Origin of the sequence: Streptomyces humidus (genome assembly GCF_014649655.1) — a bacterium.
Lineage (GTDB): Bacteria > Actinomycetota > Actinomycetes > Streptomycetales > Streptomycetaceae > Streptomyces > Streptomyces humidus.
This window is the reverse complement of sequence record NZ_BMTL01000023.1, coordinates 1-57671: the sequence shown is the minus strand read 5'-3', so window position 1 is coordinate 57671 and position 57671 is coordinate 1. Positions and strand designations below refer to the sequence as shown.

The window sequence follows — 57671 nt, the reverse complement described above, 5'->3', positions numbered from 1 at the left end:
TCCGGGAACCCATAGCGGCATGAGCAAGACCGCGCTGATCGTCATCGACATGATCAACACCTACGACCATCCCGACGCCGACCTGCTCCTGCCGTCGGCCCGCAGAGTGGTCCCGGTGGCCGCCGGTCTCCTCGACCGGGCCCGCCGCGCCGACGTCCCCGTCGTCTACGTCAACGACAACTTCGGCCAGTGGCGCTCGCACCACGGCGAACTCCTCGACACGGCCCTGGCCGGACCGCACGCCGACCTCGTCGACCCGCTGCGCCCCGACGAGGCGTCGCTGTTCGTCGTCAAGGCACGGCACTCGGTCTTCTTCGAGACCCCGCTGTCCTACCTGCTCTACCAGGAGGGCGTCGACCACCTCGTCCTGTGCGGGCAGGTCACCGAACAGTGCGTCCTGTACTCGGCCCTCGACGCCCACATCCGGCACTTCGGGGTGACCGTTCCCCGCGACGCCGTCGCCCATATCCACGACGATCTCGCGGACGCCGCGCTGGAGATGATGGAACGCAACATGGGCGCCCGGGTGTGCGACAGTGCGGAGCTGTGGACATGAACGCACCTGCGCCGCAACGACCTTGACGCAGGTGCGCCGCACCCGCTCCGACGGGCGGTCGCCGCCCCGCGCCGGCGCGTGCTGCGCCCGCGCGCGAACTCCGTGTCCCGGCCAGGCCGCAGAAGTGCGCGCCGGCGCCCGCCCTGTGCGGGCACGGGCCGGGCCTCCCACCGCTTCCTCCGCACAGCAAAGGGCACGACACATGGCCGAGTTGACCCGCCGCAGACTCCTGGGCTCGGCCGCGGGCGCGTTGGGCGCCGCGGCTCTCTCCCTTCTCCCGCCCAGCGTCCAGAAGGCCGTCGCGGCCGGACAGCCCGGCCGCGGGTCGCTCGCCGACGTCGAACACGTCGTCCTGCTGATGCAGGAGAACCGCTCGTTCGACCACTACTTCGGCACGCTGTCCGGGGTGCGCGGCTTCGCCGATCCCGAAGCGCTCACCCTCGACACCGGGCGCTCCGTCTTCCACCAGCCCGACCCCGGCAACCCGAGGGGCTACCTCCTCCCCTTCCACCTGGACACCCGCACCTCCAGCGCCCAGGCCATCCCGTCCACCAGCCACGCCTGGTCGGTGCAGCACGAGGCGTGGAACGGCGGCCGGATGGACCGCTGGCTGCCGGCCCACCGCAAGGCCGACGGCGCCGACGGCCCGTACGTCATGGGGTACTACACGCGCGAGGACATCCCGTTCCAGTTCGCCCTCGCCGAGACCTTCACCCTCTGCGACCACTACTTCTGCTCGGTCCTCGGCCCGACCTGGCCCAACCGTCTGATGTGGATGACCGGCAGCATCGACCCTGACGGAACCGACGGCGGCCCGGTCCTGCGCAACTCCGCTTCCACGCCGCTCGGCTGGACGACGTACGCGGAACGGCTCCAGGCCGCCGGGGTGAGCTGGAAGGTGTACCAGCAGGAGGACGACTACGGCTGCAACCTGCTGGAGCAGTTCGCCGCGTTCCGGGACGCCCTGCCGGGTTCCGAGCTGTACGAGCGGGGCGTACGGCCGCAGCCGGAGGGCGCCTTCGAGGACGACGCGCGCAACGACCGGCTGCCGACGGTGTCCTGGATCATCCCGCCCGGTCACCAGTCGGAGCACCCCGACTTCCTGCCGGCGGCCGGCGCGGCCTTCGTCGCCTCCAAGATCGAGGCCATCGCGGCCGACCCGGCCGTCTGGGCCAAGACCGCCCTCATCCTGAACTACGACGAGAACGACGGGCTGTTCGACCACGTGCCGCCGCCGACCCCGCCGGCCGGGACCCCCGGCGAGTTCGTCGAAGGGCTGCCGGTCGGGGGAGGTTTCCGGGTACCGGCGATCATCGTCTCGCCCTGGACCGTGGGCGGCTGGGTCGCCTCCGAGGCATTCGACCACACCTCCACCCTGCGGTTCCTCGAAAGACTCACCGGGGTCGAGGAGCCCAACATCAGCGCCTGGCGGCGAGGCGCCTTCGGCGACCTCACCTCGGCCTTCCGCTTCGCGTCGTCCCGGCCGCTCGCGCCGGTGCTGCCGAACGACACGGCCGAGCAGCTGCTCAAGGCGCAGCAGGAGGTCGCGACCCTGCCCAGGCCGACGCTGCCGGGCGCCGAGCAGAGGTTCCCCACCCAGGAGCCGGGCCGACGGCCGCAGACCTGACCCGGCCGGCCCCGCCCGGCCGCGACGACGACCGCGGGCGCCCGCACCGGCCGCGACGACGACCTCCCTGCGCCGGCGGCTGCCCCGCACGGCGACCCCGAGGTCGGTCGCGACAGCGATCACCGCGGGTCGGCCGAGGGCGACTGCGGAGGGAAGGGCGGGACGCGCACGCGCAGCGGCTCCGGCCCGCCCCCGCGAAGTGCCCGCGCGTCCTCTGGCCGGGGTCATGTTCCGCAGGTCAGCGCGCTCTACGGCAGCGACGCCGACCCACCTGAGTTTCGGCGGCGTGACCGGGTACCGGGAGCTCACCGGTCGTGCTCGCGTCGCTCCGATCCGAAATGTGAGAGAGACGGCCCGCGCGGGAGTAAGCCTCCCGGGGCGTCTTTGCGTCCTCCAGAGCGTGACTCGCACGAAACATCGCGCGACGAGTGTGTGGGGGAGACCTTGAGCATCCTGCGTCCCGAAGTGGAACGGCCTCGCGACCGCGCCGGAGACGACCGCGCCGGAGACGACCGCGCTGCGGACGCCGCCGGGGACCGGCCCCGCGGCGGTGCGCTGTCCCGCACCCTGCGGGTCCTCGGCCGGACCGCCCGGTTCGCCGGCCGGACCCTGCGGGGCGAGTGGTACGGCATCGTGGTCGACCCGCTGCGCGAACTGCGCCGACGCGGTCCGGCCGCGCTGCTGCTGGCACTGGTGGCGTGCCTCGGCGTGATCTTCTTCCACGCCCTGGCCCAGCACCCCGCGGGCGCGACGGCCGTGCGCGCCCTGGGCGGGGTCCACGGCGACCTGCCCCTGTGGCTGGCGTTGCTGCGCACCCCGGTCTCCCTCTACGTTCCGGCGCTCGATCTGCCGGTGTGGGCCGGCATCACCCAGCTCTTCCTCGCCTTCGCCCTGGCCGAGCTCGCGCTCGGCCGCCGACGGACCCTGCTCGTCGCCTACGGGTCCACCCTGGCGGGCACCCTCTCGGTGCGGGTCATGCTGGCGATGGGGCCGGACCGGTGGGGCCTCGGCCTGCCGCCCGAGGTCGGCCAGGTGCTCGACACCGGTCCGTCCGCGGCCGTCGTCGGACTGTTCACCTATCTCTCGGTCGTCCGCCGCGCGCCCATCGTGTTCACGCTGACCGGCGGCTCGATGGTGCTCGAGTCGATCGCCAGACCGAACCTCGCCGGCCGCGAGCATCTGATCGCGGTGGCCGCGGCCGTCGTCATGGGTCTGCTGCACGAGCGCGCGCGCCTGAGGAGGCGGGTGCTGTCCCTGTCCTTCGGCCCGCCGACGGGCTGACCCGGAGTCAACTGTGAAGGGGCGGAGTGCCGGGCCTGCCTGAGAGGTTGCTATGAATTCGTGGTGCGGTTGAACACTTCCGGGTCCGGCCGCGTATGGGGTCGGGGGATTTCCTGTCCATGGCCGCCCACGACGCGTAGGAGCACTCCTTGGTACAGAACAGGCGCAGACGCCCGACGGGCGGGCGACGCGCGACCTTCCTGGCTGCGGCGCTGATGCTCGGTGGCGGCGGCCTGATGGCGGCGAACGTGTACGCCTCGGCCACCGAGGACGGCTCCGGCGGCGACTCGACCCGGCGGGCGGGCAACAGCGCCGTCACCGTCGACTGCCCGGACGTCGGCAGCAAGCTGACCACCGTGCCGGACGCGGCGTCCGCCGAGGTCGACCGCGAACTGGCCCAGCTGGACGAGCAGATCGCCGCGGCCTACCGCCAACTCCAGGACTCGGCCGACGCCGTGCGCCAGGACGCCGGGTTCGCGGACAACGCGGTCATGAACCCCCTGAAGGAGAAGCGCGGGGCGACCATCGAGCGCATCGCGGTCGCCATCGACCGGGTCGGCGACCGTCCGGAGGGCCTCGAGTCGCTCGCCGCCTGTGCTCTGCGCGCCTCCGACGACCAGGCCGGCGGAGGCGCCGACGGCAACGGCGACCAGAACCAGAACGGCGACCAGAACCAGAACGGCGGCGGTCAGCAAGACGGCGGCGGTCAGCAGGGCAACGGCGGTCAGCAGGGCAACGGTGGGCAGGCCGGCAACGGCCCGGTCGCCGCGGACTACGCGGACATCAACTCCGTACAGCCCTCGGCGCAGTCCGCGGCCCCCGCGTCCGGCCCCTCCCGCGGCACCTTCACCAGCAGCTGCGGAGTCAACGCCAACGGGCTGTTCAACTCGGACAACGTGATCGTCGCGCCGGGCGTCTCCAACGGAGCACACCACTTCCACGACTACATCGGCAACCAGTCCAACAACGCCTTCGTCTCCGACGGCGATCTGGCGAAGGCCGAGACGAGCTGCGTGGACCAGGGCGACAGGTCCACTTACTACTGGCCCGTCCTGCGCCTGCAGAACGGCGCTCAGGAACGGGACGCGGGCAGCCCGGGCGGCGGCGTCGAGGGCAACGCCGGCAAGATCGTCACCGCCAAGGACGTCACCCTGACCTTCGTCGGCAACCCGCGCTCCCAGGTCACCGCCATGCCCCGGTTGCTGCGCATCATCACCGGCGACGCCAAGGCCTTCGTCAACGGCACGGCCAACGCCAACGCGTCGTGGAGCTGCACCGGCTTCGAGGACCGTCAGCTCAAGGACAAGTACCCGCTCTGTCCGGCCGGGAGCGACGTGGTGCGCACGTTCCGCTTCCAGAGCTGCTGGGACGGCGCCAACATCGACAGCGCCAACCACCGCACCCACGTGGCCTTCGCCGCCGCCGACGGCAGTTGCCCGAACGGCTTCAAGGCCGTGCCACAGCTGGTGCAGCGGATCGTGTACGACGTGGACGCGCCGAGCCTCCAGGACGGCGGCAAGACGACTCCGCTGTTCGCGGTGGACTCCTTCCCCGAGCAGTTGCACAAGCCGGTGACGGACCACGGCGACTTCATCAACGTCTTCGACGAGAACCTGATGCGGGAGATGGTCGACTGCATCAACGAGGGCCGCACCTGCGGCGCGGGCACGAAGCCGGGCGGCGACGGCGCCGGCAACAGCGGTGGCAACGGTTCCGGAAACACCGGTAACGGCAACGGCGACGGCAACACCGGAAACAACGGCGACGGCAACGGGTCTGGAAACACCGGTAACGGCAACGGCGACGGCAACGCTTCCGGAAACACCGGTAACGGCAACGGCGACGGCAACGCTTCCGGAAACACCGGTAACGGCAGTGGCAGCGGTAACGAGGAGAACGGTTCTCAAGGGGGCACACAGCAGTCCCAGGCTCCCGAGCCCTCCCCGGCGCCCTCGGCCGCTACCACCGAACCGCGCGTCTACTCGAAGCCCTCGCCGAAGGCGGCCGCCTCGGCCCCCGTCTCGGCCCCCGCGGCCGTCTCGGGCGGCGAGATAGGCGCCCCCGCGACCGCTCCTGAGTCCGCCGCCGCGCCCTCTCCGTCTTCCGGACCGTCGGAGCCCCCGGCCGACACCGGCTCCGGCGCGGCACTCGGCGGGACCGAGCCCCAGGCGGTCCAGGGCGGCCTCGCCGAGACCGGCGCCAACCTGTGGCCCGGTGCGCTGGGAGCCCTGCTGGTGATCGGCGGCTTCGTCGTCCTGGGCCGCAGCACCCGGCGCACCTGACCTCCGGTCGCACGACCACGGGGGCCCGTCGGAGACTGCCGACGGGCCCCCGTCCGTGTGCTCCCTGCGGGGACGTCCCCTACACGGCCACCCGGCCACCCGGCCACACGGCCACCCGGCCTCGGGGCTACGCGGCGGCCTCGACAGCGGGACCGCGGTCACATCAGGGTGCCGTCCCGTGGACAATTGACCGAGATCGTCAGCGCTGTCGACGCACAACAGGGAGCCACGGAGCATGGCGGGCGCACGGTGAACGAGAGACGCAGAACGAAATGGCCGCTGCCGCACGTCGGCCCGGCGCAGCTGGACGCCGTCGCCCGCGCGCGAGGCTGGGCCCGGCTCGCCCTGGTGCTGGTCGCCGGCTGCGCGGCGGTGGTAGTGGTGGGCGCGGGGGGAGGCGGCTGGCTGATCCTGCTCGCAGGGTTCGCGCTCCTCGCACTCGCCGGGGCGGGCGTGTGGTGGATGCTGGCGCACCGGGGCGGGGCCCGCTTGGTGGGCGGTCTGCTGGCCGTGACCGCGCCTGTGGGCGTCATGGTGCTGTACGCGCTGTCCGGTCTGTGGCCGGTGGCGGTGGGCGCCCTCGCGCTGTGGGCGGGGGGCCTCGCCTCGGCCCGCGCCTCGCTGCGCAGCGTGCGCCGTCCCAAGGGCACGCACGGTCGTCGGACCCCGCCGCCGCGCCGTCCGGTGCTGATCATGAACGTGCGCTCGGGCGGAGGCAAGGTCGTCAAACACCGTCTCGTCGAGCGCGCGGAGGCGCTCGGCGCCCGGGTGATCGTGCTCGGGGCCGACGACGTCTACACCGACCCGGCGGAGGAGGCCCGCCGGGCCGTCGCCGGGGGCGCGGACCTGCTCGGCGTCGCGGGCGGCGACGGCACCCAGGCGCTGGTCGCCGCCGTTGCCGCCGAACACGACGTGCCGTTCCTGGTCGTCGCCGCCGGTACCCGCAACCACTTCGCGATGGACCTGGGCCTCGACCGTGCCGATCCCGTCCGTAGCCTGGACGCCCTCACCAACGGCGTCGAACTGCGCGTGGACCTCGGCGACGTCAGCGGACGCGCCTTCGTCAACACCGTCTCCTTCGGGGCGTACGCGGAGATAGTGCAGAGCCCCGACTACCGCGACGCCAAGGCCGCGACCGCCCTCGACCATCTGCCCGACCTGCTCCAGGGCGACTCCGCCCCGGTGCTGCACGTCCGCACGGACGACACCGAGATGCACGCCCCGCAGGCCCTCCTGGTGAGCAACAACGCCTACGCCCGCGCCGATCCGCTGGGCGGCGGCCGTCGCCCGCGGCTGGACGCCGGCCTGCTCGGAGTGATCGGCGTCCGGGTCGAGGGCGCTGCCCAGGCGGCCGAGATCGCGCTGCTCGGCGAGCGCGCGGGCGGCATCACCTCCGTGACCTCACGGCGCGTCGTCGTCGAGGCCGACCGGGAGCGCATCGCGGTGGCGGTCGACGGCGAGGCTCTCGAACTGGCCACCCCCGTCGTCTGCACGGTACGGCCCGCCGCGCTGCGGGTCAGAGTGCCCCGGCACCGTCCCGGCGCCGCCTACGCTCCCCCCACGGTCGACTGGCGGCGGATCCTCCGCCTCGCGCTCGGCCGTCCCGACCCCCGCACCGTCAAGGAGGCCTATGATGTCTGACCGCCGCCCGAAGCTTTCCGCCCGGAGTCTGGTCGGTGACCTCGTCACGCTGGACCAGGCCCTGTACGAGGCGGTCACCGTCACCAGGACGCCCACTCTGGACACCGCGCTGCGCCGGCTGTCGGCCGCCGCCGACCACTCCAAACTGTCCTTCGCGGTCGCCGCCGCGCTGGTCCTGCGCGGGGGCCGCCCGCGCAGGGCCGCCGTGCTCGGCGTCGCCGCCATAGGCGTCGCTTCGGCGTCCGCCAACCTGCTCGGAAAGAAGCTGGTGCGCCGCCCGCGTCCGCATCGTGCCGAGGACTCGCCGTTCCCGGGGCGGCATGTGCCGATGCCGCAATCCGCGTCGTTCCCGTCCGGACACACCGCTTCGGCCGTGGCGTTCGCGGCCGCCGTGGGCCCGGCGCTGCCGGTCGCGGCTCTCCCCCTGGGGCTGCTTGCGTGCGCGGTGGGCTACTCGCGGATCCACACCGGCGTGCACTACCCGGGTGACGTGGTGGCTGGAGCCCTGCTGGGCACGGGCTCGGCCGCGCTGGTCGCGGGGCTCGCCGCCCGCGTCGTGCGGTACTGAGCGACTCTGCCGTCCGGACCTGCCGCCTGCCGCGCCGCTTGCCGCCTTCCTCCACTGCGGCTCGTCGTCTACCGCCTGCCGCAGTGGAGGAAGAGGTGCGGCTCCGGCACGGCCTCGGGATGGCTGGGGGTGAACAGCACGTTCTCCTCGGCCAGCACGGTCAGACCCGCCCGGGTGACCAGGTCGACGAGTGCCTCGCCGGCGAAGCTGGTCACCCGCACGGGCTGCCCCATGAAGAGGGCGTCGACGCCCTCGACGTCGAGCGGCACCGTCGCCAGCACCAGGCTGCCCCCGGGCCGCAGAGCGCGCGCGAGCCGGCCGACTAGGCCGGCCTGTTGTGCGCGGTCCAGCTGCAGCAGCGAGAAGTACACGCAGACGGCGTCGAACGAGCCTTCCGCCAAAGGAAGTTCGCGGACGTCGACGCAGCGGAACTGCGCCTCGGGCACCTGCCGGGCGGCCAGCTCCACCATCACGGGGGAGACGTCGACGCCCAGCACCTCGTGGCCCGCCCGGGCGAGGGTCTCGGCGGTCGGCCGTCCCGTACCGCTTCCCACGTCCAGTACGCGGCTGCCCGGCGCGAGTCGTCCGAGCAGCCACTCCAGCGACCTGCGGTGCGCCTCGGAGTGCGCGAAGGCCGTCTCGTACGCGGGACCCAGCGCGTCGAACACCCGTGCCGCGCGCCCGCCGGCGTCGTCCGTCAAGTCGGTCCCCCTGTCGTGACGTGCGGTTCCGCTCATGCGTTTTTCACTACCGTGAGTAACATGATCCAATCCTCTCGACGTGGAACCTACTGGTGAGTAGCCACGCCTCGGCAGCCGTCGTTCCCGTCAACCGCCGTTCTGTCAAACGTCGTTCCGTTCGGAGGACCCCCATGCCCACTCCCGAGGACGCTCTGCAGGAGTCCCGCGCCGCCTACGAGGAGCATGCGCGCACCTGCCGTCAGTGTCACTTCGACATGTCGCCCTGCGCCGTCTCCAAACTCCTCCTGCGCGCCTACAACAACGCCGGACGAGCTCAGGCGCGGGCCCGCTCCGCGGCGCGCTGAGGCACGTCGGCGAGCCGGCCCTCTCAGGCGGGCCGGACGGCGCCGCGCAGCGCGCCCTCCCCGAACGGGAGGATCGCCTCCTCGCGGATGGGCGCGCCCGGCCCCGGCGCGTGGATCATCATGCCGTCGCCCGTGCACAGCCCCGTGTGGCTCAGGTCGTCGAAGAAGAAGACGAGGTCGCCCGGGCGCAGCTCCGCCAGGCTGATCCGGGTGAACGCCTTCGCCTGGTCGAGAGCGGAGCGCGGCAGGGTCACGCCGGCGGCCCGCCAAGCGGCCTGGGTGAGGCTGGAGCAGTCGTAGGACTCGGGCCCCGTGGCTCCCCACACGCACGGTCTGCCCACCTGTGCCCGGGCGAAGGCGAGCGCCTTGTCCGCCTTCGTCAGGTACGCCGTGCCGGTGGTGCGGGTCGTCACGTCGCGCGGGGCCGCGACCGGCGGGACGGCTGCCGGGAGCGGGGCTGCGGGGGCCGCCAGACCGACGGGGGCCGGGTATCCGGACCCGACCGTCACCACGTCCCATGCCGGAACCGTGGCGCCGAGTTCTGCGGCCGGGTGGCTCGGGGGGGACGCCCCGGCGGGCACGGAGAAGCCGGACTCCGGTGCCGGGAAGGGGAGTTCGGGCCCCGCGTAGCCGAGCGGCGGTGCGGCGACGACCGGACCGGAGGCCGGGTGACCGGGGGTGGCCGTGAACGCGCCGACACCGGGCGCCTGGATGCCCGAGTCCGCCGCGGGGAGGCCGAACTCGGGCATCGGGTAGCCGGACGCGGCGGCGGACAGGGCCGGTTCGGAAGCCGGGTAGCCGGTCGTCACCGTGAGGCCGCCGGTCCCGGCGTCGGGCGTCAGGATGCCGGACTCCCGCGCGCGCAGGCCGGGTTCCGGCATGGGGTAGCCGGCCTGCGGTGTCGTGACGCCCGGATCCGGCATGAACTGATCGGGAGCCGCGGCGGGGGCGGGCACGACGAGAGCGGCCTCGGCCGGCGCGAAGCCCGGCGCCGGTGCGGCGAAGCCCGGCGCCGGTGCGCCGAGGTCGGCCGCCGGTGCGGCGAAGCCCGACGTCGGTGTGACGATGCCGAGTTGGCCCGTCGAGGTGAGGAGCGCGTCCGCTCCGCCGGCTGCGGCTGGGCCGGTGGCTGCGGCTGGGCCGGTGGCGGCGGCGGGCCGTCCTGCCCACGCGGCCGTGATCTCCGCCCGGAACGCCTGCTGTTCCGCGGTGTCCCAGGGCTGCTGCACCGGCTGAGCCTCGGCCGGCCGCGCCTCGACCACCGGCAGGACGGCCGTGGCGACGGCTGCCGGAGCGGGAGCGGGAGCAGGCGCGGGCAGGGCCGGCGCGGCGCGGGCGACGGCGCGGGCCAGGATGTCCCGGGCCGCGGTGAGCTTCCGCCCGTTGCGCTCCTTGGTGCTCTTGAGCGAGGCCTGCCGGTCCGGGGGCGCGGCGGCGGCCTGGGCGGAGACGGCCGGGGTGGAAGGGGCCGGGGCGGCCGGAAGAGCAGGAAGGGCGGCCGGGGCGGGCGCCAGCGCCTTGGGCTCGCCCTGACGGGGCCCGGGCACCGCGGGCAGCGCGGCGACCGCGCGTCCGGTGGACTCCGTACCCCGCCGGACGGCTGCCTCCAGCTCGCGTATCACGGCGCTGTCGCCGGAGCGCTCCGAGGATCCGGCCGACCGGGGCGCCGGAGCCGGCATCCGATCGGCCGGCAGCACGGCGGGGACGGTGGGTCCGACCCGGTCGCGAGCCCTGTCGAACCACTGGCGGGCCACCGCGTCGAGCGAGGCGTCGGACGTGCGGCGTCCGCCGTCGGCGACGGAGCCGGACGTCCTGCGCGAGCGGCCCGACATGGCGCGTGTCGCGTTGTAGTTGCCCGTGTCGCTCTCGGCCCGGTCGTAGAGCGAGCTGACCCGCTGCTGGATCTCCGCCCGACTCGGCTCGTCGCTGTTGCCTGGGGAGCGCGGGCTGCGATCCGTCGCCATGGAAGACGTACTCCTTCCGTGCTCCGCCGCGCGTGGTCGGCGGAATCCGGGCGACCCCTGTTGCGGGCGCCTCAAGCCCTCTGCCCTGAAGGGCAGTCGAACGGCCTGGCGTCAACTTAGCCAACTTGTGTGCCTGGCGTGAAGATTGAGGTCTTAAATGTCCGATACGTAGTCGTGACCTTCGTCTCTCGCCCGCCGTCGCGCCGCTGGTCGGAGCGTGGACGGCGAGGCGATTCAGGTTCGTCGGCGGTCCCTCCCGGTTGTGGGGCGTCGGCTGCGGGCCGCCTCGTCCTGGGCGAGCAGTGAGAGCAGCGCCGCGACGCTCAGTCCTGCCTCGGCGGGATGACGCAGCACCCTCTCGGGCTCGATGCGGTAGGTGTTGCCGCGTCCCTCCCGCGTGTGGGAGAGATAGCCGTCCTGCTCCAGGTCGGCGATGATCTTCTGCACCGCTCGCTCGGTGAGCCGGCAGTGCGCGGCGATGTCCCGGATGCGGACGCTGTTGTCGTCCGCGATGGCGGCGAGCACGCGCGCGTGGTTGGTGAGGAACGTCCATCCGTTGTGTGACTCGGGCACCCCGTCCATGAGGCAATCGTATGGCCGAGGTTTCACGTATACAAAAACCGGAACTTCATTTCGTGTTTTGGTTGACGTGTGATCGGCGCAGGGCGACTCTGGTGGTGACATGTGGAGTGACCGGGAGGCGGTCATGCCGGAACCTGTCCATGACGCGAACGCCGGAGGCGTGGATGGCGGCTCGGGAGCGGAGACGATCGGCGCCGCCCGTCAGCCTCGGCCCGCCACCGGTGTCGTGATCCGCGTACGTCCCGAGGGCGACCGCGTCGTCGTCGCGCTACGGGGAGAACTCGACCTGGAGTCGACCGGACAGCTGGAGCGGGCTCTGTACGGAGCTCTGGGCGCCGCGGTGGGCGGGGTCGACCTCGAACTCGACGGAGTCGCCTTCTGCGACTGCGCCGCCCTGAACGTGCTGCTCGGCGCACGTGAGCGCGGCCTGCGGGAGGGCAAGACGGTCGCCGTGCACACGGTGAGCCCGGCGGTGCGGCGCCTGCTGGACCTGACCGGCACCGGGACCCTGTTCGGCGCTCCCGCCTCGGCCTCCACGGCTTCCGCCCCCACGCCTTCCACCCCCGCGGCAGACGCCCGCGTGCCCACCGCCGATACCTCCGCCCCCACCGCCGAGGCATGCTCCGCCCCCGCCCCCGCCGCCGACGCTCTCGACGAAGACGTCGTGCGCGATCTGCGCGTCGAGGTCGTGCGTCTGCGGCGCGCGATGCAGACCCGCCCGGTGATCGACCTCGCCCGCGGCATCCTCATGGCGTCCTTCGGCCTGGGCGTCGACGAGGCCTGGCGGGTGCTGTCCCTGGCCTCGTCGAACGCCGGGGCCCGGCTGCACCGCCTCGCGGGGGACCTGGTCCTTGCCGTGCAGGACGGTCGGCCGGTGGGCACGGTGCACGACGAGGTGGCCGCGGCGGTCGCCAGAGTCAGATCGGAGACGGCCGCGGCCTCCCGGGGCGGCGGGACAGCCCGGGCCGACCGCTGACGCCGTCGTCGCCCGGGGGCCGACACGGGCGCCGCGTCGCGGGCACGATCGCCGTGCGCCCGCCCCGGAACGTGCGCCCGCCCCGGAACGAGTGCGCGCCCGGGAACGGGGGTGCGCCCCGGCCCGTGCGGCGGGGCACGCAGCCCGTCACGGCGTGCGGCACGCCGGGGCACGCGCTCCCCTCGCCGCCTTCGGGCAGGCCGATCTCGCCGACGTCGCCGACGTCGAACCGCAGGCGGCGGCCCCGGCGGGGGAACCGGCTCCAGCTCCGGGAACCTCGCGCCGCCGCCGGGCCGGGGGCCGCGGTGTCAGCCCTGCGGAATCCCCTTGCGGGACAGGTACCTGGCGCGTCCGCGTCGTCCGACCGCCTCCGCCGGGCCGAGGATCCGCGGCACGAGCCACGGGACCGACTCGAGGATCCGGCACGTGACCGAGTCGCCGTACGGCAGGTAGTGCTCGAGCCGGCGCTTGCGCAGTGCGCGTTCGAAGACGTCCGCGACGTCGTCGGCCGTGCTCACCTTCCCGAGGAAGTTGAGCAGGCTGCCGTCGTGCGTCGCCTCGTGGAGCAGCATCGGGGTGTCGACGGCGCTCGGGTAGACGCCGCTGACCGCGACGCCGGTGCCGCGCAACTCGGCGTTCAGCGCGGCGAGATAGGCGCGCAGCCCCGCCTTGGCCGCCGAGTAGGCCGCCGACCCGGGAAGGGCGAGGATGCCGCCCATGGACACCGTGGCGACGATGTGTCCCCGGCCGCGCGCCTTCATGGCGCGGGCCGCGGCCGCCGCGAGTTCCATGACGGATCCGAGCATGACGTCGAGCTGCAGCCGGAGGGCGGCCGCCGAGGAGTCGACGACGTCTCCGGGGACGATCACGCCGGCGTTGAGGAAGACCAGGTCCAGCCGGTCGGCCCACTCGTCCTCGATCCGCGCGCAGAGCGCGGCGACGGCGTCCCGGTCGGACAGGTCGCAGGCGACGGGGACGGCGTCCGCTCCGGCGGCGAGTGCCGCCTTCCGGGCGAGTGTCCCGTCGCGCTCGACGCACAGGGGGACGCGGCCCCGCGCGGCGAGCCGGCCGCAGACGGCTTCGCCGATCCCGCCGGCGGCGCCGGTGACGAGGGCGAGGGCGGGACGGTCAGACATGGCTGGGCTCCTTCGGCGGTTCGGACGTGGAGGTCGACGCGGAGGCGGAGGGCGCGCCGGTGCGCAGGGCGTCGAAGGTGTGGTCGTCGACGTCGTGCCAGCCGAACCGGTCGCGGAGCTGCGCGAGATAGGCCATGTACGTCGAGCGCTCCACGTAGTTCGTGTGGCGCGGGCTGTCGAGGTACGTCACGCCGCCGCGCAGGTCCGGGGTGTCGGAGCGCTTGAGCCGGGTCAGCTCGTCCTTGCGGACGCCTGTCTCGCGGGCGTTGATGTCGATCATGATGAGCTGGGCCATCTCCTCGAACCGCTTGTAGGCGGCGTCCGCGAACTCGACGAACCCGAGCACGTACAGGGAGTCCAGCTCGCGCGAGAAGACGTTGAGGTACAGCTGCGGATGGCCGTGCTTCCACTCGAGCAGCCCGGGGTCGAGGAAGGGCATCCGGTACTCGTAGCCGGTCGCGAGAACGATCTCGTCGACCTCCGCCTCGCTGCCGTCGGCGAACACCACCCCGGTCTCGGTGAGCCGGGCGACGTCGGGTCTGGCCACCAGGTCGCCGTGCGCCAGGTAGTGCAGCACCTGGGTGTTCATGATCGGGTGGCTGCTCAGCGCGTCGTGGTCCGGCGCCGGCAGCCCGAGACGGGTCAGGTCGCCGACGAGCGTGTCGAGCAGGGTGTTGACGTCGCTGGAGAGCACGAGGCCCTTCGGCGGATCGAGCTTCCCGGCGAGCAGCGCGTCGGTCGGCAGCCCCGCGACGTGCTTGGGCACGAACCGGTAACCGCGCCGGACCGACAGGTACGCCGTGTCCGCGTGCCGGGCGGCGTCGCAGGCGATGTCGACCCCGGAGTTGCCGGCGCCGACGACGAGCACCCGCTTGCCGCGGAACTCCAGACCGTCGCGGAAGGTGACCGAGTGCCGCACCGTGCCGCGGAAGACGTCCCGGCCGGGCAGCGCGACCTCGTTGGGGTGCCAGGTGACGCCGGGACAGACGACGAGTCCGTCGTACTCGTGGACCGTGCCGTCGGACAGCGTGACCCGCCACCGGTCACCGGCGATGGACTCGGCGGACGTCACCTCCGTGCCGAAGCGGACGTGCCGGTAGAGGTCGTACTGCCGGCCGAAGTCCCTGATGTAGTCGCGGATCTCCCGCCAGCCCGGGTAGTCGGGAAAGTGCGCCGGCATGGGGGCGCCGTAGAAGCCGCTGGTGTACTTGGAGCTGATGAAGTGGCAGCTGTCGTACATCGGGCTGCCCGTGTGCTCGGGGTCCCAGATTCCGCCGAAGTCCGGGTTGCGCTCGTACCAGTCGAACGGGACGCCCTCGCGCAACAGGTTGCGGGCCATGATCATCCCTGACGGCCCGGCGCCGACGACGCAGTAGCGCCGCGTGTACGTCGGCCGTTCGTGCGGTGCGCGCGCGTCGGGGCGGTGCCGGTTCCGGGCGTCGGCCAGCTGGGTGTAGGCGAGCGGACGGCGGGTCCGCAGCCGCAGCGCGGCGAGGACGCCGGCGACCGCCGTGGCGACGATGAGTACCGGCACGAGGTGGATGAGCACGTCGTCCGAGCCGGTCAGGGTCGCGTAGTTGGTGGAGGCCAGGACGAAGGCCGTCCCCAGCCCGAGCGTCCCGACGACGGGGGCGACGACGCCGGAGAACAGCCGCCGGTCGCCGCGGCCGCGGAAGAACACCGTGACCGCCAGCGCCGTGAACGCCTGCACGAGGACGATCGACAGCGTGCCCATGCCGACGACGGCGGCGGCGATCGTCTCGTAGGGGTCCGCGCCCGCCAGGCCCAGTGTGCCGACGACGGCGACCGTGACCGCGGTGACGACCGCGCTGCCGATGTGCGGACTGCGGTGCACCGGGTGGTAGCGGCCGAGCGCACGGGGCGCGACCTGCTCCCAGCCGAGGGCGAACAGATAGCGGCTCGCCGCGTTGTGCAGCGCGATCCAGGACGCGAGGACGCTCGTGCACAGCAGCACGGCCGCGGCGTCCAGCAGCGCCGTCCCGCCGTACTGCTCGGCGAGGGTGAAGACCAGGTTGCCCAGGTCCTTGCGGGCCCGCTCGGGCGCCGCGGCGCCGCCGGCGCCGCCGATCACGACCCAGGCGGTGAGCACATAGAAGACGGCGATCGAGATCACCGATATGTACAGCGCGCGCGGGATGCTGCGGGCCGGATCCCTGGTCTCCTCGCCGTACAGCGCCGCCGACTCGAAGCCCACGAAACTCGTGAAGGCGAACATCAGCGCGATGCCGATCGAGCCGCCGAAGAGCTGGCCGGCCGAGAACGACTCGGCCGGGAACGCGGCGCCGCCCTTGTGCCCGACGACGAGGACGTCGAGGACGAGGAGGACCGCGAACTCCAGGACCATGAGGAAGCCGAGGAACCGCGCCGAGACGTCCGCGCTGCGGTGCCCGAACGCCGTCACGACGACCACCCCGAGCGCGGTGAACACGCCCCACGGGACGTCCAGGCCGGACTGGGCGAAGACCAGCGAGGTGAAGTACCCGAACACCGCGGCCATCCCGACCGAGAGCGACAGGTAGCCCAGCGCCGCGATGTACGCGGTCGCGGTACCGGCCGGCTTGCCCAGCCCACGGGCGACGAAGACGTAGAACGCGCCGTCGTTGACCACGCGCTTGCTCATCGCCGAGTAGCCGACGGCGAAGCACAACAGGACCACGGCCGCCAGGACGTACGCGGCGGGCAGCGAGATTCCGTTGCCGCGCACGAGCGCGAGGGGCGCGTTGCCCGCGATCGCCGCCATGGGGGCCGCGGCGGCGATGACAAGGAAGACCACCCGACGGGTGGACAGCACGCGACGCGTTCGGCCCGAGCCCGCTCGGGCCTCGTCCGCGACCTGCTCAGAACGTTCGCCTGGTCTATCGGTGCCCACGGTTCCTCCTCTTCCTGCTCTCGGTGGGTTGGTGAGCTGCGAGCGTACGCCGCTTTTGGTCGCGTGACCAGATATCTTGGTCGTGTGACCAAAGCGAGACGCTGTGCGAAACTGAGGCCCATGAGCGCCGAACCCGCCGGACCCGCCGGACCTCTCGAATCCCGGGAATCGCCGAGCAGGCGTCGTCGCGCGCAACGCGCCACGAGCGAGGAACTCGTCGAGGCGGCCGTCAGGGTCATCGGCCGGGAGGGGGTCGCGGCGGCGACCACCCGCAAGATCGCCGAGGAGGCCGGCGTCCCACAGGGCACCGTCCACTACTGGTTCGCCGACAAGAACGAACTTCTCCAGGACGTGGTCCGTTCGATGGTCGAGCGGCTGGACAGGTCCGTCGCCATGGGCGACCGGCCGGACGGCGGCGCGACGATCGAGGACCTGCGGGCGGGCCTGCGGGCCGCTTGGGCCGAGGTGTCCGGCGACGACCCGGGCACCCAACTCGGGTACTACGAACTCACCGCGCTCGCGTTGCGCAACCCGTCGATGCGCGAGCTGGCCCGGCAGCAGTACGGCAGCTACCGCGATCTGGCGGCACACGCCCTCGCCCCGGTCCTCGCGGACGTCGAGCCCGGGCGGGCCGCCGCGGTCGCGCAGTTCGTGGCCGTCACGTTCGACGGCCTGGCGCTCGCCTGGCTCGCCGATCCCGAGGGCACACAGCCCGAGCAGGTCATCCAACTGCTCGCCGAGGCGGTTTTCCAGGCGAAGAACGGAAGCCCCGTCGCCGCGCAACCGCCGAAGGCCGTGACCTGACGCGGGATCACCGGATCACCGGATCACGGGCCTTGGTGTGGCGGACGCCCCTGACACCCTCGGGAACTCCGGCCGGGAGGGCGCAAAGACATGGGCCCCTGCGTAGGCAGGGGCCCATGACCTCGACTGCCCGGCACGACCACGTGCCAGGCTTCTTCTCTAGCGGTGGCGCAGTCCGACCGTGATCACGCCGGCGATCCTGGTGATGACGCCGGTGTCGTGGACGACCTTCCCGCCGGACGTCTTCCAGATCGTGATGTGGAAGGTGTCCGGGCCGTCCGTGGCGGTGACGCGGAAGCTGTAGCCGCTCTTGCCGTTGACGGTGCCGGAGCCCTGGAGGACGGCCCGGTTGCCGGACACCACGAGCCAGTCGAGATGGCCGGACCGGAACTTCAGCGACGCCGGCTTCAGGGTGAACGTGACCGCGCCGGCCGGGGCGTTGGCCCCCGGCAGATACCCGGCCGAGACGGAGAAGAACGGCTTGCCGCGGGACGCGGAGAGGCCCGCGCCCACCAGCGGCCCGGCCGCCCGGTCGTACACGATCACCTCGGGCAGCGTCGTGGTGCCCGTGCCGCCGTCGTCGTCCTTGACGGTGATCACGGGACGGAAGACGCCCGCCGCCCTGTAGACGTGTTCGGCGCGGCAGCCGGTCGCGGTGACCGTGCCGGCGGCCGGCCTGCCGCCGTCCTTCCAGTCGACGGTGCAGGTGTGGGTGTCTCGGGCGCCCGGGTCGGCGAACCGGGCGGTGACGACCGCCCGCCGGCCGACCGCCAGCGGGGAGGGCGGACCGGCGGCGGAGGTGATCGAGGGCGCCGCGTTGGCCACGGTGACGACGGCCGTGTCGGTGCTGCGGCCGCCGGTCAGGGTGAGGGTGAATGTTCCGTCGTCGGTGCAGGTGACCGACGTGCGGGCGGCGGTCGGGGCCGCGACCGTGCAGGGCGCGCCCTTCTGGACCGTCCACTGCGCGCCGCCCGCCCCCGAGAGCGTGCCGTTCAGGGCGATCGCGGAGCCCTCCACGCCCCGGGCGTCCGGTCCGGCGTGGACGATCGTGACCGGGTCGACGCCGGTGAGGGTGGGCGCCACCTTCCTGATCAGACCGTCGGCGTCGAACTCCAGCTTGTCGACGGTGGTCTCGCGGTGGGTGCCGTCACCGCCGGGGATCGCGAAGCGGTGGTAGGCGATGTACCAGTCGTCCGTGCCCGGCACCTGGACCACCGAGTGGTGCCCGGTGCCCTTGATGCCGAGGGAGAGGTCCTTCTCCAGGATCACGCCCCGCTCGGTCCACGGGCCGCTGGGGGAGGGGCCGGTGGCGTAGGCGACGCGGTAGTTCTCGTCCCGGGTGTCGTTCTCCGACCACATGAAGTAGTAGACGCCCTTGCGCTTGACGACGAAGGCGCCCTCGTTGTAGCCGCTCGGGGTGATGTCCTTGACCTTCGCGGTGTCGATCGAGGTCATGTCGGCGTTCAGCGGGACGACGTACCCGTGGCCGTTGCCGAAGTACAGGTACGACCGGCCGTCGTCGTCGGTGAAGGCCGCCGGGTCGATCATCTGGCCGGGGAACTGGCCCGCCTTCAGCAGGGGCTTGCCGAGGGCGTCCTTGAAGGGGCCGGTGGGGGAGTCGGAGACGGCGACGCCGATGTTGGCGTCGGCGCAGAAGTAGAAGTAGTACTTGCCGTTCTTCTCGGCGATCGTGGGCGCCCAGGCCCTGCTGTCCGCCCAGCTCACGTCCGGCCCCAGGTCGAGGATGACGCCGTGGTCGGTCCAGTGCACCAGGTCGGTCGAGGACCAGGCCTTGAACTGCGTGCCGCTCCAGCCGTCGAAGCCGTCGGTGGTCGGGTACATGTAGAAGGTGTCGCCGAAGCGGACGATGTTCGGGTCGGCGTTGAGCCCCGGCAGGACCGGGCTCTTCATGATCAGCGCCGACACGGTCCAGGTGCGCTTCTTGCCGTCGGAGCCGGTCACCTCGTAGGTCTGCGGCTTGCTGAAGTCGCGCAGGGCGCCGGAGGCCGGGCTGATGCCCGCGCCGTGGGCCAGGGTGAACTGCGGCGCCAGGGCGGTGACGTCACTGCCCTCGGTCAGCGGCAGGACGACCGTGCTGTCCTTGTCGTCGATCAGCGCGTCCACCTTGAGCGCCGGGTGGGTCGCCGCGGCGATGCCGGTGGTGTTGCCGGCGAGTTCGAGCACCTCGGCGGGGGTCAGGGCGCGGTTGTAGATCCGGAAGTCGTCGACCTCGCCGGCGAAGTACGGGTCCGGTGCGTACAGGGACTTGCCGATGTAGCCCGACGCGTCCTTGGCCGCGTCGTACAGCTCGGACGGCTTGACGGTGACGCCGTTCACACGGGCGGCTTCGGCGCCGTCCACGTACAGGACCGCCGTCTGAGTCGCTCCGTCCAGGGTGACGGTGAGGTGCTTCCACACGCCCGGGGTGAGCTGCGAGCCGCCGATCATCTGCTTCTCGCCGGACCAGGTGGCCTTGGTGATCGCGGAGAACAGCTTGCCGCTGCCGTTGGAGGGGGTGGCGAACAGGTACCTGTCGCTGTCGGGGCCGAGCCCGAACAGCCACTGGAAGTTGTCGCCGCCCTTCCACTTGACGTACGTGGAGACGGTGACGCTGTTCACGTCCTTGAGCACCCCGCCCGGGATCTTCACGTACGGCGAGTCGGAGGTGCTGGAGCCGCCGGACATCTTGAACGAGCCGCCGTGGACGCCGGTCCCGAAGGCGGGCGTACGGACGTAGGCGCCGTGGTAGCCGTGGCCGCTGGAGTCACGGACGATGTTGCCGCCGTTCTCGTCGAAGCCGTAGTGCAGGAGCAGGTCGGCGGGGACGTCCGGGCCCTCGGTGGAGACGGTGACCTCGGCGTGGACCTGGATCGCCGCGTCGCCGGGCAGATCGCCCTTCACGGTGAAGGAGCCGGCCTGCGCGTACTGCGACGCCGCCACGTTCTCCCAGGTGACGCCGACGGGCCGCTTCGCGCCGTCGGCGTACGTGGCGATCACGGTGGCGGGCAGCACCGGGGCCTCGCCGATCCGCGTCTTCACCGGCACGTCCTCGACGCCCGTGACGATCTGGTCCGGCTGGTAGGCGCGCAGCAGCCGGTCGTACTCGGCCTGTGTGACCGGCAGGACGGTTCCGTGGCGCGGTTTCGACGGCAGGTCGTAGCCGGTGGACGGGGTCCAGACCCCGGAGGCGAGGTCCTTCGTCTCGAACGGGATGTAGCCGCGGCCGCCGAACTCGTCCAGGAAGGCGTACCACTTGTCCTCGGTGTTGGACTTGAAGACCAGCGGTCCCTCGGCCGCGTTCATCGCGCCCTTGCCGATGCCCTCGGCGACCGCGGTCCAGGAGAGGTTCAGCAGAGAGTCGCTCTTCTCCTCGAAGACGAACTTGCTGTTGGGCGTGGAGGAGCTGTTGTTGCGCTCGTCCTTCGACAGGCGGAAGTACGTTCCGTCGTGCTGGATGACCGTGGAGTCGATGACCGAGTAGCCGCGGTCGACCCAGACCTTGGGCTCGCTGAAGGTGTAGAAGTCACGGGTGGTGGCGTACATCATCCGGTTGTAGGTGTCGCCGGAGTGCGCGGGGTTGTCGTACAGCTTCGACGCCCAGAACACCACGTACTGGCCCAGCTTCGAGTCGTAGTACGCCTCCGGCGCCCAGGTGTTGCCGGCGCTGTCCGGGGAGACCTTCACGAGGCGCTGGTCCGTCCAGTGGACGAGGTCGGTGGACTCCCACACCATGATGGACTTGCTGCCGCTGCGCTGCGAGCGGTCCCAGTCGCCGTTTCCGTAGATCCTCAGGTCGGTGGCGATCTGGTAGAACTTGTCGCCCTCGGGGGAGCGGATGATGAACGGGTCGCGCAGGCCCTTCTCGCCGAGCGTGGAGGTCAGGACGGGCTTGCCGTCGTTGAGCTCCCGCCACTTCAGCGGGTCGTCGCCCTTGCTGAGCGCGGCGTAGAGCTGTTCGCCGTCCGCGGTGCCCTCGCCGGTGAAGTAGCTGAACATGTAGCCCTTGAGGGCTTCCTTCACGGGGAGTTCGGGCACCTTCGCGGTGAACGTGCGGGTCGTCCTCGCGTCGCCCTTGGCCACGGTCGCGGTCAGGCCGGCCGTGGTGGCGCCGGCGCCGTGCGCGGGGCGGTGGACCACGCCGTCGGAGGAGACGACGTCCTCGTTCGCGGAGGACCAGGTCACGGTGGTGCCGTACGCGCCCGTCGCGGGAAGGGTGAGGTTGCCGCGCGCGTCGTCCAGGTTGTGGACGACGAGGGTCTTGGCGGCCTGCTCGGTGGCGGCCTTGTCGTCGAGGGCCGGCAGGACCGTGACGTCGAAGGTCCGGGTGGCGGAGACGGAGCCCTTCTTCAGGGTCGCGGTGAGCGTGGCGTGACCGTCGGGCTCGCCCGCGGCGGGCCGGGTCACCTTGCCCGTGTCGGACACCACGTCGGTGTCGTCGCTGGACCAGGTGATCAGGGAGCCGCCGGCCGGGCCGGTCGTCGGCAGGGTCAGGTCGGCGGTGACGGCGCTCGTGTCACCGAGGTCCAGGGCCGCCTTGTCGTCCGCGACGCCCTGGGTGGCGACGGGCAGGGAGAGCTGCTCGACCTCCCCGGCGTCCAGCGCCCGGTCGTACACACGGAAGTCGCGCATGCTGCCCTTGAAGAGCCGGTCGCCCGAGTAGACGGACTTGCCGATGGCGTTGGCCGTGGTCGTGCCCGCGCCGATCGCGCCGGGGGTGATCGTCACCGACGTGTTGCGGGCGACCTCCACGCCGTCCTCGTACAGCACGCCCGTGGTGCCGGTCTGGGTGTACGCGAGGTGCTTCCACACGGCGCGGGTCAGGTTGTGGGAGTCGGCGGGCTTGGTGTTCTGCTCGGTCGACCAGTTGCCGGTGGCGATCGAGGTGCGCAGGGAGTTGCCCGTGGCGAACAGGTAACCGTTGCCGCTGCCCCCGCTGGTGTTGCCGAAGCCGTAGAGGAAGTAGGGCGTGGCCTGGGCCGCGTCCATCTTCACGTCCATCGAGACGCTGATCGACGTCATGCCCTTCATCACGTCGTTCGGCACCTTGACGTAGGTGTCCGAGCCGTTGAAGGAGAGACCCTGGCCCGACGAGGAGAAGTCGGCGGCGCCGTTGACCGTTCCGTTCAGCCCGTGGCCGGAGGCGTCGGGGACCGTCGTGCCGGAGGCCCCGTCGAACTTGTACCAGAGGGCCAGACCGGCGGTGACGTCGGCGGCCTCCGTGGCCCGCGCGGGAACCGCCGTCCCGGCCAGGCCCACGAGCAGGGACACGGCGGTCAGTGCGGCCAGTTGTCCTGCCCCGTGTCGCGTGCGGTCGCGGAGTCTGTGTCTGTGCGCCATGGGGGACCGCCGTTTCAACCGTGTGACGTGATGTTGCAGGAGTGTCAAACGGTGTGCATGGCCGCGTCAAGACTTCTCGAACAATGTCCGACAGGTCGAACCATCAGTTGCGGGAGACGGCGTCACGGCGGGTGAGCAGTGTGGTCACGGTCCGGTCGAGCCGGGGTCCTTCGTCCGGGACATCGGGCCGTACGGGCGAGTTGACGCCGTGGCGAACGCGCACTCCCCCCCCCCGCGCACTCGTCATCGGACTCAGGACGCTCGCGCGGGGCGCAGCGCACCGTGCCGGCCGACGCGCCGTCAGCTTCGACGTCGGTGGCGACGTCGACGGCGGTGTAGGTGCCGGTGTCGGAGTCACTGTCGACGTCAGCGTGACTGTCGACGTCGGCGGCGGTGTCAACGCCGGTTTCCGTGTCGGTTTCGGTCGGAACGTACTCCTGGGGCCGGCCGCGTGAGGTCACCGCGGGCGGTCCGATCGAGCGAGACTTGCGGTGAGTGGCCCGACTCACATGGCCAACGCGGTCACCCGCCGCCACGATGGGTCCGTCACCGGCAGGCTGAAGGGGTCCACGATGTTCCGCAAGGTGCTGGTCGCCAACCGTGGTGAGATCGCGATCCGTGCGTTTCGCGCCGGCTATGAGCTGGGCGCGCGCACGGTCGCCGTCTTTCCGCACGAGGACCGCAATTCGCTGCACCGGCTCAAAGCCGACGAGGCGTACGAGATCGGGGAGCCGGGCCACCCCGTGCGCGCCTACCTCTCCGTCGAGGAGATCGTCGGCGCCGCGCGACGGGCGGGCGCGGACGCCGTCTACCCGGGCTACGGGTTCCTCTCCGAGAACCCCGAACTCGCCCGCGCCTGCGAGGAGGCGGGCATCACCTTCGTGGGTCCCGACGCCCGCACCCTGGAACTGACGGGAAACAAGGCCAGCGCGGTGGCCGCGGCCCGCGCGGCCGGCGTGCCCGTCCTCGGCTCGTCCGCGCCCTCCAACGACGTCGACGAACTGGTCCGGGCCGCCGAGGAGATCGGCTTCCCGGTGTTCGTGAAGGCGGTCGCGGGCGGCGGCGGACGCGGCATGCGCCGGGTGGAGAACCCGGCCGTGCTGCGCGAGTCCATCGAGGCGGCCTCGCGGGAGGCCGCCTCCGCGTTCGGCGACCCCACCGTCTTCCTGGAGAAGGCCGTCGTCGACCCCCGCCACATCGAGGTGCAGATCCTCGCCGACGGCGAGGGCAACGTGATCCACCTCTTCGAGCGGGACTGCTCGCTGCAGCGCCGCCACCAGAAGGTCATCGAGATGGCCCCCGCGCCCGACCTCGACCCGGAGCTGCGCGAGCGGATCTGCGCCGACGCGGTCCGCTTCGCCCGGCAGATCGGCTACCGCAACGCCGGCACCGTCGAGTTCCTCCTCGACCCCGTCGGCAACCACGTCTTCATCGAGATGAACCCGCGCATCCAGGTCGAGCACACGGTGACCGAGGAGGTCACCGACGTCGACCTGGTCCAGGCCCAGTTGCGCATCGCCTCCGGCGAGACCCTCGCCGACCTCGGCCTGTCGCAGGAGACGGTCGCCCTGCACGGCGCGGCCCTGCAGTGCCGCATCACCACCGAGGACCCCGCCAACGGGTTCCGCCCCGACACCGGACGGATCAGCGCCTACCGCTCCCCGGGCGGCTCCGGCATCCGCCTCGACGGCGGCACCACCCACGCGGGCACGGAGATCAGCGCCCACTTCGACTCGATGCTGGTCAAACTCACCTGCCGGGGCCGCGACTTCCCGACCGCGATCGGCCGGGCCCGGCGCGCCGTCGCCGAGTTCCGCATCCGCGGCGTGGCCACCAACATCCCGTTCCTGCAGGCCGTCCTCGACGACGCCGACTTCCAGGCCGGCCGCGTCACCACGTCGTTCATCGAGCAGCGGCCCCACCTGCTCACCGCCCGCTCGTCGGCCGACCGCGGCACCAAACTGCTCACCTACCTCGCCGACGTCACGGTGAACAAGCCGCACGGCGAGCGGCCCCAGCTGATCGACCCGACCGCCAAGCTGCCCGAGACGCCGACGGGCGAGCCGCCCGCGGGCTCCCGCCAGCGTCTGGTCCACCTCGGCCCCGAGGGCTTCGCCCGCTGGCTGCGCGAGTCGCCGACCATCGGCGTCACCGACACCACCTTCCGCGACGCCCACCAGTCCCTGCTCGCCACCCGCGTGCGGACCAAGGACCTGCTCGCCTCGGCGCCGCTGGTCGCCCGCACCCTGCCCCAGCTGCTGTCCCTGGAGTGCTGGGGCGGCGCCACCTACGACGTCGCCCTGCGCTTCCTCGCCGAGGACCCGTGGGAGCGGCTCGCCGCCCTGCGCGAGGCCGTCCCCAACATCTGCCTTCAGATGCTGCTGCGCGGCCGCAACACCGTCGGCTACACCCCGTACCCCACCGAGGTCACCGACGCCTTCGTCCAGGAGGCCGCCGCCACCGGCATCGACGTCTTCCGCATCTTCGACGCGCTCAACGACGTCGGCCAGATGCGGCCCGCCATCGACGCCGTGCGCGAGACGGGCACCGCGGTCGCCGAGGTCGCCCTCTGCTACACCTCCGACCTGTCCGACCCGAACGAGCGCCTCTACACCCTCGACTACTACCTGCGGCTCGCCGAGCAGATCGTCGAGGCCGGCGCCCACGTCCTGGCCGTCAAGGACATGGCGGGCCTGCTGCGCGCCCCGGCCGCCGCCAAGCTCGTCTCGGCGCTGCGCCGCGAGTTCGACCTGCCGGTGCATCTGCACACCCACGACACGGCGGGCGGCCAGCTCGCCACCTACCTCGCCGCGATCCAGGCCGGCGCGGACGCCGTCGACGGCGCCGTGGCCTCCATGGCGGGGACGACCTCGCAGCCCTCCCTGTCGGCGATCGTCGCCGCGACCGACCACTCCGAGCGGCCCACCGGCCTCGACCTCCAGGCCGTCGGAGACCTGGAGCCCTACTGGGAGGGCGTCCGCCGGATCTACGCCCCCTTCGAGGCGGGCCTGGCCTCACCGACCGGACGCGTCTACCACCACGAGATCCCCGGCGGACAGCTCTCCAACCTGCGCACCCAGGCCGTCGCGCTCGGCCTCGGCGACCGGTTCGAGGACATCGAGGCGATGTACGCCGCCGCCGACCGCATCCTCGGCCATCTGGTCAAGGTCACCCCGTCCTCCAAGGTGGTCGGCGATCTCGCCCTGCACCTGGTCGGAGCCGGAGTGGACCCGCGGGACTTCGAGACGTCGCCCGACCGCTACGACATCCCCGACTCCGTCATCGGCTTCCTGCGCGGGGAACTCGGAACCCCGCCCGGCGGCTGGCCCGAGCCGTTCCGCAGCAAGGCGCTCCAGGGCCGAGCGGACGCCAAGCCGGTCCAGGAGCTGACCACCGAGGACCGCGAAGGCCTGGAGAAGACCCGCCGCGCCACCCTCAACCGGCTGCTCTTCCCCGGCCCGACGCGCGACTTCGACAACCACCGCCAGGCCTACGGCGACACCAGCGTGCTCGACAGCAAGGACTTCTTCTACGGTCTGCGCCCGGGCACGGAGTACAGCGTCGACCTCGAGCCGGGCGTCCGGCTCCTGATCGAGCTCCAGGCCGTCGGCGAGGCCGACGAACGGGGCATGCGCACCGTGATGTCGTCCCTCAACGGCCAGCTGCGGCCCATCCAGGTCCGCGACAAGGCGGCGGCCTCCGACGTCCCGGTCACCGAGAAGGCCGACCGGGGCAACGCCGGGCACGTCGCCGCCCCGTTCGCCGGGGTGGTGACCCTCGCGGTCGCCGAGGGCGACGAGGTGGAGGTCGGCGCGACGATCGCCACCATCGAGGCGATGAAGATGGAGGCCACGATCACCGCGCCGAAGGCCGGCCGGGTCGGCAGGCTCGCCATCAACCGCATCCAGCAGGTGGAGGGCGGCGACCTGCTCGTCGTCGTCGACTGAGCCGCACGGCCGCCGGCGGTCACTCGCCGGCGGCCGCTCAGCGGCGGCCGCACACGGGCAGGCCGTGCGGTTCCCGGATGTGGCCCGGCGTCACGACACGCGTGGTCGCCTCCGCGTGCGGACGGGGCCGCAGCCGCGCGCTCCGGCCGTGCGCCGCACTCTCCGGCGACCCCGAACAGGCTTCCCCGCAAAGGTTGTTGCCCGCACGGGCAGCAGGTCTGCCCTTCCGTCCGGTGACGTGCCGCGGGCCGGGGAATACCCTCCGCTCGTGAACAACCGCACTTTCCCGCAGCGTCCCGTGACCTGCCGTCAGGACCGCGCCGCATGAGTGAGGAGCAGGCCGTCGAGGCGCCTCGGCAGCAGACCGCGGAAGAGCCTGCGCGGCAGACAGCGGAAGAGCCTCCGCAGCAGACCGAGAGCGCTCCGCGAACGGTCGCGGAACAACCCCGCCGGCGTGGTCCGGGCCTGTTCACCGTCGTGGTGCTGCCCGCACTGCTCACCCTCTCCGCCGTGGCCGGCTTCCTCGCGCTGACCGGCGGGCTCCCCGGCGACGAGGACGCGGCGGCCGACCCCCAGGACGACGCCGTGGGCGGCGTCAACGCGACCTACGGCCCCTGGCTGCGCAGGTCCGCCGACGCCTGTCCGGTTGTCACCCCGTCCGTCCTCGCGGCCCAGATCGACCAGCTCACCGGCTTCAGCGACGAGAGCACCGCCTCCGGCCAGCAGGGCATCGCCGCGTTCACCGCCGCCGGCTGGCACGCCTGGGGCAAGGACGACGACGGCAACGGGCACTCCTCGCCGCACGACCCCGCCGACGCGATCATGGCGCTCGGCCGCCAGGACTGCTCGCTGGCCCGGAAGGTCACCGAGCTCAGGACCGACGGCGCCGTCAACGGCGACCTCGTGGACCTCACCCTCGCCGCCTACGCGGTCGGCACGGACGCCGTGGCCGCGGCCGGCAAGGTCCCGGCCGCGGCCGAGACGTACCTCGGCGAGGTGAAGTCCCGGTTCGCGGCCTACGCGGACTTCGACCGGGAGGACCCGAGCGGCGGCGCCGCCCCGGCGAACGCGATCCTCGCGCCGCCCACCACCACCCTCACCGTCACCTCGCCCTACGGCTCCCGCAAGCACCCGCTCACCGGCGTCACCAAACTCCACACCGGGGTGGACTTCGGCGCGCCCGAGGCCGCCCAGGTGTCCGCCGCCCGCGACGGCCGGGTGGTGTTCGCGGCCCTGACCAAGGCGTACGGCAACCGTGTCGTCGTCGACCACGGCCTCGTCGACGGCAAACGCCTGGAGACGACGTACAGCCACCTCTCCCTGCTGCAGGTCACGGCCGGACAGGCGGTGCGGACCGGCGCCCCGATCGGCCGGGTCGGTTCCACCGGCCTGTCCACCGGCCCGCATCTGCACTTCGAGGTGATCTACGACGGCTACTACACCGACCCGCTGCCCTGGCTGTCACAGAACGGCTGACGACCGGGGAGGCGAGAGCCGAAAACGGGGCAGAGGCGCCCGGAACACCGGGGGCCGTCACCGCACAGGGCGGCCCGAGGAGGCCGCGGCCCACGGAGGCCCAGGGCGGCCCACGGCGTCTGGGGCACAGGTCGCAACAGCGCACCGGAGGAGCCTCCCGCGCCGCGCCGGCCCGTGACGCGCGGTGCGGCCATGTGCCCTGTACGCGCCCCCGCGCGCCGGGGCAGAATCCGTTCTGCCACTGATCACCCGGAGCGGCCACGGACGCGGCCCTCCCCCGAACTCCCAGGGAAGGCAGGTCGGTTGTCGTGCAGTTGCGTCTTCCCTCCTCGGTATCCGAAGCGCAGCGATGTCTGGCCGACGGAGCGGTGCCGGTCGGCGGCGCCACGCTGGTGTGGGCCGGCTGGCAGCGGGACGGCTTCCCCGAGCAGGCCGTGTCGCTGCGCGACCTGCCCGAGGCCAACACGGTCGGCCCCGAGGAACTGGGCGGGGCAGTGCCGCTGCACCGGGTCGACGCGACCGTGCCCGAGGTGCTGCACCGGGCGGCCTCGGGCGTGGGCACGGGCGCGGTGCGCCGGGCGGCCACGGTGGGCGGCAACATCGTCGGCAGCACCCTGCGCTGTCTGCTCCCGGCAGCCCTCGTGCTCGACGCCCGCGCCACCGTCCTGACGGCCGACGGCGTGTACGAGACAGACCTGGCAGAGCTGCTGGCGAAACGCCATGTGCTGCTCGCCCTGCGCTGGCGCACGCCCCTGGCCAGCGGGTACCGCAAACTCGAGAGCGAGGCGGGCGGGCCGCCGCCGCTCGTCGTCGCCGCGGCGGTGCACGCGGACGGCGACGCCCCCGGCACGCTGCGCGTGGCCGTACGCGACGGCTACGAGGTCTACAGCCAGAGCACGCCGTACCGGCCCGACGCCGAACAGGTCCTCCGGGCGCTGGCGGCCGCAGAGCCGGCCGCCCTGCCCGCCCCGGCGTGGGACGCCCTCCGCCGCGAGGTCACCGACGTGCTGGCCCGCGCCGCCGCCTGAGGCACGTCCACGGGACGCTCCGGGCCGTCGCTCTGCACCGCTTGTGCGGACGCCTCCGCGGCCGGCCCGGACGTCCGGACGACTCCCCGTCCGCGCCGTGCGGGCCGACGGCGGCATCCGCGGCCCGTGGTTCGCCGCGTCCCGTCCGGCTCCGGCGTCGAGTCGAGGACGTCCACCGTGACGACGGCCTCGTCGCCGTCGCAACGCCGCCGCGCCACCGCGTGCCCGGTGACCTCGCCCAGGGCCCGCCGCTCCCTCTGCGCCGGGGCGACATGCGACGGCCCCGCCTCCTCGGCGACGGGCGCGGTCGGCACGTCTCCCTGCCGGTGACCGGACCTCCCCTTCCCGTCGGACGCACCGCGCACCGGCCCCATGACCACGACCCCGAGGGCCGGCACCGACAGCGCCCCCGAACCGAGCCCCGCCGACGGGCGCTGTCAGTGCCTGTTGGTAGAACTGCGGACACATCACGGACCGCACACTTCTTCTCCTCGGGAGCAGCCGTATGACCATCGGCCACCACCTCGACGCGCTGCACGGGCTCCCCGCCCACGCGTTCTCCGGCGCCGAGCACCAGCCGCGGCCGGTCGAACCGGACGCCGTGGCATGGCGTGTCACCGGTGACGTCTACGACGCGGAGGAGAACTGGACGGACGCGTTCGCCCGCTTCTGCGTCGCCGTCGACACCACCCGCGTACGGGCGCTGATCGTCGGCGCCTGGGAGGAGGCCTACGACACGGACCCGTCCTCCGTCATCGAGGCGCTGACGGCGGCCCGGGACCGCTTCCCCGCACTGCGGGCGCTGTTCCTCGGCGACATGGTGGTGGAGGAGTGCGAGATCTCCTGGATCAACCAGACCGACGTCACCCCCCTCCTCACGGCGTTCCCGCGGTTGGAGGAACTGGGCGTGCGCGGCGGTTCGGGGCTGCGGTTCCCGGCCGTGAGCCACGGCTCGCTGCGCAGGCTCGTGATCGAGACCGGAGGACTGCCCGCCGAGGTCGTGCGCGGGGTCGGCGGCAGCGACCTGCCCGCGCTGGTCCACCTCGACCTGTGGCTCGGCACCCCGGAGTACGGCGGCGACAGCGAGATCGCGGACCTCGAGCCGATCCTGTCCGGCGCCCGGCTGCCGAACCTGCGCCATCTGGCCCTGCGCAACAGCGAGATGCAGGACGCCGTGGCCGCGGCCGTGGCGTCCGCGCCCGTGGTGCCCCGGCTGGAGGTGCTCGACCTCTCCATGGGCGTCCTGACCGACGAGGGCGCGGCCGCCCTGCTCGACGGGCAGCCGCTCACCCACCTCAAGAAGCTCGATCTGCACCACCACTACCTGAGCGAGCCCTTCGTGGAGCGTGTCCGCCAGACCCTGGAACGCGGCGGCGTCGAGGTCGACCTCGACCGGGGCGACGCCGAGGAGGACGAGGACGACGAGGGCGGAATGCTGGGCTATGTCGCCGTCGGGGAGTGAGCGGGGTCCACGTCTCGCGGTGGTCGGCAACCCCGAGAACCGCCGGGTCGCCCTCTTCGCGGACGCGGTGCGCGCCGCCGGTCTCCCCGCCCCGCGCGTCGTGGCCTGGACAGACGTGCTCCGGGCCGGGGGAGGCGACTTCGACGACGACGAGATCGTCCGGATCGACTCGCCCGGCGAGAACCCCGAGGCCGACCGGATACTGCGCGGCGCCCAGGACCCCACCAGGGTCGAGGGCTCGGCCCGTTGGTACGCCCGCTTCATGGCGGCGGTGAGCGGTCTGCGCGGCGGCGTCCGCCTCGACGACCCCGGCGATCTGGCCGTGCTGTTCGACAAACGGCTCTGCCACGCCGTCCTCGACGCGGCGGGCGTCCCGGTCCCCGCCTCCCCCACCTCGGGCCCGCGGGGCATCGCCGTGCGCGGCTGGGACGACGTGCGCGCGGCGATGCGGGGGCACCGGATGTCCCGGCTGTTCGTGAAGCCCGCGCACGGGTCCTCCGCGTCGGGTGTCCTGGCCGTCGAGTCGGGCGGCGGCGGCCGGATCAGGGCCACCACCTCCGTGGCACGCGCCGCGGACGGCAGCCTGTACAACTCCCTCAGAGTGCGCCGCTACGAACGCGAACAGGACATCGCGGCCGTCGTCGACGCACTCGCCCCGGACGGACTGCACCTCGAACGCTGGCTGCCGAAGGCGTCCCAGGACGGCCGGGCGGCAGACCTCAGGGTCGTGGTGGTGGCGGGCCGTGCCACCCACGCGGTGGTCCGCACCAGCCGCTCGCCGCTGACCAACCTCCACCTGGGCGGCCGGCGGGGTGACGTGCAGGCCGCACGGCAGGCCTTCGAGGCGGCCGGCGCACGCTGGGCCGACGTGCTGGGAGTGTGCGAGCGGGCCGCGGCCTGCTTCCCGCGCACCCTGTGCGTCGGCGTCGACCTGCTGCCGGCCGTCGGCTGGCGCAGGGCCGCGGTCGGCGAGGTCAACGCCTTCGGCGATCTGCTGCCCGGGCTCACGGGTCTGCCCGGCAGCGGATCCGAAGGACTCGACACGTACGCGACGCAAGTGGCAGCCGTCCTGCGCGACTTCGCACCACAGAGAACAGGAACAGCGCATGCCTGAGCCGGACACGAGCGGGCCGGATACGAGCGGGCCGGACATGAACGAGGTCGTGGGCAGTCACGACCTGCTCCTCGTCACGCTCGACACCCTGCGCCACGACGTCGCCGTGGAGCTGGCGGCGGCCGGACGCATCCCGAACCTGGCCCGTCGTCTGCCCGGCGGCCGCTGGGAGGAGCGGCACGCCCCGGGCAGCTTCACCTACGCCTCCCATCAGGCGATCTTCGCCGGCTTCCTGCCCACCCCGGCCGCCCCCGGACCGCATCCGCGACTGTTCGCGGCGAGCTTCGCGGGCAGCGAGACCACCGCGCGCGGCACCTATGTCTACGACACCCCCGACGTCGTCTCGGGCCTGGCCCGGGACGGCTATCACACCGCGTGCATCGGGGGAGTGGGGTTCTTCAACCGGCAGGGCCCCCTGGGCTCCGTTCTGCCCGGTCTCTTCCACGAGTCGCACTGGGAACCGGAGTTCGGCGTCACCTCGCCCCGCTCCTTCGAGAACCAGGTCGCGTGCGCGGAACGCGTGATAAGCGAACTCCCGTCCGCGAAGAAGCTGTTCCTCTTCGTGAACGTCTCCGCCCTGCACCAGCCGAACTGGTTCCACCTGCCCGGCGCCACCCGCGAGGCGGGCGACAGCCGCGCCACGCACGCCGCCGCGCTGGAGTACGTGGACCGGCACATCGGACGGCTCTTCGCCGCCGCGAGCAGCAGGCGCCGCTGCTTCGCGATCGTCTGCTCCGACCACGGCACCGCCTACGGCGACGACGGCTACACCGGTCACCGGCTCGGCCACGAGTCCGTGTGGACCGTCCCGTACGCCCACTTCTTCCTCGACCCCGCCCCCGGCGACCCCGCACCCCGCGGCCGAGCCCCCCGTCCGAGGGAGGCCACCCGATGACCACCGTCGAGCCGACCGTTCCCGAGCCGACCGTTCCCGGGCCGACCACCGTCGAGCCGGTCGCCTCCGAGCAGGCCACCGGCGTCAGCCCGTACCAGCACTACGTCTACGCCTATCCGCACAAGACCGCCTACCGCCCGCTCCCCGAACGTCCGCCCCTGCGCGAACTGTGGGCGGCCGAGCCCAAGGACGCGCTCTCCCTCTATCTGCACATACCGTTCTGCGAGGTCCGCTGCGGCTTCTGCAACCTCTTCACCCGCATCGGCGCCCCCGACGGCCTGACCGGCGCCTATCTGGACGCCCTGGAACGGCAGGCGACAGCCGTGCGGGAAGCGCTGGGGGAGACGGACCGTGTCCGGTTCGCCACCGCGGCCTTCGGCGGCGGCACGCCCACGTTCCTCACCGCCGGGGAGCTGGAGCGCCTCTGCGACATCGCAGAGCACCGCATGGGCGCCGACCTGCGCGGGGTCCCGCTCTCCGTCGAGGCCTCGCCCGCGACGGCCACCGCCGACCGCCTCGCCGTCCTGGCCGAGCGCGGCGCCACCCGGCTCAGCCTGGGCGTCCAGAGCTTCGTCGAGACCGAGGCCAGGGCCGCCGTGCGCCCGCAGCGCCGCGCCGCCGTCGAGAGCGCCCTCGGCCGCATCCGCGACGCGCGCATCCCGGTCCTCAACATCGACCTCATCTACGGCATCGACGGCCAGACCGAGCAGAGCTGGCTGCACTCCCTGGACGCGGCCCTGGCCTGGCGACCCGAGGAGCTCTATCTCTACCCGCTCTACGTCCGCCCCCTCACCGGTCTCGGCCGGCGGGCCACGGCGGGCCCGGACCCGGCCTGGGACGAACAGCGCCTGACGCTGTACCGGACCGGTCGCGACCACCTCCTCGCGCACGGCTACACCCAGCGGTCCATGCGGATGTTCCGCCGGGCCGACGCGCCGCCCCAGGGCGCCGACGACCACGCCTGCCAGACCGACGGCATGATCGGCCTCGGCTGCGGAGCCCGCTCCTACACGGCCGGACTGCACTACTCCTTCGACTACGCGGTCGGCATGCACGAGATCCGCGGCATCATCGACGACTACGTGAGCACGACCGACTTCGCACACGCCCAGGTCGGCCACCCGATGGCCCACGACGAGTCCCGCCGCAGGCACCTCCTGCAGTCACTGCTCCAGGCCGGGGGACTGAGCGTCGACGACTACCGCGCCCGCTTCGGCAGCACCCCCGCCGAGGACTTCGGCCCCGAACTCGCCGCGTTCGCGGACCGGGGGTGGCTGACCGACGACCCCACACTGGTGCGGCTGACCCCCGAAGGGCTCGCCCACTCCGACGCCGTCGGCCCCGACCTGTTCTCCCCGGCCGTGCGAACCGCCATGGCCGCCTACGAACGCAAGTGAGGCCGCCGTGGAACTGACCCTGCTCTACCGCGGTCCGCTAGCCTCCTGCGACTACGACTGCCCCTACTGCCCGTTCGCCAAGCGACGCGACTCGACCGCGCAGCTGCGCGCCGACCGGGCCGCGCTCGAACGGTTCGCCGCCTGGGCCGCGGCCCGGACCGGCGACCGGCTCTCCCTCCTCTTCACCCCCTGGGGCGAGGGCCTGGTCCGCTCCTGGTACCGGCGTACCCTGGCCGACCTCTCCCGCCTCCCGCACATCCGCCGCGTCGCGATCCAGACCAACCTCAGCTGCCGCACCGACTGGCTCGCCGAGGCCGACCCGGCCACGCTGGCCCTGTGGTGCACGTACCACCCGGGCCAGACGCCGTACGACCGCTTCCTCGCCAAGTGCCGGGACCTGACGGACCGGGGCGTCCGCTTCAGCGTCGGCGTCGTCGGTCTGCCCGGGCATCTCGAGGCGGCTCGCCGCCTGCGCGCCGACCTGCCCGCCCACGTCTATCTGTGGATCAACGCCGCCGAGGGGCATGTCTACGACGACGCCGAGGCCGACCGGTGGACCGCCCTCGACCCGCTCTTCCCGTACAGCCGCCACCCGCACGCGAGCGCCGGTCTGCCCTGCCGTACCGGCGAGTCCGTGATCTCGGTCGACGGGGACGGCACGGTCCGCCGCTGCCACTTCGTCCGCGCCGAACTCGGCAACCTCTACGACGGCTCGTACCGCGCCGCCCTGCGTCCCCGGGCCTGCCCGCTCGCCGTCTGCGACTGCCACATCGGCTATGTGCACCTGGAGACGCTCCCGCTGTACGACGTCTTCGCGGGCGGCGTCCTGGAACGCATCCCGGCCGCGCCGCCGCCCGCCGTCGGGGAGGGCTCCGCCGCCCACGCCCCCGCACAGCACTCCGCCCGCGTCACGACGATCGCGACACGGGCGGAGACAGCGGGCCTGCAGGACGCTACGGGGTCACGTCCGTGACCCTCCAGCGCTGGTTGGAGCCGGAGTTGGCCTGCCAGGTGGTCACCGCGGCGCCCTCGTTCGTCGCCTGGCCGCCGACTTCGAGGAGCCGTCCGGTCGCCGCGTTCACCAGGGTCCACGTGCCGTCACCGGTGGTCGACATGATCCACTCGGTGGCGGGGTCGCGCTTGCCGGTGTCGGGCTCGACCACCGGCACGTTGTCGCGCACGGCGAGGCGCTTGCCCTCGGCCGGGTTGGCGAAGACGTAGCGCTGGCGGGCGCCCTTGTCGCCGTGCCGGGCGTCGAGCTGCCACTGCTGCGCCGTGCTGCCGTTCGCCGACCCGATCACCAGGCTCGTGCCGTCGGCCGCGACGGTGACCGCCTTGCCGCTCTGCACGCCGGTCAGCGTGTAGGAGTGGCCCTTGCTGAACAGGCCGGCGTTCTTCGCGACTCCCGAGACGCCCCTGACGGCGAAGGAGGTCACGGACTGCGCGGGGACCGTGTACGTGGCCTTGCCGTCCACGACCTCGACCGGCGCCTGCTGCTTGAGCTTGCCGTCGGCGCTGGTCACGGTCGGGGTGACGGTCGCGTTGCCCTTGATGCTGCGGAACTTGGACAGGTCGATGGTGACCGTGCGGGCCGCGGTGGTGGAGTTGACGTGGACGAGCGAGACGCCCTTGCCGCCCTTGGTCACCGCGGCGGCGCTGGAGGTGTCGTCCACCTTGATCAGCCTGTCGCCGGGCTTGATGAAGTGGGTGAAGTTGCGGGCCGTGTCGAACTTGGTGTTCGTGAAGATGGGGCACGACTTGAGGGTGTCCGTCTTCGTGCAGCTGAACGGCAGCTGGATCTCGCCCCAGTTGCCGCCCTTGGCGGACTCGCCGCCCGGCTTCATGTTGTCGTAGTCCTCGACCGGCTGCCAGAACACCCAGGCCTTGGGCTCCAGTTCACGCAGGTCGTTCACCATCTGCTGGGCCAGCCCGAGGCCCGGACGCATGTCGGTGAAGCTCTGCCCGTCGCCCCAGTCGCCTTCGACCTCGCTCATCCACAGAGGCTTGTCGGCGGCCTTGGCGAGGTCGCGCACGGTGGTGCGCTGTCCGGTGCCGTAGGTGTGGACGTTCATCTGGTCCACGAGGTCCTTGGAGCTCTGCGAGTAGGAGTTCCAGTTCGTGGCGAAGATCGACGGGTTGGTCTCGTCCATCGCCGATATCCCGGCCTTGACCTTCGCCTTCTTCAGCGCGGGCGCCAGCGCGGCGAGCACCTTCTGCTGGAGCTCGGGGCCGATGTGGGCGCCCTCCTGGCGGCCGCCGACGGGCAGGCCGTCCGCACCGAGCCGGGTGCCCCAGTAGCCGGTGTTGGGCTCGTTGAAGGGGTCGACGGTGTCGACCTTGATGCCCTCGCCCTTCTCCAGCCGCTTCGTCGCACCCGCCAGATAGGCGGCGAAGTCGTCGACGGAGTCGGCCTTCAGCTGGTCGGCGTTGGCGTCGAACCCGCCGGAGACGTAACCGCTCCGCGTCATGAACCACGGCGGGGAGTTGCTGAACGCCTCCCAGTGGGTGATGTCCTTCTTGATGCGGTTCACCCACCAGCGCTGGGTGGCGTCGGCCTTGGGGTTCCAGTCGGCGGGGTCGTCCGCGCTCCACCAGTCGGTGTCCTCGCGGGTGGTGCCCGCGGGCGCCTTCCACCAGCCCTGCACGGCGCCGCCGGCCCGCAGATAGTCCTTGACGTCCGGAGCGTTGCCGCCGCCGATGTTGTAGCGGGCGATGTTCAGCGCCAGGCCGTCGTCACCGAAGAGCAGCTCGGCGAGCTTCTCCCGGACCGCCGGGGGATAGTCGCCGGTGGCGTTGGCGAACCAGACCAGGCTGGTGCCCCAGCCCTCGAACTTCTCCTGCTGGTACGAGGGGTCCGGCGTCACCGTGACGGCGGCCTCGGCGTGCGCCTGCACGGGGACGCTCAAGAGCGCGGCCCCGGTGGCCAGTGCGGTGAGTGCGGCGGCCCCGAGGGTCCGTCTGCTGCGGGTACGGCGTGCCATGTGTGCTCCCAACTGCGGTGCGTTCGCTGTAGTGGGCCCCCTCCTGCCGTGCGGGCGGGAGGGGATGGCCCCCGGGCACGGGTCAGGCCGTGCCCGGGGAGTCGTGGGGGGTGCGGGTGGGGACGTCAGGCGGCCGGCCGGCGCAGCACGGCGACCTCCCGGGGACCGAGGACGAGGGAGCCCTCCGCGTCGCGGGCGCCGAGCAGCACCTCGCCGTCGAAGCCGGGTACCGGCACCGTCTCGTCGGTCCGGTTGACCAGGAACAGGAACCGTCCCCCGGGGCCGCGCCGCACGGTCAGTTCGACCGGTCCGCGGGCCTGCGGGGGAAGTTCGCTGCTCACCCCGGCCGGGTCCAGCAGACGCGGCAGCAGCGAGCGCAGCCCGTCGACGCCGAGCCGGGTCGAGACGTACGACGCCGAGCCGTCGCCCGTGGAGCGGCGGGTGACCGCGGGCCGTCCGGCGTGCACCCCGCTGCGGTAGTGCGCCAGGACCTCGGTGTCGCCGTCGGCGAGGGTGATCTGGTCGGTCCACAGACTGCCGCGGGTGGAGTCGTCCAGCTCCACGCTCTCCCCGGCGAGCAGCGGGCCGAACTCCTCGACGCGGATGCCGAGCAGTTCGCGCAGCGCGCCGGGGTAACCGCCCAGCCACACGTGGTCGTTCTCGTCGACGACCCCGGAGAAGTACGTGGTGACGAGGTGGCCGCCCTGCTCGACGTAGCGCGTGAGGTCCTTGGCCAGCTCGGCGGGCACCACGTGCAGCACGGGCGCGATGAGGACCTGGTGGCGCGAGAGGTCGGCGCGGGTGGTCACGAGGTCGGCGCGGACGCCCAGGGCGAGGAGCGCCGAGTACCAGTCGAGTGCCTCGCGCCGGTAGTCCAGCAGCGAGGTGGGGTGGGAGTCCTGCTCGGCCGCCCACCACGACTCCCAGTCGTAGAGGATGCCGACGGCCGCCGCCTCGCGCTCCGAACCCGCCACCGGGGCGAGCGTCTTGAGCGTGGCGCCGAGGTCGACGACCGCGCGGAAGAGGTCGCTGTCCGCCCCGGCGTGCGGGACCATCGCCGAGTGGTACTTCTCGGCGCCGGCCACGGACTGCCGCCACTGGAAGAAGCAGACCGCGTCCGCGCCGTGCGCCACGTGCAGCAGCGAGTCGCGAGCCAGGTCGCCCGGTCGCTTGGCCACGTTGACGGGCTGCCAGTTGACCGCGCTGGTGGAGTGCTCCATCAGGAACCAGGGCCGGCCGCCCGCGATGCCGCTGACCAGGTTGGCGGAGAACGACAGCTCGTCGCGGTCCTGGGGGCCGGGGTGCACGTAGTGGTCGTTGGAGACGAAGTCGGTCTCGTCCGCCCAGTCCGGGTAGTTCATGCCCTTCGTGCCGCCCATCACCATGAAGTTGGTGGTGACGGGGACGCCGGGCGTGATCTCCCGGAGGATCTCGCGCTCCGCGACGAGATGGTCCTTCAGCGCGTCCGAGGAGAACCGCTTGAAGTCCAGCTGCTGGGTGGGGTTGGGGTGGGAGGCGGCCAGCCGAGGCGGCAGGATCTGCTCCCAGTCGCTGTAGCGCTGCGACCAGAAAGCGGTTCCCCAGGCGTGGTTGAGGGCCTCGAGCGTGCCGTAGCGGGCGCGCAGCCAGAGGCGGAAGGCGCGGGCCGCGTCGTCGGAGAAGTCGTAGATGTTGTGGCAGCCCAGCTCGTTGGAGACGTGCCAGGCGACCAGCGCCGGGTGGTCCTTGTAACGGCCGGCGATCTCGCGGACCAGGCGCAGGGCGTGCTCGCGGAAGACGGGCGAGGTGGGCCGCCAGTGCTGCCGGGCGCCCGGCCAGAGCGTCTCGCCGTTCGCCGTGACCGGGAGGATCTCCGGGTGGGCGGTGGTGAGCCACGGCGGCGGGGAGGCGGTGGCGGTCGCCAGGTCGACGCCGATCCCGCCCGCGTGCAGCAGGTCCATGACCTCGTCGAGCCAGCCGAAGTCCCAGATGTCCGGGCCCGGCTGGATGCGGGCCCAGGAGAAGATCCCCACGGAGACGACGGTGACGCCGGCCTCCCGCATCAGCCGGACGTCCTCCTCCCACACGTCCCGGGGCCACTGCTCGGGGTTGTAGTCGGCGCCGTAGGCCAGACGCGGGGCGGGGTCACCGTCCGCCCCGCGCAGCATGCGGGACTGGAGGGTGGAGATCATGGCGGTCCTTCCGAAGGTGGTACACGGGGGCGGCGCGGCCCGGGAGCCGCGCCGCCCGGCGTTTCACTGCGTGGCGATCACGGGGTACTGGTCACTGCGTACCGACTGCTTGCGACTACTTCTCGATCGTGAAGCCCTGCTCCTGGCCGTACTTGACCGAGGCGTCCTGCCAGCTCTTCAGACCGTCCGCCAGCTTGGTGCTGGAGACGTAGGCCTTGCCGACCGTGTCGTTGAAGATCGAGTTCGCGTACGGCTGGAACGGCAGGTACGACCAGTCGCTCGCCACGTTGGCGGCGGACTCGGCGAAGATCTTGTTGGCTTCCTGGCCGTCGAAGTAGTCGAACTTCTTGCTCTGGAACGCGGCCGACTCCAGCTCCGCCTTGGTGGCGGGGAAGGCGCCCTCGCCGATCCGGGTGGCGACACCGGCGCCGGCGTTGGCGTACTCGGTGAAGGCGTAGGCGAGTTCCTTGTTCTTGGCCAGCGCCGGGACGGCCAGCGAGCTGCCGCCGTTCTCCGCGCTCGCCTTGTCGCCCTTGGTCCAGGCCGGCATCGCCGCCGCGCGCCACTGGCCCTTGGCATTCGGGACGCCGCTGACAAAGTTGGCGGGCATCCAGGCGCCGGTGGCCAGGGTGGCTATGGTGCCGTCGCCCAGGCCCTTGTACCAGTCGTCGGTCCAGCCGTTGACCGGGGCGAGCAGCTTCTCGCTGATGAGCTGCTGCCAGACCGTCTCGAACTTCTTGGCGCCCGCGTCGTCGAAGTTGACGCCGAGCTTGGTGCCGTCGACCTTGTAGGGGCGTGAACCGGCCTGCCACAGCAGGGAGGTGGTGAGGCCGGCGTCACCGAGGTCGCTGGTGATGTAGGCCTTCGGGTCGGCCTTGTGGAGCTTGCGGGCCGCGTTCAGGTACTCGTCCCAGGTGGTGGGGACGGCGATCTTGTACTTGTCGAAGACCGTCTTGTTGTAGAACAGCGCCATCGGGCCCGAGTCCATCGGCAGGCCGTAGACCTTGTCGCCGTCGTTGACCGCGTTCCACGGACCCGGCGTGTACTTGGACGCGAGCTTGGAGGCGCCGTACGGGGCCAGGTCGGCCAGGCCCTTGGTCAGGGAGTACTGGCCGAGCGCGAAGTACTCGACCTGGGCGACGTCCGGGACGCCCTTGCCGGCCGAGATCGCGTTGGACAGCGCGGTGTAGTGCTTGTCGCCGGAGCGCTCGCTGACCAGGTTGACCTTGACCTTCGGGTACTTCTTCTGGAAGTCGGCGGCCACCGTCTTCAGGGTGGGCTCCCAGGCCCAGACCGTGATGTCGCCGCCCTTGTCCAGGGCTGCCTGGATGTCGCCGGCGGAGACGGCCTTCGTGTCGGAGCCGTCGTCCGAGCCGCCGCAGGCGGTGACGCCCAGGGTCAGGGTGGAGACGAGGGCGATGCCGCGCAGGATGCGGCTCGTTGTGCTGCGCATGGGGCTTCCACTTCTACGTGGGTGGGACAGGTGAGGGTGGGGGTGGTGCCGGTGGTGCTGTGGGGCTTGGGGGCGCTGCCCGTGTCACTCCTTGACGCTTCCGGCGGAGAGGCCGGACTGCCAGTACTTCTGGAGGAACAGGAAGGCGGCGATCAGGGGAAGGATCGTGAGCAGGGACCCTGTGATCACCAGGTTGAAGATCACGTCACCGCCGATGGTCTGCGCCTGGGAGCTCCAGGCGCTCAGACCCAGCGTGAGCGGGTACCAGTCCGGGTCCTTCAGCATGATCAGCGGGAGGAAGTAGTTGTTCCAGGTGGCGACCGTGGTGAACAGCAGCACGGTCACGATCCCGGGGGCCAGCAGCGGCAGCGCGACCTGGAAGAAGGTCCGCACCTCGCTCGCCCCGTCCATCCGGGCCGCCTCCAGCAGCTCGGTCGGGATCGCCTCCGCGGCGAACACCCACATCAGATAGAGGCCGAACGGCGACACCAGCGACGGGATGATGACCGCCCAGGGGGTGTCGGTCAGCCCCATCTTGCTGAACATCAGGAAGGTCGGGACGGCCAGCGCCGTGGCCGGCACGGCGACCGCGCCGATCACCACGGCGAAGATCGCACGCTTGCCGGGGAACTGGAACTTCGCCAGCGCGTATCCGCCGAGCACGGCCAGCAGCGTCGCGCCGCCCGCACCGAGCACCACGTACAGCAGGGTGTTCAGCAGCCAGCGGCCGAAGATGCCGTCGTGGTAGGTGAAGGTGTCCCGGATGTTGTCCCACAGGGCGAAGTCGTGTGCGAACCACAGGCCGTTGGAGTCGGCGAGGCCCGACTGGGTCTTCGTGGAGTTGATGACCAGCCAGATCAGCGGGACCACGGTGTAGAGGACCATCAGGGCCATCAGGACCGTCAGCAGCACATTGCGCTTCGGCTTGCCCGGGGTGTGCTTCTTGCGAGGGGTCCGCAGCCTGGGCGCTGCGCTCTTCGCGGGGGAGGCGGTGACAGAGGTGCTCATCGGGTCACGCTCCCTTGCGCATGCCGCGCAGCTGGACGGCGTAGGCGACGATCATCGTGATGACGCCCATGATGAGGGCCACCGTCGCGGAGTAGTTGTGCTGCTGGCCGTTGAAGGACAGCGAGTATGTGTAGAAGTTCGGCGTGTAGTCCGTGGTGATCGAGTTCAGGGCCAGCGGACGCAGGATGCTCGGCTCGTTGAAGAGCTGGAAGCTGCCGATGATCGAGAAGATCGTCGCGATGACCAGGGCGCCGCGGATCGCGGGCAGCTTGATCGAGCTGATGATCCGCCACTGGCCGGCGCCGTCGATCTCCGCCGCCTCGTACAGCGAGGTCGGGACGACGCGCAGCGCCGAGTAGAAGATCAGCATGTTGTACCCGACGAACTCCCAGGTCACGATGTTGCCGATGGAGGCGAGCACCCAGCCGGGGGAGAGCAGGTCGGGCAGCGAGACACCGAACGCGGAGTTGATGTCGCCGACCAGGCCGTACTTGGTGCCGTACATGAAGCCCCACATCAGGGTGGCGACCACGGCGGGCACGGCGTACGGCAGGAAGATCGTGATCCGGAAGAAGCCCTTGCCGTAGAGCCGGCCGCTGTCCAGCGCCAGCGCCACCAGCAGGGCGATGCCCAGCATGATCGGCACCTGGACCGCCAGGAAGACCGCCACCCGTCCGAGGGCCGACCAGAACGCGTCGTCCTGAAGGGCCCGCGTGTAGTTGTCCAGGCCGACGAACTGGTTGCCGCCGATGAGCTGGTCGCGGAAGAGGCTCAGATAGACCGAGTACGCGATCGGCGCCAGGAAGACCAGCGCGAAGACCAGCACGAAGGGACCGATGAAACCCCATCCTGTCCAGGAGCGGCGGTCCCGTCTCGCCGGGGGAGGTGCCGGCCGCGGTTCGGCGGCCACCGGCGGTTGCAGCGTCGTCATGTCGTTCCTCGCTCGTCCAGAACTGGAGCCGGCGGTGGTGCGCGGAGATTTCCGTACGCCCCCACCGCCACCATGATGTTTACGTAAACATCAGCCACGCAAGAGGCTGGGCAAGCTGTTATGTTTACGTAAACATCTGATGGCGGCATGTCTACACTGCCCCGATAACGATGGTCAAGGGTCGTCTGGGGAGACCGTGGCACCTACGCCGACAGAGAGGTGGGGACACCGAGTGGACATGGCTCGAAGAACACCGGCCGACGTGCAGAGACGTGCCCGGACCACCGCCTCCATGGCCGACGTCGCCAGGCTCGCCGGAGTGTCGTCTCAGACCGTCTCCCGCGTCTCGAACGGTTACGCGGGGGTTAACGAGGAGACCCGGCGGCAGGTCCTCGCGGCCATGGCCGAACTCGGCTACCGGCCCAACAGCGCTGCCCGTGCCCTCAAGCGCGGCGAGTTCCGCACGATCGGCGTCATCACGTTCACGCTGTCCACCACCGGCAACGTGCGCACCCTGGAGGCGATCGCCACCTCGGCCGCCGAGGAGGGCTACGCGGTCACCCTGCTCCCGGTGGCCGTGCCCACCACGGACGAGGTGCGCGGCGCGTTCTCCCGGCTGGAGGAACTGGCCGTCGACGCGGTCATCGTGATCATGGAAGTGCATCTGTGGGACGCGACGACGGTCAAACTGCCGCCGCACGTCCAGGTGGTGGTGGTCGACTCCGACGCCGGCGACCACTACACCGTCGTCGACACCGACCAGGCGGGCGGCACCCGGACCGCCGTCCAGTATCTGCTCGACCTCGGTCACCGGACCGTGTGGCACCTGGGCGGGCCCGAGAGCTCGTTCGCCGCCCAGCGCCGGGCGGACGCCTGGCGGGCCGCTCTCATCGAGGCGGGCCGCACGCCCCCGCCCCTCGTCCGGGGCGACTGGTCCGCGGAGTCCGGCTACCGGGCAGGCCTCGAACTCGCGGCGCGCGAGGAGTGCACCGCCGTCTTCGCGGCCAACGACCAGATGGCCCTCGGCCTGCTGCGCGCCCTGCACGAACGCGGGCGCCGGGTGCCCGAGGACGTCAGTGTCATCGGCTTCGACGACATCCCCGAGGCGGGCTCCTTCCTGCCTCCGCTCACCACCCTGCACCAGGATTTCGCCGAGGTCGGCCGCCTCTGCGTCCAGGCCGTGCTGCGCAAGATGCGCCCGGACGGATCCGAGCACGGCACGACACTCGTGCCCACGCGGCTGGTCCTGCGCGACAGCGTGGCCCCGCCGCCCGCCGAGGGGTAGTCGCCGCCCGCCGCGGCGGGGGCGGAAGTCCGCCCGCTGGCCGGGCCCCCGCGGGCCGGCTGCTCCCCGGCCGGAACGTTCGCGGGCGGCGGCAGGGTGCGCGGCGGCAGGCCCGCGCGGGGCCGGTCGTCGGCGCCGCGAGTGGGTGCGGCCGCGGGCGCCCCGACTCGTCGGGCCGACGGGGAGTCGGGGTGTCGGGGCGTCGGGTGCGGGGCCGTGGGGTTGCGCGGTGGCCGGGTGCGCGTCGTGGAGCCGGTCGTCACCTCGGGTGTTCGCCCACGGCGCGGACCGCGGTCCGCCAGGCCGTGGTGACGGCGAGCCTGGCCGCCGTCGTCCCGCTCTCCGTCTCCGTGGGCAGGCGCAGCGGCGCGCCCAGATGGACGTGGCAGTGCGGACGTCGTACGGGGGCGGTGAGCGTGCCCGCCAGTTGTTTGGCCGCCGACCCCGAGGCGATCCTGCGGGCCCCCGCGTGCCCCACCGGTACGACCAGCGAGCCGGTCGCCCGCGCCAGTCGGGCGAGCCCGGTGCGGAATGGTTCGGGCGCAGAGACCCCCGCGTCCTTGCGGCGCGGCAGTCCGCCCTCGCCGTAGAGCAGCACGTGCCGGCCCCCGGCCAGCGCCTCGGCGGCGGCGTCGAGGGCCAGCGCCGCGCGGGCCGAACGGCGGTGGACCGGGATGTGCCCCTCGCGCGTCAGCGCCTTGCCGAGCAGCGGGACGCGCCAGAGCCCGGCGGTCGCCATGACCACCGGCTCCAGCTCGAACCGTCGCAGGGCGGTCATGACGACGGCGGGGTCGGCCATCGAGTCGTGGTTGGCCACGAATATGGTCCCCGCGGGAAGACGCAGCTTGATCTCGCTGGTGACGGTGAGCCGTCCGAAGAGCGGCGTCAGGGCGTAGACGGCACGGCTGAACACGAGGGGCCTCCGGGCTGGGCGGTCGGAGCCCCAGTCTCACGGCGGTGGGGAGCACCGCGCCTGAGTACGGCTACTCAGATGCCGGCCGCGCGCCGAACACAGCTGAATCGGCCCGGTGTTCGGCGCGCGGTCGGGGGCATTCGGAGAACAGCCACATCGAAGTGGCGGCGACACCGAAGCGACACCGGACCCTGACGACCCTCACCGAACCACTGCACACGCGAGGCGATGCGCACGACAGCAACGCCCGCGGCGAAACACCGACTCGACTCACCGGAACGACCGACCGAAACGACCGACCGGAACGACCGACCGGAACGACCGGCCGGAACAACTCACCGGAATGACCCGCCGGAACGACCGGCCGGATCGACGCGCCGGAACGCCTCACCGGAACCAGGCGCCCGGCGAAGCCCCTTCCCTGCCCCGAAAGGACGGATCCCCGTGCTCGCCATCATCTCGGCAGTGCTGTTTTTCATCGCCTTCCTGATCAACGCGGCGGACATCGCCACCAACGACACCTTCACCTCGACCAACTTCATGCTGATCGGTCTGACCCTGCTCGCCCTCCACGTCGCGGGCATCGGCAGCGGCTGGGCGGTACGCGGCCGCCGTCGCTGACGGCGCCCTGGCCACACCGCCTCACCTGCCGCACCCGTAGAACCGCACGCCCGTCGTACACGGCGGGCAGCGGGCAGCGGGCAGTGTGCACGGGCCGGACGCGACGGACCGGACGTCCTCCGGAGACCGCCGGCCGGCCCGTGGTCGCGGGCGGGCGCTCCCACAAGGAAAGATGGGACCGCAAGGCAATGGCCAACCGATGTGGAGGAGCGGGCACATGCAGCACGAGCGAGCGGGCCGGACGGCCGGCCCCGAGGATCTCGTCGACGTCGCCCGGCTGGTCACCGCGTACTACGCGCTGCACCCGGACCCGGCGGACCCGGCCCAGCGGGTGGCGTTCGGCACCTCGGGGCACCGCGGATCGTCGCTGAACACGGCGTTCAACGAGGATCACATCGCCGCGACCAGCCAGGCGATCTGCGAGTACCGCGCGGCCCAGGGCACCGACGGCCCCCTTTTCCTCGGCGCCGACAGCCATGCCCTGTCCGAGCCCGCGCGGGTCACGGCGCTGGAGGTGTTCGCGGCGAACGGTGTGAGCGTGCTCATCGACGACGCCGACGGCTACACCCCCACGCCCGCCGTCTCCCACGCCATCCTCACCCACAACCGGGGCCGCACGACCGGTCTCGCCGACGGCGTCGTGGTCACGCCCTCGCACAACCCGCCCGCCGACGGCGGATTCAAGTACAACCCGCCGAGCGGCGGCCCGGCCGGGTCGGACGCCACCTCCTGGATCCAGGACCGCGCCAACGACGTCATCGCGGCCGGCCTCAAGGACGTCCGGCGCGTCCCGTACCGGAAGGCCCTCGCCGCCTCCACCACCGGCCGCCACGACTTCCTCGGCGCCTACGTCGCGGACCTGCCGAACGTCGTCGACCTGGACGCGATCCGCGCCGCCGGCGTCCGCATCGGCGCCGACCCGCTGGGCGGGGCCTCGGTCGCCTACTGGGGCAGGATCGCCGAGCAGCACCGGATCGACCTGACCGTCGTCAACCCCCTCACCGACCCGACCTGGCGTTTCATGACGCTCGACTGGGACGGCAAGATCCGCATGGACTGCTCGTCGCCGTACGCGATGGCCTCGCTCATCGACCAGCGCGACCGGTTCCAGATCGCGACGGGCAACGACGCCGACGCCGACCGGCATGGCATCGTCACGCCGGACGCGGGCCTGATGAACCCCAACCACTACCTGGCCGCCGCGATCGGCTACCTCTACGCTCACCGCGAGCAGTGGCCCGCCGGCGCGGGCATCGGCAAGACGCTGGTGTCGTCCTCGATGATCGACCGGGTCGCCGCCGACCTCGGGCGCCGGCTGGTCGAGGTGCCCGTCGGCTTCAAGTGGTTCGTGGACGGCCTGGTCGACGGCTCGCTGGGCTTCGGCGGGGAGGAGTCGGCCGGCGCGTCCTTCCTGCGTCGCGACGGTTCCGTCTGGACCACGGACAAGGACGGCATCATCCTGGCGCTGCTGGCGTCCGAGATCACGGCGGTCACCGGGCGGACCCCGTCCGAGCACTACGCCGCGCTGACGGAACGCTTCGGCGCCCCCGCCTACGCCCGTATCGACGCGCCGGCCACCAGGGAGGAGAAGGCGCTGCTGGCCAAGCTCTCGCCCGCCCAGGTCACCGCCGACACCCTGGCCGGCGAGGCCGTCACCGGCGTGCTCACCGAGGCCCCGGGCAACGGCGCGGCCATCGGCGGCATCAAGGTGACCACCGCCAGCGCCTGGTTCGCCGCCCGGCCGTCGGGCACGGAGGACGTCTACAAGATCTACGGCGAGTCCTTCCTCGGCCCGGACCACCTGCGCCGGGTGCAGGAGGAGGCCAAAGAGGTCGTCGACGCGGCACTGGCCGGCTGAGTCCCGGCGGGGCGACGCTGCGACGCGGGGCAGGCGCATCGGCCAGGCGACGACCGGCGCGCGTGCCCCTGCGCCCCCAGGCCCGCCCCGCGCGCCGCGGTCGGCCCCGCCTCGCTCCGGCAGAGGGAACGTCGCCGACCGCAGGGCCCTCGCCGGATCGGCGGGACGTGACGCACCCGGTGACGGCGCGACGCCCCGGCCGCCGCATACCTGCTACGGACGGACGGGCGGCCGGCTGGCCGTCCGGGTCCGTCGGCTTGCCCGTCGGGTCTCATCGGAGGGCCGCTATCATCCTATGAGAGTAAAATTTGAGTTTTGCCAGGTAAGGGTGTCGATGGGGCGGTCTTCCCCGTCCTTCCGATGAGCTGCCGTTCCGCCGGAGTGATCGATGTCCCGCATGCGCCGCACGGACGACGGCGACGAGCTGCTGGCCAGGCTCGGTTCGCTGACCGCCCAGGCGCGCGAGCGCGCGGAGGTGCAGCGCTCCCGCGTCGAGCTGGCCCTGGCGCTGCAGCGCGGCATGCTGCCCAGGGACCTGCCGGCGGCCCCCGGGTTCCGGCTCGCGGTGCAGTACGCTCCCGCCTGCCACGGCCTCAACGTCGGCGGCGACTGGTACGACGCCTTCGCCATGCCGGACGGGCGCATCGGCCTGTCCATCGGCGACGTCCAGGGGCACAACATAGAGGCGACCGCGTTCATGGGACAGGTCCGCGTCGGACTGCGGGCCCTGGCCTCCGTCACCGGCGAGCCCGGCGAGCTCCTCGCCCGGACCAACGAACTGCTCGTCTCCCTCGGCAGCGACCTCTTCGCCACCTGCATCTTCATGCGCCTCGACCCCGCCACCGGCGTCCTGGAGAGTGCGCGCGCCGGCCACATCCCGTGTGTGTGGGCCACCGCCGACGGTAAGTCCGGCGTCGCCGAGGACGAGGGCGGACCGCCGCTCGGCGTGCAGGAGGGCATGGACTACCCGGTGACCCGCTACCGACTCACCAAGGGCGGAGTCTTCGTGCTGCTCACCGACGGAGTGGTGGAGGGGCCCACGCTCAGCGTCGAGGAGGGTCTCGAGCAGGTGGTACGGCTCGCGGGGACAGCCGCCGTCGCGGGCATGGAGGCGGACTCCCTCGCCGCCGCGGTGATCAAGCGCGCCGAGCGCGTCGGGCACGAGGACGACGCGGCCGTCCTCGTCGTGAGCCACGACCGACTGGCCGGACCGGAACGTCCCCGGGTTCGGCCATAGGGGCGGTCGCCACGCCCCCCGCCTCGCCGACAGCGCTCCGCCGGTGTCTGATGACTGCTGTGGTGGGTACCCCGGATCTGCGCCGAACAGCCGTCTTCGCCATCGAGACGCTGGCGGTCGCCCTCTGCTACTACGCGGCCGGGCGGCTCGGCCTCATGCGGGAGCTCGTCGTCGGGGGCGCGGTCTTCACCCCCATCTGGCCGCCCACGGGCGTGGCGCTGGCCTGTCTGCTGATCCTCGGGATCCGCGCCTGGGCGGGCATCGCGCTGGGATCCCTCCTCGTCATCATGTCCCTGACGTCGCTGCGGCCCGCGGCGATCGGCAACCTGGCCGGCAACACCGCGGCCCCCGTCTGCGCCTACCTCATGCTCCGCAGGGTGGGCTTCCGCACCGACCTGGCCCGGTTACGGGACGGCCTCGCGCTGGTCTTCCTGGGGGCCCTCACCGCCATGCTGATCAGCTCGACCGTCGGCGTCGGGCTCCTGCTCCTCACCGACAAGATCGACGCGCACAGCTTCTGGGCCGTCTGGCTGGCCTGGTGGGTGGGCGACGCGATGGGCGTGCTGATCGTCACGCCGGTCCTGCTGGTGCTGCACACGCTGCGACGACCCCTGCACCTGTCCCGCTGGAAGGAGGCCACGGGCCTGGCGCTCATCACCTGCGCCGTCGTGCCACTGGCCATCCACAGCCATGTCAGCCTGCTCTTTCTGATCTATCCCCTGCTGATCTGGGCGGCGCTGCGGTTCCAGCTGGGCGGGAGCATGCTGTGCGCCCTCTTCGCCTCCGTCCTGGCCACCATCGCCGCCACCGACCGGACGGGGCCCTTCGTGCACCTGACCCGCGTCGAGGTGATGATCAAGCTGCAGGCCTTCAACGGAACGATGGCCCTCACCGCGCTGCTGCTCTCCGCGGTGATCGCGGAGCAGCGCAACACCAGGCGCTCCGTGGAGCAGGCGTGCCAGGAACTGGCCGAGGTCCTGGAACACCTCACCGCCGGCGACACCCCACCCGGCCGGCCCACCAAGGACGACGATCCCTGAGGGGCCTGAGGGGCCTGAGGGGCCTGAGAGGCCGTCCCGCCGGCGGGACGGACCGGCGTCACACGCGCGCGACAGCCGGGGGCCATGCTCGGGGTGGGCGGGACGCACAGGCGGCGGCCGGAGCGCGGCGGTCTCCTCGTGCTCCCACCGCTGCTCCTCGCCGCATCCGCGCAGTCACGCGGAGCGCCGCCCCCGCGGCCGAGCGAGCCGTCCGCCGTCCTTCTGCCCACGCTGCCCGTCCGCAGGCCCGGCCGGACCTACGCACGCCGCCTGACGCGCGCCGGGACCCCGGGCCGACGCGATTGTCAGTGCCTGCGCCTACGGTTCGATCAGTGGGATCCGCCGGAACGGCCGCGGGTCCACCCTGGGGAGGGGTGTGTCATGTCTACGGGGCTCAGCAACGTGTCGACGACGTATCTGGAACTGTCGCAGGACGACGGCGGCGCGCACAAGTTCTACGAAGTGGCGGTCGCCGGCACGGTGGTGACGGTCCGCTACGGGCGGATCGGCGCCTCAGGCCAGGTGCAGACGACCACCTTCCCCACCGCCGACAAGGCACGGGCCGCCGCCGCGAAGAAGGTGGGGGAGAAGGTCCGCAAGGGATACGCCCCGGCCGTCGCGGGACAGCGCGCCCCACGTGCGGTGACCCGCCGTCAGGTGACCTCGGCGCCGTCCACCGCGCGCGCCGTCGCGCCGGTGCTGTGGCGGTTCCGCACCGGCTCCTCGGCGTTCGGCATCCACGTCGACGACGACCGCTGCTGGGTCGGCAACCAGGCCGGCGACGTCTACACGCTGGACCACGACGGCGGCGTCCTCGCCCGCTTCAGTCTGCCGGACGGCGTGAAGTGCCTGGTCGCCGACGACTTCTGGATCTACGCCGGCTGCGACGACGGCAAGGTCTACGACCTGTCCTCGAAGCTGCCCTACGCCGCGTACGACATCACGGCCGACGTGGACATCTTCTGGCTGGACATCCACGAGGGCATCCTCAACGTCTCGGACCGGGGCGGCCGGCTCACCGTCATCGACCACGAGGACGAGCACCAGTGGGCGCGCCGCAGCCAGGGCGAGCACGCCTGGATGGTGCGCGCCGACGACCGGGCCGTCTACCACGGACACCACCGGGGGGTCACCGCCTACGCGCCCGACGGCGGCGGCGAACTCTGGCACACGCCCACCCGGGGCGGCGTCCTGTTCGGCTGGCAGGAGGAGGACGCCGTGTACGCGGGGACCGCGCACCGGGTGGTCCAGCGGCTGTCGAAGGCCACCGGGGCGGTCGAGGCCACGTACGGCTGCGACAGCGCGGTGTACTCGTGCGCCACCTCGCCGAGCGGACGGTTCGTGTTCGCGGGCGACGCGTCGTCGTCCGTCTACTGCTTCGACCGGGACGGCACCCGGCTGTGGAAGCTCGGCACCGGCGGCGGATCCGCGCTGTCGATGCAGTACCGCGACGAACGGCTGTACCTGGTGACCACGGACGGCTCGCTGGTGTGCGTGGACGCGAGCGAGGCGGCCGTCGACGCCGCCCAGCAGGGCACGGTGCCGGTGGCGCGGGACGTCAAGCTCGCCGCCGCTCTGCCGACCTACGCGCCCGCCACGGCGGTGAGCGCGGTGGCCACCGTGGCGCAGGCTCCGGTGGGCTCGATCGTCGTCGAGTGCGTCCAGCGGGCCGGACGTGTGCGGGTGCACGTGGTGTCCGACGGCTACGACGCGACCTGGAACGTCCAGTTTCCGCGTGAGATACGGGAACCCGGCGCGCGCTACGTCGTCGACGCCCTGCACCCGGCCGCCGGCGGCTTCTACCGGGTCCGCGGCGACATCCGGCGACTGCTGTGATGTCAGGCCTGACCGGCCTCGCGATCGAGCCCGCCGGCCGCACCGCTCCCCGCACCGCCCGCCGTCGTGCCGGTCCTCGCGGGGCGGCACGGCGGCGGGCGGGTCAGGGGTGGGCGGGTCAGGGCCCGTCCGGGCGGCCCGCGGTCACGGCTTGCGGCCGAGGCCGCCGTGTTCGCCGATGGGGTCCAGCGCCGTGGAACCGGCCTCGGGCCGCCACAGAGGCACCGAGACGACGCCAGGGTCCAGCAGCTCCAGGCCGTCGAAGTACGCCGTGATCTCGTCGACCGAGCGCAGGTTGTACGGGACGGCGCCGCTCTCGTTGTAGTCGTCCTGGGCCTGCTCGAAGACCGGGTCGACGCCCCGCGAGCCGTCGTTGACGGCCAGGTAGCTGCCGGACGGCAGCGCGGCCATCAGGTCGGTGACGATGCCACGGGCCCGCGCGTGATCGGAGACATGGCCGAGGATGTTGCTGAGGATGAGCGCGGTGGGCCGGCCGAAGTCCAGCGTCTCGGCGGCGGCCGCCAGGATGCGCTTCGGGTCCAAGACGTCGGCGTCGACGTAGGCGGTCGCGCCCTCGGGGGTCGAGCTGAGCAGGGCGCGGGCGTGGGTGAGGACCAGGGGGTCGTTGTCGACGTAGACGATCCGCGACTCGGGGGCGAGCCGCTGGGCGACCTCGTGGGTGTTGTCGGCGGTCGGCAGGCCCGTGCCGACGTCGAGGAACTGCCGGACGCCCGCCTCCGACACCAGATACGTGATGGTCCGCCGCAGGAAGGCGCGACTGCTGCGGGCGATGGTGACGATGCCGGGGAAGACGGCCGTGTAGGCGTCGCCGGCCTGCTCGTCGACGGGGTAGTTGTCCTTGCCTCCCAGCCAGTAGTTCCAGATGCGCGCCGAGTGGGGCACCGACGTGTCGATGGGCTGGTGGGCCGCTGACGTGGTCTCAGGGTCGGTCATGGTCGTCGTCCGTCTTTCACCGAGGCGTGAGCAGTTCTGGCCACAACTTACGTTCCAACGGCCCGCTTGCGTACATCAGTTCACCCATCCGTCCACGCGACGTCCCGTCATGTCCGGTCTGCCTCGCGTGGACGGCCGCGATCAGTGGCCGCCGGACGGGGGCTCGCAGTCGGTGCCGTCGGGGTAGCCGCCGAAGGCGTCCGCCCGGGTCTTCTCGCGGTCGATGCCGCCCTCCAGGCACAGAGGGCGGGCGACGACGAGGAAGCTCACCCCGGTGGGGCCGTTCTGGGACGCCCGCACGTCCCCGGCGGCGTACCCCAGACCGGTCAGCGCGGCGCGAGTGCTCTGCGGACTGAAGTCGCCCCGCTCGCGCAGCGGTTCCAGCACCCGCTCGATCCGCCGGACGGCCGCCAGCCCGTCGCAGCGGCTCCGGCCGTGCAGGGGGAGGGGGACCATGAACCCGTGGTTCTCGGCGTAGTGGTCGGGGGGCGCGGTGGCGGGCCCCGAGGAGGCCGCACTCGGGGTGGGCGTCGGCGCGGCGCTCTCGCCGGGGCACGGGAAGTCCGCCGGCGCGCCCGGCGTCGTCACCGCGGCCCGTGACGGGCTGCCGTCCCCGGCGTCCTGTCCCGCACGCTGGGTCCCGCACCCCGCCGCGAGCAGGGTCAGCGCGGCCAACAGCGTTGCTGTGAAGGCGGTTTCGGGGCGTCCGGTCTTCGTCATCGGATCTCTCCCTCGTGGATGCCCCGGCCTTCGGGCGGGGCGGAAAACGGAGTTGCGGAGTAGGGCGGGCGAAGCCGGTTCGCCGCCGGGGCGGCTCGGAGGCCTCTGTCCGCATCATCCGTGAGAGCGGCCTCGGCCGCCTCCCACCCCGGTAGCACGGACGACCGCATCCGCCGCCAGGAGCGGCGCGGCCGTCACTTCACGGACTCCAGGACCTGCGCCAGGCGCGAGACGGCGCTCAGCTCCGGCAGGCGGCCCAGACAGGCCACCACCTGACCGCTCGCGAACTCGCGCTGTGCCTCCGTCGCGGTCGGATCGATCGCACACTCGGCCTGGACGCGGACGTAGTTCAGGGCCGTCGCGAACAGTGCCGAGAACGACTCCAGCCCCCGGACGACCGGACCGCCTCCGGCGTCCCGGTACGCCCGCACCATCCGCAGGGCGGATCCGGCGTCGAAGTCGTTGCCGCCGGACCACACGTAGACGGCCCGGGCGAGTTCCCGTCCCGCCGAGATCGGCCCGGCGTTGTCCCAGTCCAGGAGCACCGGACCGGTGGCGCCGAGCAGCACGTTCTGCGGCTGCACGTCGAGATGCGACATGACGACGTCACCGGCCCCGGACGGGGTGACATGCCTCGCGAGTTCCCTGGCCGACGTCGCGACGAACCGGCCCAGCGCGTCCGACCACGGCATCCCGCACCGGCGCACCTCCCCGTACAGCCGATCCCAGTCGGCTTCCCCGGGGCACTGCTCGTACCAGGGACCGGGCGTCCCGGCCGTGACCGCCCCGGCCGTGTGCAGGACGGCCAGCGTGCGGCCGCACCAGCTCAGGATCTCCGGATCGGACGTGTCCGGCCGAGCGCCGTCGATCCACTCGTACACCTTGACCGAGGACCCCTCGGGGACCGAGGACCCCTCGGGCCCGGGGGCGAGTTGCGAGACGCAGGCGCCGTGACGGTTCGGGAACAGCCGTGGCGAGGCGACCCCCAGCTTCTCCGCGGCCGTCCGCAGCCGGGACTCCTCGAGCACCTGCCTCACGTCGCATCCGAAGAGCATCTCCTTGACCGCCCAGGAGGAACCCCGCCCGGACAGCTTCCAGATCCGGCCCAGCGCACCCCGGGCGACCGGCTGTATCGTCCACGGTCCCTCGCCGAGGTCGTACAGGTCGGCGACGCGAGCGGCCGTGATCTCCATGCGAGTGCCTTCCGGGGTGCGGTGGGGGAGTCGTCGGGGGGTGACGGCTACGGCTTGATGCCCACCCCGGTCCAGAGGCTGACCTCGGCGTCCGTCGCCTCGACCGGACCGTCCGGACGCCAGCGGTGGCCGACCGTGACGCCGGGCTCGAGCAGCTCCAGCCCGTCGAAGAAGCGGATGACGTCGTCCCGTGAGCGGAACTGCACCGGCGTGCCCGCGCCGGTGTAGATGTCGGTCACCTGCTGCCAGGTCGACGGGTCGAAGTCGGGCGTGCAGTGACTCAGGGCCAGCGCGCTGCCCGAGGGGACCACGTCCAGCAGACGCGTCACGATGCCGTACGGGTCCTGCGCGTCGGTGACGAAGTGCATCAGGGCGTTGAGGGACAGGGCGACGGGCTGCTCCAGGTCCAGCACCTCGGCCAGCGCGGGCGCGTCGAGCAGCGAGGCGGGGTCGTTGACGTCCCCGTGGACGTAGGCCGTGCGCCCCTGCGGCGTGCTGCGCATCAGGCGCTCGGCGTACTTCAGGACCAGCGGGTCGTTGTCGGCGTAGACCACCCGCGCCTCGGCGACGACGGACTGGGCGACCTGGTGCAGGTTCGGCTCGGTCGGGATGCCGGTGCCGATGTCCAGCCACTGCCGTATGCCGTGTTCCCGGGCGAGGACCCGGGTGGCCCGGTGCATGAAGGCGCGGTTCTCGCGGGCGCACACGAAAATGCCCGGGTAGACGCCCGCGACGGACTCCGCGGCCTGCTCGTCGACCTCGAAGTGGTCCTTGCCGCCGAGGTAGTAGTCGTACATCCGGGCGGAATGCGGCCTGCTGGTGTCGATGTCCCGCGGGAGGTTCGAGGTGGTCATCCTGTGCCTTTCGGTGGTGTGCGTGGGGGATGCCGGGCAGGCCGGGGACGTCAGGGACGGCACCGGGTCCTGCCCGTCGTGCTCGGGTTCAGCCGGCCGCCAGATGGTCGGCGAGCCCCCGTTTGACACCCGTGACGAACGCGGCGATCTCCTCGGGGGTGTAGATCAGCGCGGGCCCGGCCGGGTCGGTCGACTGCCGCAGGGCCACGCGGCCGTCGGCGAGCTGCTTGGTCTGCACGCACTGGCCCCCGTTCGGCCCGCTCCACGGGGACTCCCAGCCGTGGTCGCCCAGGTCGGAGGCGGGCATCCCGTTGTAGACGTCGTGGGCGTGGCGGTCACCGCCGTCGATGCCGGTCATGAGTACTCCTTGCGCATGCGGTTCAGGAGTGCCCTGCTGTCCGTGTCCGAGGTCAGCAGGGACATGCGGTTGTGGGCCTCCAGATGCGCCACGACGTCCGAGCGCTGGTCCAGGTACACGGCGCCCGAGAGGATCTCGGTGTAGACGATGTCGGGCAGCTCCGGCTCCTCGAAACGGAAGTAGGTGAACGGTGCGCACGCCCCGACGTGCGCACCGGCCGTGAACGGCACGATGTCGACGCTCACATGCTCCAGCTCCGACACCTCCAGCAGCCGGTCGATCTGCTCCCGCATCACCTCGGGGCCGCCCACCATCCGGTGCAGCACGGCCTCCTCCAGCACCGTCCACAGCGTGGGGGCGCCGGCTCTCTCCAGCAGGCTCTGACGGCGCAGCCGCAGGTCCACGCGCCGCTGCAGATCCTCGTCCCGGTCGCTCGGGAAGCCGCCGCCGAGGACCGCGCGCGCGTACCGGGGGGTCTGCAGCAGCCCCGTGACGTAGTGCGGCTCATAGGTGCGCAGGGTGCACGCCCCGGTTTCCAGGCTGACGTAACCGCTGAACCAGCTCGGCAGCACATCGCGGTACGGGTGCCACCAGCCGGGCTCGTTGGCCCGCTCGGCGAGGGCGACGAACTCCTCGATCTCCTGCCGGTCGGCCCCGTAGGTGTCGAGCAGGATCTCCACGTAGAGCGGCTTGAGGCCGACCTCCGCCTTCTCCAGACGGCGGATGGTCAGCGGCTTGACGCGCAGCGCTCTGGCCGCGTCCTCCAGTGACGCACCCGCGTTCTGGCGCCGCTCCTGCAGCCGCCGGCCGAGGATCATGCGCAACACGGTGGGCGCACTGCTGCTGCCCGTGCCCGAACGGCCTTCGCTCACGCCGTGCCTCCTGAGGGACCGTCACCCTGATAAGTCCGACAGCGCCCTGATGGCGCGACCGGACGGATACCGGCTTGCTGAAATTATCAGGCAGTCGGTTGCAGCCTGAACTCAGGTGCGAGCATAGTTACTCACGTGAACCGCGCCGTCGAACATCAACGTTCCCCCGTCAAGCTCCTTCACCCACAACGGAGTTGGGCTGCCGGAGCGATCGCGGCGCAGGGGCCCTGCACAACACCCCCGTCTTCCGCGGCCCCTTGCTCACCTTCCCCGGCCTCCGGCCGCTGCTCCTGCCCCCCACGGAAGGCGTCCACCGTGTCCCCCCACACGACTTCTCCCCGGCCGTTGGACACCTGGAGTCCTGATCGCACGCACTGGCTCGAACTCCCCGCCCAGCGCTCCAGCGTCTCGGTGGCCCGCCGTTCGATGGACGCGCGGCTGACGGCGTGGCGGCTGCCCGGCGAGCTGTGCGCGGACGCCGTTCTGCTGGTGTCCGAGCTGGCCACCAACGCCGTGCGACACGCGCTCGGCACCCGGTTCCTGTGCGGGGTCGGGCTGGTCGGCGCGGGGTGCCTGCGGCTCGAGGTGCACGACCAGGACCGCTCGTGCCGCGTCCTGCCCCGCCGCGAGCCCGGCCCGGACGACGAGGGCGGCCGCGGACTGCTCCTCGTGGAGCAGCTCGCCCAGACCTGGGGCGTCGACCGGTCGCGACTCACCGGCGGCAACGCGATATGGGCGAACCTGACGGCATGACGGGTCTGACGCCTGACGGGTCTGACGCCTGACGGCTCGACGCCTCTGCGGGCCTGACGGGGCCCGGTCCGGACCGGAGGCGAGATCTCGCGCGGTCGGGCGGCGCGCGGCAGGCGGCGCGCACCCGCCACCCGCCACCCGCCACCCGGAGTCCGCCGTCGACGCCCGCGGCGCCGCGCCCGTCGTCCTCGGTGCGGCGCCGGGCCCGCCGTCCTCACCGGGTGGCGGGCCCGGCGCCGCACACGCGGCCGCCGGCCGCCGGCCGCGAAAAGACGGCCGGCATTCCCGCGAGGGCCGCCCCCTCGGCCCGCCCGCGATCAGACCGCCTGCGCCACGGGCCCCGCGGCGCAGGCAGGCAGCTAGTGCCGCAGCAGGCAATGTTCGCCCCGTCACGACGCCTGGCACGCACTCTCGCCGCACCGGGCGAAAGCCCGAGTACATCCAGTACGAGTGCTTCCGCCCGGCACGCCGACAGCACGCACCAGACGCCGCTCCTTCTCGGGCGAACATTGCCTGCCGCGGCACTAGTAGAGCTTGGTCAGCTTCACTCGTGGGTGGCGTGTCTGTTGGTGTGCGGGTGTCGTTGGGATGGTGTGACACCTGAGGAGATGGCCGGGGTCCGGGA

42 protein-coding genes are annotated in these 57671 nt (G+C 72.3%); 24 read left to right on the top strand and 18 right to left on the bottom strand.

Features of this window, described 5'->3' with window-relative positions:
• Window positions 1-19: 19 nt before the first annotated feature.
• The 6 genes from IE239_RS25625 to IE239_RS25600 all read left to right on the top strand — a co-directional run bounded on the left by IE239_RS25625 (window position 20) and on the right by IE239_RS25600 (window position 7955).
• On the top strand, window positions 20-556 hold the full coding sequence (locus IE239_RS25625) for a cysteine hydrolase family protein (protein ID WP_190151746.1): 537 nt from the start codon (window positions 20-22) through the stop codon (window positions 554-556).
• Window positions 557-758: 202 nt separating this feature from the next.
• Window positions 759-2183 carry an alkaline phosphatase family protein gene (locus IE239_RS25620; RefSeq protein ID WP_190151745.1) on the top strand — a complete coding sequence of 475 codons (1425 nt, stop codon included), beginning with the start codon at window positions 759-761 and terminating at the stop codon, window positions 2181-2183.
• Between the two features lie 555 nt (window positions 2184-2738).
• Window positions 2739-3464: a hypothetical protein gene (locus IE239_RS25615; protein WP_190151836.1), complete on the top strand. Its 726-nt coding sequence runs from the start codon at window positions 2739-2741 to the stop codon at window positions 3462-3464.
• 236 nt (window positions 3465-3700) lie between these two features.
• Complete coding sequence (locus IE239_RS25610) at window positions 3701-5746, top strand: DUF1996 domain-containing protein (RefSeq protein ID WP_190151835.1); 2046 nt, start codon at window positions 3701-3703, stop codon at window positions 5744-5746.
• Between the two features lie 186 nt (window positions 5747-5932).
• On the top strand, window positions 5933-7387 hold the full coding sequence (locus IE239_RS25605) for a diacylglycerol/lipid kinase family protein (protein WP_190151744.1): 1455 nt from the start codon (window positions 5933-5935) through the stop codon (window positions 7385-7387).
• Window positions 7380-7955, top strand: a complete 576-nt coding sequence (locus tag IE239_RS25600; RefSeq protein ID WP_229878308.1) for a phosphatase PAP2 family protein — start codon at window positions 7380-7382, stop codon at window positions 7953-7955. Before IE239_RS25605 ends, IE239_RS25600 begins: the two co-directional genes overlap by 8 nt.
• Before the next feature lie 68 nt (window positions 7956-8023).
• On the opposite strand, the gene IE239_RS25595 is transcribed toward IE239_RS25600, so the two are convergent.
• Entirely contained in the window at window positions 8024-8692 is a 669-nt protein-coding gene (locus IE239_RS25595) for a class I SAM-dependent methyltransferase (RefSeq protein ID WP_190151743.1), read from the bottom strand.
• A 134-nt stretch (window positions 8693-8826) separates the two neighbouring features.
• Here IE239_RS25595 and IE239_RS25590 point away from each other — a divergent pair, with 134 nt between their 5' ends.
• Window positions 8827-9000: a hypothetical protein gene (locus IE239_RS25590; RefSeq protein WP_190151742.1), complete on the top strand. Its 174-nt coding sequence runs from the start codon at window positions 8827-8829 to the stop codon at window positions 8998-9000.
• A gap of 23 nt (window positions 9001-9023) precedes the next feature.
• Here IE239_RS25590 and IE239_RS43315 read toward each other — a convergent pair whose 3' ends face one another.
• Window positions 9024-10964: a C40 family peptidase gene (locus IE239_RS43315; RefSeq protein WP_373308144.1), complete on the bottom strand. Its 1941-nt coding sequence runs from the start codon at window positions 10962-10964 to the stop codon at window positions 9024-9026.
• A 234-nt stretch (window positions 10965-11198) separates the two neighbouring features.
• Window positions 11199-11546, bottom strand: a complete 348-nt coding sequence (locus IE239_RS25580; RefSeq protein ID WP_190151741.1) for a helix-turn-helix transcriptional regulator — start codon at window positions 11544-11546, stop codon at window positions 11199-11201.
• A gap of 124 nt (window positions 11547-11670) precedes the next feature.
• Between IE239_RS25580 and IE239_RS25575 the strand changes: the two genes are divergently transcribed.
• On the top strand, window positions 11671-12522 hold the full coding sequence (locus IE239_RS25575) for an STAS domain-containing protein (protein ID WP_190151740.1): 852 nt from the start codon (window positions 11671-11673) through the stop codon (window positions 12520-12522).
• 308 nt (window positions 12523-12830) lie between these two features.
• Here the strand turns inward: IE239_RS25575 and IE239_RS25570 are convergent, their stop codons facing one another.
• Both IE239_RS25570 and IE239_RS42340 read right to left on the bottom strand, forming a co-directional pair.
• A complete protein-coding gene (locus tag IE239_RS25570; protein WP_190151739.1) occupies window positions 12831-13658 on the bottom strand; it encodes an SDR family NAD(P)-dependent oxidoreductase in 828 nt (275 codons plus the stop codon).
• On the bottom strand, window positions 13651-16470 hold the full coding sequence (locus IE239_RS42340) for an amino acid permease (RefSeq protein WP_229878307.1): 2820 nt from the start codon (window positions 16468-16470) through the stop codon (window positions 13651-13653). Before IE239_RS42340 ends, IE239_RS25570 begins: the two co-directional genes overlap by 8 nt.
• A 198-nt stretch (window positions 16471-16668) precedes the next feature.
• On the opposite strand from IE239_RS42340, the gene IE239_RS25555 reads away from it, so the two are divergent.
• Entirely contained in the window at window positions 16669-17352 is a 684-nt protein-coding gene (locus IE239_RS25555; protein WP_190151738.1) for a TetR/AcrR family transcriptional regulator, read from the top strand.
• 159 nt (window positions 17353-17511) lie between these two features.
• Here IE239_RS25555 and IE239_RS25550 read toward each other — a convergent pair whose 3' ends face one another.
• Window positions 17512-22689: a family 43 glycosylhydrolase gene (locus IE239_RS25550; protein WP_190151737.1), complete on the bottom strand. Its 5178-nt coding sequence runs from the start codon at window positions 22687-22689 to the stop codon at window positions 17512-17514.
• Between the two features lie 572 nt (window positions 22690-23261).
• Between IE239_RS25550 and IE239_RS25545 the strand changes: the two genes are divergently transcribed.
• The 8 genes from IE239_RS25545 to IE239_RS25510 all read left to right on the top strand — a co-directional run bounded on the left by IE239_RS25545 (window position 23262) and on the right by IE239_RS25510 (window position 34981).
• Window positions 23262-26636 carry a pyruvate carboxylase gene (locus tag IE239_RS25545; RefSeq protein WP_190151831.1) on the top strand — a complete coding sequence of 1125 codons (3375 nt, stop codon included), beginning with the start codon at window positions 23262-23264 and terminating at the stop codon, window positions 26634-26636.
• 324 nt (window positions 26637-26960) lie between these two features.
• The gene (locus IE239_RS25540) at window positions 26961-28112 is read left to right on the top strand and encodes a M23 family metallopeptidase (RefSeq protein WP_190151736.1); all 1152 of its coding nucleotides are present in this window, start codon (window positions 26961-26963) and stop codon (window positions 28110-28112) included.
• A gap of 308 nt (window positions 28113-28420) precedes the next feature.
• Window positions 28421-29140 carry an FAD binding domain-containing protein gene (locus tag IE239_RS25535; RefSeq protein WP_190151735.1) on the top strand — a complete coding sequence of 240 codons (720 nt, stop codon included), beginning with the start codon at window positions 28421-28423 and terminating at the stop codon, window positions 29138-29140.
• A 505-nt stretch (window positions 29141-29645) separates the two neighbouring features.
• Window positions 29646-30602: an STM4015 family protein gene (locus tag IE239_RS25530; RefSeq protein WP_190151734.1), complete on the top strand. Its 957-nt coding sequence runs from the start codon at window positions 29646-29648 to the stop codon at window positions 30600-30602.
• Window positions 30583-31716 (top strand): STM4014 family protein, encoded by a 1134-nt coding sequence (locus tag IE239_RS25525; RefSeq protein ID WP_190151733.1) that lies wholly within the window; start codon window positions 30583-30585, stop codon window positions 31714-31716. Before IE239_RS25530 ends, IE239_RS25525 begins: the two co-directional genes overlap by 20 nt.
• 37 nt (window positions 31717-31753) lie before the next feature.
• A complete protein-coding gene (locus IE239_RS25520; protein WP_190151830.1) occupies window positions 31754-32611 on the top strand; it encodes an STM4013/SEN3800 family hydrolase in 858 nt (285 codons plus the stop codon).
• Entirely contained in the window at window positions 32608-34008 is a 1401-nt protein-coding gene (locus IE239_RS25515; protein WP_190151732.1) for an STM4012 family radical SAM protein, read from the top strand. Before IE239_RS25520 ends, IE239_RS25515 begins: the two co-directional genes overlap by 4 nt.
• A gap of 7 nt (window positions 34009-34015) precedes the next feature.
• Window positions 34016-34981, top strand: a complete 966-nt coding sequence (locus IE239_RS25510; RefSeq protein WP_190151731.1) for an STM4011 family radical SAM protein — start codon at window positions 34016-34018, stop codon at window positions 34979-34981.
• Here the strand turns inward: IE239_RS25510 and IE239_RS25505 are convergent.
• The 5 genes from IE239_RS25505 to IE239_RS25485 all read right to left on the bottom strand — a co-directional run bounded on the left by IE239_RS25505 (window position 34962) and on the right by IE239_RS25485 (window position 42552).
• Window positions 34962-36989, bottom strand: coding sequence for an RICIN domain-containing protein (locus IE239_RS25505; RefSeq protein WP_190151730.1), 2028 nt, complete (start codon window positions 36987-36989; stop codon window positions 34962-34964). The two genes, IE239_RS25510 and IE239_RS25505, sit on opposite strands and share 20 nt — an antisense overlap.
• Before the next feature lie 125 nt (window positions 36990-37114).
• Window positions 37115-39160, bottom strand: coding sequence for a beta-galactosidase (locus tag IE239_RS25500; protein ID WP_190151729.1), 2046 nt, complete (start codon window positions 39158-39160; stop codon window positions 37115-37117).
• 115 nt (window positions 39161-39275) lie between these two features.
• Complete coding sequence (locus IE239_RS25495) at window positions 39276-40613, bottom strand: ABC transporter substrate-binding protein (protein WP_190151728.1); 1338 nt, start codon at window positions 40611-40613, stop codon at window positions 39276-39278.
• An 84-nt stretch (window positions 40614-40697) separates the two neighbouring features.
• Window positions 40698-41621 (bottom strand): carbohydrate ABC transporter permease, encoded by a 924-nt coding sequence (locus IE239_RS25490; protein WP_190151727.1) that lies wholly within the window; start codon window positions 41619-41621, stop codon window positions 40698-40700.
• A gap of 4 nt (window positions 41622-41625) precedes the next feature.
• Window positions 41626-42552: a carbohydrate ABC transporter permease gene (locus IE239_RS25485; RefSeq protein WP_190151726.1), complete on the bottom strand. Its 927-nt coding sequence runs from the start codon at window positions 42550-42552 to the stop codon at window positions 41626-41628.
• A 238-nt stretch (window positions 42553-42790) separates the two neighbouring features.
• Between IE239_RS25485 and IE239_RS25480 the strand changes: the two genes are divergently transcribed.
• Entirely contained in the window at window positions 42791-43837 is a 1047-nt protein-coding gene (locus tag IE239_RS25480) for a LacI family DNA-binding transcriptional regulator (protein WP_229878306.1), read from the top strand.
• A gap of 259 nt (window positions 43838-44096) precedes the next feature.
• Here the strand turns inward: IE239_RS25480 and IE239_RS25475 are convergent, their stop codons facing one another.
• A complete protein-coding gene (locus IE239_RS25475; RefSeq protein ID WP_190151725.1) occupies window positions 44097-44750 on the bottom strand; it encodes a lysophospholipid acyltransferase family protein in 654 nt (217 codons plus the stop codon).
• 444 nt (window positions 44751-45194) lie between these two features.
• Between IE239_RS25475 and IE239_RS25470 the strand changes: the two genes are divergently transcribed.
• The 5 genes from IE239_RS25470 to IE239_RS25450 all read left to right on the top strand — a co-directional run bounded on the left by IE239_RS25470 (window position 45195) and on the right by IE239_RS25450 (window position 51342).
• A complete protein-coding gene (locus IE239_RS25470) occupies window positions 45195-45371 on the top strand; it encodes a hypothetical protein (RefSeq protein WP_190151724.1) in 177 nt (58 codons plus the stop codon).
• A 217-nt stretch (window positions 45372-45588) separates the two neighbouring features.
• Window positions 45589-47229, top strand: coding sequence for a phosphoglucomutase (alpha-D-glucose-1,6-bisphosphate-dependent) (gene pgm / locus IE239_RS25465; RefSeq protein ID WP_190151723.1), 1641 nt, complete (start codon window positions 45589-45591; stop codon window positions 47227-47229).
• A 388-nt stretch (window positions 47230-47617) separates the two neighbouring features.
• Window positions 47618-48466 (top strand): PP2C family protein-serine/threonine phosphatase, encoded by an 849-nt coding sequence (locus IE239_RS25460; protein ID WP_190151722.1) that lies wholly within the window; start codon window positions 47618-47620, stop codon window positions 48464-48466.
• Window positions 48467-48525: 59 nt separating this feature from the next.
• Window positions 48526-49506, top strand: a complete 981-nt coding sequence (locus IE239_RS25455) for an MASE1 domain-containing protein (RefSeq protein ID WP_373308143.1) — start codon at window positions 48526-48528, stop codon at window positions 49504-49506.
• A gap of 381 nt (window positions 49507-49887) precedes the next feature.
• Window positions 49888-51342: a WGR domain-containing protein gene (locus IE239_RS25450; protein ID WP_190151720.1), complete on the top strand. Its 1455-nt coding sequence runs from the start codon at window positions 49888-49890 to the stop codon at window positions 51340-51342.
• Between the two features lie 144 nt (window positions 51343-51486).
• Here IE239_RS25450 and IE239_RS25445 read toward each other — a convergent pair whose 3' ends face one another.
• The 6 genes from IE239_RS25445 to IE239_RS25420 form a co-directional block, all read right to left on the bottom strand.
• A complete protein-coding gene (locus IE239_RS25445) occupies window positions 51487-52296 on the bottom strand; it encodes an SAM-dependent methyltransferase (RefSeq protein WP_190151719.1) in 810 nt (269 codons plus the stop codon).
• 141 nt (window positions 52297-52437) lie between these two features.
• Window positions 52438-53016, bottom strand: a complete 579-nt coding sequence (locus tag IE239_RS42335; protein WP_229878305.1) for a hypothetical protein — start codon at window positions 53014-53016, stop codon at window positions 52438-52440.
• Window positions 53017-53210: 194 nt separating this feature from the next.
• Window positions 53211-54209, bottom strand: a complete 999-nt coding sequence (locus IE239_RS25435; RefSeq protein ID WP_190151718.1) for a phosphotransferase — start codon at window positions 54207-54209, stop codon at window positions 53211-53213.
• Window positions 54210-54256: 47 nt separating this feature from the next.
• The gene (locus IE239_RS25430; RefSeq protein ID WP_190151717.1) at window positions 54257-55063 is read right to left on the bottom strand and encodes an SAM-dependent methyltransferase; all 807 of its coding nucleotides are present in this window, start codon (window positions 55061-55063) and stop codon (window positions 54257-54259) included.
• 88 nt (window positions 55064-55151) lie between these two features.
• Window positions 55152-55421: a DUF397 domain-containing protein gene (locus IE239_RS25425; protein WP_190151716.1), complete on the bottom strand. Its 270-nt coding sequence runs from the start codon at window positions 55419-55421 to the stop codon at window positions 55152-55154.
• Complete coding sequence (locus tag IE239_RS25420; RefSeq protein ID WP_190151715.1) at window positions 55418-56293, bottom strand: Sco1979 family transcriptional regulator; 876 nt, start codon at window positions 56291-56293, stop codon at window positions 55418-55420. The genes IE239_RS25425 and IE239_RS25420 overlap by 4 nt, the downstream gene beginning before the upstream one ends.
• A gap of 315 nt (window positions 56294-56608) precedes the next feature.
• Here IE239_RS25420 and IE239_RS25415 point away from each other — a divergent pair, with 315 nt between their 5' ends.
• Window positions 56609-57046: an ATP-binding protein gene (locus tag IE239_RS25415; protein ID WP_190151714.1), complete on the top strand. Its 438-nt coding sequence runs from the start codon at window positions 56609-56611 to the stop codon at window positions 57044-57046.
• Window positions 57047-57671 lie beyond the last annotated feature (625 nt).

Excerpts from the sequence above, each read along its gene's own strand:
- IE239_RS25625 (WP_190151746.1), top strand. The coding sequence starts at position 20 with ATGAGCAAGACCGCGCTGATCGTCATCGACATGATCAACACCTACGAC.
- IE239_RS25620 (WP_190151745.1), top strand. The coding sequence starts at position 759 with ATGGCCGAGTTGACCCGCCGCAGACTCCTGGGCTCGGCCGCGGGCGCG.
- IE239_RS25610 (WP_190151835.1), top strand. The coding sequence starts at position 3,701 with ATGGCGGCGAACGTGTACGCCTCGGCCACCGAGGACGGCTCCGGCGGC.
- IE239_RS25600 (WP_229878308.1), top strand. The coding sequence starts at position 7,380 with ATGTCTGACCGCCGCCCGAAGCTTTCCGCCCGGAGTCTGGTCGGTGAC.
- IE239_RS25595 (WP_190151743.1), bottom strand. The coding sequence starts at position 8,692 with ATGAGCGGAACCGCACGTCACGACAGGGGGACCGACTTGACGGACGAC.
- IE239_RS25590 (WP_190151742.1), top strand. The coding sequence starts at position 8,827 with ATGCCCACTCCCGAGGACGCTCTGCAGGAGTCCCGCGCCGCCTACGAG.
- IE239_RS43315 (WP_373308144.1), bottom strand. The coding sequence starts at position 10,964 with ATGGCGACGGATCGCAGCCCGCGCTCCCCAGGCAACAGCGACGAGCCG.
- IE239_RS25580 (WP_190151741.1), bottom strand. The coding sequence starts at position 11,546 with ATGGACGGGGTGCCCGAGTCACACAACGGATGGACGTTCCTCACCAAC.
- IE239_RS25575 (WP_190151740.1), top strand. The coding sequence starts at position 11,671 with ATGCCGGAACCTGTCCATGACGCGAACGCCGGAGGCGTGGATGGCGGC.
- IE239_RS25570 (WP_190151739.1), bottom strand. The coding sequence starts at position 13,658 with ATGTCTGACCGTCCCGCCCTCGCCCTCGTCACCGGCGCCGCCGGCGGG.
- IE239_RS25555 (WP_190151738.1), top strand. The coding sequence starts at position 16,669 with ATGAGCGCCGAACCCGCCGGACCCGCCGGACCTCTCGAATCCCGGGAA.
- IE239_RS25550 (WP_190151737.1), bottom strand. The coding sequence starts at position 22,689 with ATGGCGCACAGACACAGACTCCGCGACCGCACGCGACACGGGGCAGGA.
- IE239_RS25545 (WP_190151831.1), top strand. The coding sequence starts at position 23,262 with ATGTTCCGCAAGGTGCTGGTCGCCAACCGTGGTGAGATCGCGATCCGT.
- IE239_RS25540 (WP_190151736.1), top strand. The coding sequence starts at position 26,961 with ATGAGTGAGGAGCAGGCCGTCGAGGCGCCTCGGCAGCAGACCGCGGAA.
- IE239_RS25530 (WP_190151734.1), top strand. The coding sequence starts at position 29,646 with ATGACCATCGGCCACCACCTCGACGCGCTGCACGGGCTCCCCGCCCAC.
- IE239_RS25525 (WP_190151733.1), top strand. The coding sequence starts at position 30,583 with ATGTCGCCGTCGGGGAGTGAGCGGGGTCCACGTCTCGCGGTGGTCGGC.
- IE239_RS25520 (WP_190151830.1), top strand. The coding sequence starts at position 31,754 with ATGAACGAGGTCGTGGGCAGTCACGACCTGCTCCTCGTCACGCTCGAC.
- IE239_RS25515 (WP_190151732.1), top strand. The coding sequence starts at position 32,608 with ATGACCACCGTCGAGCCGACCGTTCCCGAGCCGACCGTTCCCGGGCCG.
- IE239_RS25505 (WP_190151730.1), bottom strand. The coding sequence starts at position 36,989 with ATGGCACGCCGTACCCGCAGCAGACGGACCCTCGGGGCCGCCGCACTC.
- IE239_RS25500 (WP_190151729.1), bottom strand. The coding sequence starts at position 39,160 with ATGATCTCCACCCTCCAGTCCCGCATGCTGCGCGGGGCGGACGGTGAC.
- IE239_RS25495 (WP_190151728.1), bottom strand. The coding sequence starts at position 40,613 with ATGCGCAGCACAACGAGCCGCATCCTGCGCGGCATCGCCCTCGTCTCC.
- IE239_RS25490 (WP_190151727.1), bottom strand. The coding sequence starts at position 41,621 with ATGAGCACCTCTGTCACCGCCTCCCCCGCGAAGAGCGCAGCGCCCAGG.
- IE239_RS25485 (WP_190151726.1), bottom strand. The coding sequence starts at position 42,552 with ATGACGACGCTGCAACCGCCGGTGGCCGCCGAACCGCGGCCGGCACCT.
- IE239_RS25480 (WP_229878306.1), top strand. The coding sequence starts at position 42,791 with ATGGCTCGAAGAACACCGGCCGACGTGCAGAGACGTGCCCGGACCACC.
- pgm (WP_190151723.1), top strand. The coding sequence starts at position 45,589 with ATGCAGCACGAGCGAGCGGGCCGGACGGCCGGCCCCGAGGATCTCGTC.
- IE239_RS25460 (WP_190151722.1), top strand. The coding sequence starts at position 47,618 with ATGTCCCGCATGCGCCGCACGGACGACGGCGACGAGCTGCTGGCCAGG.
- IE239_RS25450 (WP_190151720.1), top strand. The coding sequence starts at position 49,888 with ATGTCTACGGGGCTCAGCAACGTGTCGACGACGTATCTGGAACTGTCG.
- IE239_RS25445 (WP_190151719.1), bottom strand. The coding sequence starts at position 52,296 with ATGACCGACCCTGAGACCACGTCAGCGGCCCACCAGCCCATCGACACG.
- IE239_RS42335 (WP_229878305.1), bottom strand. The coding sequence starts at position 53,016 with ATGACGAAGACCGGACGCCCCGAAACCGCCTTCACAGCAACGCTGTTG.
- IE239_RS25435 (WP_190151718.1), bottom strand. The coding sequence starts at position 54,209 with ATGGAGATCACGGCCGCTCGCGTCGCCGACCTGTACGACCTCGGCGAG.
- IE239_RS25430 (WP_190151717.1), bottom strand. The coding sequence starts at position 55,063 with ATGACCACCTCGAACCTCCCGCGGGACATCGACACCAGCAGGCCGCAT.
- IE239_RS25425 (WP_190151716.1), bottom strand. The coding sequence starts at position 55,421 with ATGACCGGCATCGACGGCGGTGACCGCCACGCCCACGACGTCTACAAC.